Annotated in this window: 38 protein-coding genes (2 of these 38 cut by a window edge); 22 read left to right on the top strand and 16 right to left on the bottom strand. The window is 34.0% G+C overall.

Annotated elements, in window-relative coordinates; translation table 11 throughout:
• Positions 1-1,307 carry the 3' portion of a SulP family inorganic anion transporter gene (locus tag DFQ06_RS09895; protein WP_074936778.1) on the top strand. 556 nt of this gene lie to the left of the window's left edge, so 1,307 of the gene's 1,863 nt are visible here — the last part of the coding sequence; the start codon falls outside the window, past its left edge; the stop codon is at positions 1,305-1,307.
• Between the two features lie 36 nt (positions 1,308-1,343).
• Positions 1,344-1,970 carry a carbonic anhydrase gene (locus DFQ06_RS09890; protein ID WP_042496025.1) on the top strand — a complete coding sequence of 209 codons (627 nt, stop codon included), beginning with the start codon at positions 1,344-1,346 and terminating at the stop codon, positions 1,968-1,970.
• Positions 1,971-2,053: 83 nt separating this feature from the next.
• Here DFQ06_RS09890 and DFQ06_RS09885 read toward each other — a convergent pair whose 3' ends face one another.
• Complete coding sequence (locus tag DFQ06_RS09885; protein WP_133967489.1) at positions 2,054-7,627, bottom strand: Ig-like domain-containing alpha-2-macroglobulin family protein; 5,574 nt, start codon at positions 7,625-7,627, stop codon at positions 2,054-2,056.
• A 268-nt stretch (positions 7,628-7,895) separates the two neighbouring features.
• Here DFQ06_RS09885 and amaB point away from each other — a divergent pair, with 268 nt between their 5' ends.
• From amaB to DFQ06_RS09855, 6 genes are all read left to right on the top strand, one after another.
• Positions 7,896-9,458 carry an L-piperidine-6-carboxylate dehydrogenase gene (gene amaB, locus DFQ06_RS09880; protein ID WP_133967487.1) on the top strand — a complete coding sequence of 521 codons (1,563 nt, stop codon included), beginning with the start codon at positions 7,896-7,898 and terminating at the stop codon, positions 9,456-9,458.
• A 135-nt stretch (positions 9,459-9,593) separates the two neighbouring features.
• On the top strand, positions 9,594-10,529 hold the full coding sequence (locus tag DFQ06_RS09875; RefSeq protein ID WP_133967485.1) for an OmpA family protein: 936 nt from the start codon (positions 9,594-9,596) through the stop codon (positions 10,527-10,529).
• Positions 10,530-10,549: 20 nt separating this feature from the next.
• Entirely contained in the window at positions 10,550-11,152 is a 603-nt protein-coding gene (locus tag DFQ06_RS09870; protein WP_133967483.1) for a hypothetical protein, read from the top strand.
• A 257-nt stretch (positions 11,153-11,409) separates the two neighbouring features.
• Positions 11,410-12,789 carry a DUF1800 domain-containing protein gene (locus tag DFQ06_RS09865; RefSeq protein ID WP_133967481.1) on the top strand — a complete coding sequence of 460 codons (1,380 nt, stop codon included), beginning with the start codon at positions 11,410-11,412 and terminating at the stop codon, positions 12,787-12,789.
• 2 nt (positions 12,790-12,791) lie between these two features.
• The gene (locus DFQ06_RS09860; RefSeq protein WP_133967479.1) at positions 12,792-13,982 is read left to right on the top strand and encodes a DUF1501 domain-containing protein; all 1,191 of its coding nucleotides are present in this window, start codon (positions 12,792-12,794) and stop codon (positions 13,980-13,982) included.
• A gap of 100 nt (positions 13,983-14,082) precedes the next feature.
• Positions 14,083-15,453: a hypothetical protein gene (locus DFQ06_RS09855; protein WP_133967477.1), complete on the top strand. Its 1,371-nt coding sequence runs from the start codon at positions 14,083-14,085 to the stop codon at positions 15,451-15,453.
• A 140-nt stretch (positions 15,454-15,593) separates the two neighbouring features.
• Here the strand turns inward: DFQ06_RS09855 and DFQ06_RS09850 are convergent, their stop codons facing one another.
• Positions 15,594-16,595 carry an NAD(P)H-dependent glycerol-3-phosphate dehydrogenase gene (locus DFQ06_RS09850; RefSeq protein WP_074936793.1) on the bottom strand — a complete coding sequence of 334 codons (1,002 nt, stop codon included), beginning with the start codon at positions 16,593-16,595 and terminating at the stop codon, positions 15,594-15,596.
• A 176-nt stretch (positions 16,596-16,771) separates the two neighbouring features.
• Between DFQ06_RS09850 and DFQ06_RS09845 the strand changes: the two genes are divergently transcribed.
• The 3 genes from DFQ06_RS09845 to DFQ06_RS09835 all read left to right on the top strand — a co-directional run bounded on the left by DFQ06_RS09845 (position 16,772) and on the right by DFQ06_RS09835 (position 20,736).
• Entirely contained in the window at positions 16,772-17,716 is a 945-nt protein-coding gene (locus DFQ06_RS09845) for a hypothetical protein (protein WP_042502437.1), read from the top strand.
• A gap of 203 nt (positions 17,717-17,919) precedes the next feature.
• On the top strand, positions 17,920-18,417 hold the full coding sequence (lysM, locus tag DFQ06_RS09840) for a peptidoglycan-binding protein LysM (protein WP_042496019.1): 498 nt from the start codon (positions 17,920-17,922) through the stop codon (positions 18,415-18,417).
• A gap of 192 nt (positions 18,418-18,609) precedes the next feature.
• A complete protein-coding gene (locus DFQ06_RS09835; protein ID WP_042502438.1) occupies positions 18,610-20,736 on the top strand; it encodes a Tex family protein in 2,127 nt (708 codons plus the stop codon).
• Positions 20,737-20,766: 30 nt separating this feature from the next.
• On the opposite strand, the gene DFQ06_RS09830 is transcribed toward DFQ06_RS09835, so the two are convergent.
• The 7 genes from DFQ06_RS09830 to nhaA form a co-directional block, all read right to left on the bottom strand.
• Positions 20,767-21,162 carry a hypothetical protein gene (locus DFQ06_RS09830; protein ID WP_042502440.1) on the bottom strand — a complete coding sequence of 132 codons (396 nt, stop codon included), beginning with the start codon at positions 21,160-21,162 and terminating at the stop codon, positions 20,767-20,769.
• A gap of 17 nt (positions 21,163-21,179) precedes the next feature.
• Entirely contained in the window at positions 21,180-21,773 is a 594-nt protein-coding gene (locus DFQ06_RS09825) for a TetR/AcrR family transcriptional regulator (RefSeq protein ID WP_133967475.1), read from the bottom strand.
• Positions 21,774-21,779: 6 nt separating this feature from the next.
• Positions 21,780-23,195 carry an efflux transporter outer membrane subunit gene (locus tag DFQ06_RS09820; RefSeq protein WP_042496355.1) on the bottom strand — a complete coding sequence of 472 codons (1,416 nt, stop codon included), beginning with the start codon at positions 23,193-23,195 and terminating at the stop codon, positions 21,780-21,782.
• A gap of 4 nt (positions 23,196-23,199) precedes the next feature.
• On the bottom strand, positions 23,200-26,337 hold the full coding sequence (locus tag DFQ06_RS09815; RefSeq protein WP_133967473.1) for an efflux RND transporter permease subunit: 3,138 nt from the start codon (positions 26,335-26,337) through the stop codon (positions 23,200-23,202).
• A 22-nt stretch (positions 26,338-26,359) separates the two neighbouring features.
• Entirely contained in the window at positions 26,360-27,493 is a 1,134-nt protein-coding gene (locus DFQ06_RS09810) for an efflux RND transporter periplasmic adaptor subunit (protein ID WP_042496010.1), read from the bottom strand.
• Between the two features lie 12 nt (positions 27,494-27,505).
• Entirely contained in the window at positions 27,506-28,009 is a 504-nt protein-coding gene (locus tag DFQ06_RS09805; protein WP_042496009.1) for a GbsR/MarR family transcriptional regulator, read from the bottom strand.
• Positions 28,010-28,173: 164 nt separating this feature from the next.
• Positions 28,174-29,481 (bottom strand): Na+/H+ antiporter NhaA, encoded by a 1,308-nt coding sequence (gene nhaA / locus DFQ06_RS09800; protein ID WP_074936803.1) that lies wholly within the window; start codon positions 29,479-29,481, stop codon positions 28,174-28,176.
• Positions 29,482-29,791: 310 nt separating this feature from the next.
• Here nhaA and DFQ06_RS09795 point away from each other — a divergent pair, with 310 nt between their 5' ends.
• Both DFQ06_RS09795 and dinB read left to right on the top strand, forming a co-directional pair.
• On the top strand, positions 29,792-32,149 hold the full coding sequence (locus tag DFQ06_RS09795; RefSeq protein WP_206672759.1) for a prolyl oligopeptidase family serine peptidase: 2,358 nt from the start codon (positions 29,792-29,794) through the stop codon (positions 32,147-32,149).
• Positions 32,150-32,452: 303 nt separating this feature from the next.
• Positions 32,453-33,670: a DNA polymerase IV gene (dinB, locus tag DFQ06_RS09790; RefSeq protein WP_133967470.1), complete on the top strand. Its 1,218-nt coding sequence runs from the start codon at positions 32,453-32,455 to the stop codon at positions 33,668-33,670.
• A gap of 92 nt (positions 33,671-33,762) precedes the next feature.
• Here dinB and DFQ06_RS09785 read toward each other — a convergent pair whose 3' ends face one another.
• Positions 33,763-34,878 carry a formylglycine-generating enzyme family protein gene (locus tag DFQ06_RS09785; RefSeq protein ID WP_133967468.1) on the bottom strand — a complete coding sequence of 372 codons (1,116 nt, stop codon included), beginning with the start codon at positions 34,876-34,878 and terminating at the stop codon, positions 33,763-33,765.
• A 155-nt stretch (positions 34,879-35,033) separates the two neighbouring features.
• Between DFQ06_RS09785 and DFQ06_RS09780 the strand changes: the two genes are divergently transcribed.
• The 4 genes from DFQ06_RS09780 to DFQ06_RS09765 all read left to right on the top strand — a co-directional run bounded on the left by DFQ06_RS09780 (position 35,034) and on the right by DFQ06_RS09765 (position 41,651).
• Positions 35,034-35,891 carry a YicC/YloC family endoribonuclease gene (locus DFQ06_RS09780; protein ID WP_133967466.1) on the top strand — a complete coding sequence of 286 codons (858 nt, stop codon included), beginning with the start codon at positions 35,034-35,036 and terminating at the stop codon, positions 35,889-35,891.
• Between the two features lie 16 nt (positions 35,892-35,907).
• Positions 35,908-36,495, top strand: coding sequence for a guanylate kinase (gmk, locus tag DFQ06_RS09775; protein ID WP_042502448.1), 588 nt, complete (start codon positions 35,908-35,910; stop codon positions 36,493-36,495).
• A 12-nt stretch (positions 36,496-36,507) separates the two neighbouring features.
• Entirely contained in the window at positions 36,508-37,086 is a 579-nt protein-coding gene (nadD, locus tag DFQ06_RS09770) for a nicotinate (nicotinamide) nucleotide adenylyltransferase (RefSeq protein ID WP_042496005.1), read from the top strand.
• A 131-nt stretch (positions 37,087-37,217) separates the two neighbouring features.
• A complete protein-coding gene (locus DFQ06_RS09765; protein WP_133967464.1) occupies positions 37,218-41,651 on the top strand; it encodes a chemotaxis protein CheB in 4,434 nt (1,477 codons plus the stop codon).
• A 67-nt stretch (positions 41,652-41,718) separates the two neighbouring features.
• Here the strand turns inward: DFQ06_RS09765 and DFQ06_RS09760 are convergent, their stop codons facing one another.
• Positions 41,719-43,011, bottom strand: coding sequence for an aminopeptidase P family protein (locus DFQ06_RS09760; protein WP_133967462.1), 1,293 nt, complete (start codon positions 43,009-43,011; stop codon positions 41,719-41,721).
• Positions 43,012-43,164: 153 nt separating this feature from the next.
• On the opposite strand from DFQ06_RS09760, the gene DFQ06_RS09755 reads away from it, so the two are divergent.
• The 4 genes from DFQ06_RS09755 to DFQ06_RS09740 all read left to right on the top strand — a co-directional run bounded on the left by DFQ06_RS09755 (position 43,165) and on the right by DFQ06_RS09740 (position 48,530).
• Positions 43,165-44,892 (top strand): T9SS type A sorting domain-containing protein, encoded by a 1,728-nt coding sequence (locus DFQ06_RS09755; RefSeq protein ID WP_133967460.1) that lies wholly within the window; start codon positions 43,165-43,167, stop codon positions 44,890-44,892.
• A 182-nt stretch (positions 44,893-45,074) separates the two neighbouring features.
• A complete protein-coding gene (locus DFQ06_RS09750; RefSeq protein WP_133967458.1) occupies positions 45,075-45,752 on the top strand; it encodes a succinate dehydrogenase cytochrome b subunit in 678 nt (225 codons plus the stop codon).
• Between the two features lie 12 nt (positions 45,753-45,764).
• A complete protein-coding gene (locus DFQ06_RS09745) occupies positions 45,765-47,777 on the top strand; it encodes a fumarate reductase/succinate dehydrogenase flavoprotein subunit (RefSeq protein WP_133967456.1) in 2,013 nt (670 codons plus the stop codon).
• A 12-nt stretch (positions 47,778-47,789) separates the two neighbouring features.
• On the top strand, positions 47,790-48,530 hold the full coding sequence (locus tag DFQ06_RS09740; RefSeq protein ID WP_133967454.1) for a succinate dehydrogenase/fumarate reductase iron-sulfur subunit: 741 nt from the start codon (positions 47,790-47,792) through the stop codon (positions 48,528-48,530).
• 87 nt (positions 48,531-48,617) lie between these two features.
• On the opposite strand, the gene ppnP is transcribed toward DFQ06_RS09740, so the two are convergent.
• The 3 genes from ppnP to DFQ06_RS09725 all read right to left on the bottom strand — a co-directional run bounded on the left by ppnP (position 48,618) and on the right by DFQ06_RS09725 (position 52,554).
• On the bottom strand, positions 48,618-48,899 hold the full coding sequence (gene ppnP / locus DFQ06_RS09735; RefSeq protein WP_042495990.1) for a pyrimidine/purine nucleoside phosphorylase: 282 nt from the start codon (positions 48,897-48,899) through the stop codon (positions 48,618-48,620).
• An 85-nt stretch (positions 48,900-48,984) separates the two neighbouring features.
• The gene (locus DFQ06_RS09730) at positions 48,985-51,291 is read right to left on the bottom strand and encodes an inorganic phosphate transporter (RefSeq protein WP_133968004.1); all 2,307 of its coding nucleotides are present in this window, start codon (positions 51,289-51,291) and stop codon (positions 48,985-48,987) included.
• A 72-nt stretch (positions 51,292-51,363) separates the two neighbouring features.
• Positions 51,364-52,554 (bottom strand): porin, encoded by a 1,191-nt coding sequence (locus DFQ06_RS09725; RefSeq protein ID WP_074936818.1) that lies wholly within the window; start codon positions 52,552-52,554, stop codon positions 51,364-51,366.
• A gap of 389 nt (positions 52,555-52,943) precedes the next feature.
• On the opposite strand from DFQ06_RS09725, the gene DFQ06_RS09720 reads away from it, so the two are divergent.
• Positions 52,944-53,258: a toxin-antitoxin system YwqK family antitoxin gene (locus DFQ06_RS09720; RefSeq protein ID WP_042495986.1), complete on the top strand. Its 315-nt coding sequence runs from the start codon at positions 52,944-52,946 to the stop codon at positions 53,256-53,258.
• Positions 53,259-53,335: 77 nt separating this feature from the next.
• Here the strand turns inward: DFQ06_RS09720 and DFQ06_RS09715 are convergent, their stop codons facing one another.
• Together DFQ06_RS09715 and DFQ06_RS09710 are read right to left on the bottom strand one after the other, a co-directional pair.
• On the bottom strand, positions 53,336-55,351 hold the full coding sequence (locus DFQ06_RS09715; protein ID WP_133967452.1) for a hypothetical protein: 2,016 nt from the start codon (positions 55,349-55,351) through the stop codon (positions 53,336-53,338).
• Between the two features lie 274 nt (positions 55,352-55,625).
• Positions 55,626-57,671, bottom strand: the 3' portion of a protein-coding gene (locus tag DFQ06_RS09710) for a TonB-dependent receptor (protein ID WP_042502457.1). It continues 693 nt past the right edge of the window; only the last 2,046 of its 2,739 coding nucleotides appear in the window; its start codon lies off the right edge, out of view — the gene reads right to left on this strand; the stop codon is at positions 55,626-55,628.

Below are 57,671 nucleotides of genomic sequence, written 5' to 3'. Positions count from 1 at the left end.
TTAAAGAAACCATTAGTCAAGCAGCCAAAATCACGCCAGAACAAATATTAAATGAGTCTCAAACATTAGCAGCCAAAGAAGCTTCTGGAACTGTTGGAGCTCTTAAAGTACTACCAAGAGCATTACAAAACATTAATTGGTTAGAACTTGCCTTAGCACTTGCTACCATATTTATAATTTATGGGTTTAAGCGTATTACTAAAGCAGTACCAAGCACATTAGTGGCACTAGTTGTAGTATCAGGAATTGCTTATGGATTTAACTTAGGTTACCGTCCTATTTCTGAAATACCAGGAGGAATTCCTATTCCGCATCTAGAAATGTTCACCAGTTTCAGCTTTGGTAAAATTACGCCATACATATTCACAGCACTTACTTTAGCGCTTTTAGGGGCTATCGATTCACTTTTAACTAGTGTAGTTGCCGATAATATGACAAAAACCAAACACAAGCCAAATAAGGAATTAATTGGTCAGGGAATAGGTAATACTATCGCTTCTGTTTTTGGAGGTATTCCAGGTGCAGGAGCAACCATTCGTACTGTTGTCAATATTAATGCAGGAGGAAAAACTAAACTTTCAGGAATGATTGCTGGTATTATGCTATTAGTAATTATGCTCGCTTTAGGGCCTGTAGCATCAAAAATTCCAGCAGCTGTTTTAGCAGGTATTTTAGTAACTGTTGGTATTGGGGTGATGGATTACAAAGGTTTAAAAGCCATTCCTAGCTTACCACGTGATATTAAAATCGGACCAATAAAACTAAGTTCAGAAGTGCTTATTATGCTTGTTGTTCTATTATTATCCACTTTTTGGGATTTAATTTACGCTGTAGGTATTGGTTTAATTATCGCATCATTAATGTTCATGAAAAAAATTGGAGACTTAACAGCAGAGCGTTCTGATGTGAAATCTTTAAAAGAAGAAACTTGGACCGACGAAGTTGGTTTCCCGGAAAATTTAAAAGAAGAAGTTTTTATCAAACATCTTAAAGGGCCTTTGTTCTTTGGGTCTACAAGCGATTTTCAGGCATTAACATTGCAAATTCCGAATACGGCTAAAACCGTTATTTTAAGATTGGGCCGTATGCAATATATGGATCAGTCGGGCTTGTATGCTATGGAAGACATGCTTCAAGAACTTAAAAAAAATAACGTTGAAGTGTTATTCGTTGGCTTATTAAAACAACCACGATATATGATGGAGCGTATTGATATCATTCCAGATTTTATTCCGAATGAACATATTTTTAAAGATTTTAAATCGTGTTTACAATGGGTAAAAGATAATATAAAAGATGAGATTTAATAGATTTTTGCTTTCGCTGAAATAAAGATAATAACAATGGATTTAGATAAAGTTTTCGAAAATAACGAGGCTTGGATTAAGAAGCAATTAGCAACTTCTAAAGATTATTTTGAAAATTTAGGCAAAGGACAAAGTCCGGAGTTACTTTACATTGGCTGTAGTGATAGCCGTGTAACAGCCGAAGATTTAATGGGTTTAGGCCCAGGGGAAGTGTTTGTACATAGAAATATTGCAAACATGATTTCGGGTAACGACTTAAATGCTATGAGTGTTGTAGAGTATGCTGTAATTCATTTAAAAGTAAATCATGTAGTTGTTTGTGGTCATTATGGTTGTGGCGGCGTAAAAGCGGCTTTACAATCTAAAGATTTAGGCTTACTAAATGGTTGGTTACGTAATATTCGCGATGTATATAGAATTCATAAATTAGAATTAAATAGCATTGAATGCGAAGAGCGAAAATACGATCGTTTAGTAGAGTTAAATGTAAAGGAACAGTGCGTTAACCTTATTAAAACAGCCGCAGTACAAAAAGCCTATAGAGATAGAGGTTTAAAAGTACATGGTTGGGTGTTCGATGTACATACCGGAAAGCTAATTGACCTAAAAATTAATTTTGAAAAGTATTTACACGATATTATGGAGATTTATCATTTGGATTAAAATGATACATAATTTTTAATATCTGGTATATAAAAAAAGTCCCGATAGCGTTTAAATACTATCGGGACTTTTTAGTTTAAGTTCTATTTGTTAACCTCAATCCACTGGCCTTTTGTTCTTACTAAAAAGTCATTGTCATACATCGCTTCCGCTTGTACTCCATATAAATAGTAAGTTCCTAAGTAAGCGGCATTCAGCATTACATTAAATGTTTTTGTACTATACTTTCCTTTTTTAGATAAATCGAAATAGAAGTTTACACGATCATCACGAATATCTGTAAATCGAGCTTGGCTCGTCGTACTACTACCAAAAGCTGTAAATCGCGTGTTTACAATTTCCCATCCCGATGGAAATATTTGAGTTAATGCAATATCATTAACGTTATAATCTTTTAAATTACTAACCTGTACTGTGGCAAGAAAATCTTGACCTTGTTGTAATTTAGAAACATCTATTTTATTGCCATCCAAATCTTTGTAAGCTACAGAAATACTTAAACCACGTTGTTCTGCGATCTCGTTACCTAGAGGTAATTTTCCAGAGTTTAAAACACGTACATAAACCAAATTGTCTTTTTGGTTGGTAAGGGTAATACTATTGGCTCCATTATTCACTTGTAATTCCCGTAAGGCAATTGCACTTTTAGTGGTTATGGTTTCTGTTTTACCGTTAATAGAATAGCTTAAGCTTAATGCTTTTCCGCCATTAGCGTTTACCATTTTCGCCATTGCTAACAAACTAAAGGCTGAGGTTTGTGTACTCATCCAACGGTTGCTCGATAGATCTTTAGCAATGGTTTCTGCTAGATCACGCATTTTAGAAATTTTGGTAAGTACCATAGTTTCTAAAGCCATAGCACGATTTCTATCTACAGAGCCATAGGTGTAATAATTATTCTTTAAAGGTTTGAAGTTAATATTAGCCGATTGCGAAATATTATCACTCGCTTCCTTTTGTCCGGCTAAAGCATAAGCGGCTGCTAGTCTCCATTTAGCTTCGTTAGATATTTCGCTAAACTCGCGTAAACGATTCATGCTTGATAAGTCTGGACTTCCAGCTAAAGCTAAGGTGTATAAACGGTAAGCTTGGGCTAAATCGGAATTATAACTGCGGTAACTAGGTCTCCAATCGCGAGCCGCTTGTGTTTGGTATTTAATCCAGTTATTTTTAAAAGTTAAGGGTAAAACAAAACCTTTCTTTTCTGCTTCTAGCATAAAATGCCCAGCGTAACTTGTTCCCCAATCGTTAGAGGCGTTTTCACCAATCCAATAACTTAGACCGCCACTTGGTCTTTGAAAATGTCCTAAGCGCTTGATTCCGTTTTCAATATTGGTTTGAATTTCTTTTTTCTTTTCAAAAGTAAGATCAAAAATATCTGCTAAAAATAACTGCGGAAATACGCTTGATGTTGTTTGTTCTACACAACCATGCGGATATTGAATAAGGTATTGTAATCGACGAGAAAAATCCATTGGAGGTAAAGTAGAAAACTCTACAGTTGCTCCATTTGTTCCATTAACACCAAAGGTTGAAAAGTTTAAAGTTTCACTAGCATTAGCTTCTAATGTTTTGTCTATGGTTTTTGATGTTATTGGGTTTGGGTTTACTACATCTAACTCTACTTTATAGGTCGATTTTTCACCATTTCCAGTTGCAATAACTTCTACAGTATTTATACCTTTTGCTTTGCTAACATCGAGTTCAAAATACGTCATTTGTTCATCTGGCTTCTTAAAAGTTAGTACTTTCTTCTGTTCACCAACAACCGAAATACCATTACTTAATTTTAAGCTAATACTAACATTTTTCACTTTCGGTTCCATGGCAAAAACGGTAACCGGAAGCGTTACTTTCTCACCAGGACTCAATTTCCGCGGAAGCGTTGCTAAAACCATTAAAGGCTTTTTAACTTCTACAGATTTATCGGTACTTCCGTAAGCTTCATTTTTATTATCTCCTGCAACAACCATAGTACGCACAGCGCCAATGTAATTTGGTAATTTTATACTGTGGGTTTTCTTTTCTCCAGCTTCTAGTTTAAAAGGGCCTAAGTAAGTCACAACAGGTTTAAAACGGTTGGCTTTTTTGTTTTTTCCACCGGCAGCACTCCCATCACCACCTATGGCAAAAACCTGATCGATACTACCAGAATAAGCGCCAATAACATCATCAAACACATCCCATGTTTTTACACCCAAAGCCTCACGTTTGTAAAATTCGTTCCATGCATTTGGTGTTTTAAAACGTGTTAAATCTAGCAAGCCTTCTTCCACCATAGCAATGGTGTAAGTCATGGCTTTATTGTTTTTTTCTGAAATTTGAACGTCGAATTTCTGTTCCGGTTGAAGTGTATCTGGCATATTAAGTTGAGGTTCCAGTTTAGTTTCTGGATCTTCTACCATAATAGGAATGATTCCGTATAAACGAATTGGTAAATCGTTAGCCGAAATAGCATGCGGTTGTAAAAGTGATATGTTTACAAACACGTTTGGTGCCATGTCTGGAGTAATGCCTACATCGACAGTAGTTTCTCCTTTTTGAGTTTTTACCCATTTGGTGTCAAGAACTTCGGTGCCATTTTCAATACTTACTAATGCACGACCTTCACTACCAGAAGCAAAAGTTAATTTCGCAGTTTCGCCAACATTATATTTTTCTTTATCGGCAGAGAAAATAAGCATTTTTGCAGCTTCTTTATTTGTTGATCCCGAGTTTTGCCACCAATTTTTATAGAAATAAGCGGTTCGCCCTGTAGCATGACCACTTACCGGATCGGAAATTCTAATTAAATAGCGTCCGCGCTCGTTATTTGGGATTTTTAAGTTGAAAGTTCCTTTTCCTTTAGTATCCGTATTTATTTTTGAGGTAGAATATGGTTTATGGTAGCTACTAGAAACGTAGCTCGATAAATCATCATAAGATGAATTCCACCACCAACGCCATTCTATTTTATAGACTTTAACCTCAAGGTTGTTTCGTTTTATTGGTTTGCCTTTCGCATCGACTACAACAATATCAAAAGCTTGATTTTCGTCTGTAAAAAATGATCCATAAGCATTCCCTTTAGGTGAGCGTAAACCAACAAAAGACTCGTAAGGAGCATATGGTTTTGTAAAAGCATCCATTGAGAAATCGCCACCATTTTCGAAGGCGCGAACCAAAAATTGAGCATTAAGCATGCCTGGTGCATTTTTACCAATAGCAAGTTTGTTATTAATAGTCGCTAAACCATTTTCGTCAACTTTACCATCAAAAATAATGGTTTCTTCTGTTTGAAAATTACGCGTAGGATCGTTAAACGTGTATTGTTTGTAGTTTTCGAAAGCGGTGTAAGCCGTGCTAAACTTAGCTTTAATTTCTGTTTTTAAGTTTTTTCCAACGGCACCATGCAACCATTTTACATCTAAAGTTCCTTTTAAAGGCGTGTTGCTTGTTAGAATATCATCTTCAAATTCAACTTTAATTTTTAATCGGTTTGGTTTAACGGTTTCAATTTTTAATCCTTTGTAAAATGTTGCACCACCAACCGAAACTTTAGCGTTGTATTGACCCGTTTTGTCTTCTTGTACCGTTGGTACAGTAAATTTAAAAACATTATTTAAGTTATCTGTAGTTACGTTTTTGTAAACCAATTTACCATTCGGGTCGGTAATTTCTAACTTTACAGGATGACCGCTTGGTAATTTGTTAGCGTTATCATTAAGCATAAAAGTTAAATGCAAAGTATCGCCAGGGCGCCATACACCACGCTCTCCATAAATGTAACCTTTAAGTCCGCGTTGTAAGCGATTTCCTGAAACATCAAACTTACTTAAGGATAATGAGTTTCCGTCATGAAGCTTTATGTAGGTCGTGTTTTTTCCTTTTGAAACAATAGCAAAAGCTGCTTTTTTATCAGAATCTATTAAAGTTAATCCGGTTTCATCGGTATTTCTACTTACTAATTCTTGTTGCTGAAAATTGTAAATAGTAACCTTAGCGTTAGCTTCTGGTTCTGTATTTAAAATATTAGTTACCGCAAAATAATAAGAGTTGTTTGCACCTTGCTTTACTATAACTCCAAGGTTTGAGGCTAATAAATTTTGTGATATAATTTTATTTTCGTTGTAGTAAGCATCATGGCAAGGATTGTTTTCTTCGCGCCAGTTGTAGCTGTAATCTTTGTAGCGGTATGTGAGGTTATCCCAGTAGGCTTCCTCGCGTAATTCTTCGTCTTCAGAATCTATTTCAGCATAATTACCTTCATAGTATTCTTCGTCTTCGTAATAATCATCATAGCCATCATGTTCAGAGTTTGAAGTACTTGGGTTAGCTTCGCAATCGTAAAGCGAATAGCTTTTTTCATAACTTAATTCAATGCGGTAAATAGCTCCTGGATCGGCTTTAAAATAGTGTGATAAATCGATACTGTAAGCTTTCCATTTACCTGTGTTTTCGGCTGCAGATTGTAGTTGTATGGTTTTTTTAGCAATACGTCTACCAACCTTTTTTATATCGTATTTATTGTTTGTGTTTAAGTTGTTATCCTGAAGAAGTTGAAGCACATTGTCTTCAAAAATCTTAATAACACGCACATCTACGGCGCTTAAGTTTACAGCTTCAAAATTGAATTTTAATTCTTCGGAATTAGGTAAAATAGTACCGCTATTAATTAAGCGAACTTGAGGTTTTAGTTCTTCGAAAGCGATGGTTTCAGAAAAAGTTTTTTTCAATTTATAACCATCTGTATTTTTAATGCCTTGAAAAACATCAACCTGAATGTTGCCCACTAATTTGCTAGAAGGATAAACTTTTAAAACATTACCGTCTACAATATATTTAGGATTTTTGCTTTTTTGAATGGTTACTAAACCATCAAAGTTTTGTTGTTTTTGTAAAGGATCGGAAAAATTGATAGATAGGTGTTGTTCTGGCGATTGAATAACATCAACTTCAATAATAGTAAAATTATTTACCCCAGGAATAGCGATGCTGTTTTCACCTTCATTACTAGCTTTTATTGCATTTCCATTCCATTTTACAAGAATGTTATCATCTTCAATTTTTCGGTTTATGCTATCAATTTTAAATTCGAAATATTTTGCAGCTTGGCTCGCTTCATTAAAAACAATATTTAGTTTTTTGCCACTTTGCGACGCTTCAACTAAAGTTTTAGCATCTTTAATTGAAATAATATCGGCCGATTTTATTACGCCTTCAAGATATTGCCATTTTTTACTGTAGGATTGTAAATTATTAGTTTCAATATTAAAATTTGGTGTTATAGTTTTAAACTGAAAGGTGTAATCTTTATAGCCTGCCGGCATATTTTTATAAATATCGCCAAGTTTTACGGTAACGGTATATTCTGTGTCTGGATCTAAATGTTCGTCGGGAGTAAATAGTAAGGTATGGTTGTTGCCAACGGTAAGCTTGCCTTCAACATGCGGTTTTATGGTTACAATATTGTCTGTGATTTCCTGATTTATTTCCCATCCCTCCACAGGTTTGGTTAAATTAATTTGAATAGGACTGGCTACCGAAGTTCTGCCCGATGTGGTGTAACTGATATAGTCTCTAAATTTGAAAATGTTATCAGTTTCTACCACTTTCTTTTTACATGAAGCAATAATAGTAACAAATACGGCAAAGGTTAAAAGCTTTTTGAAAGACATAAATAGATGTGTTAAATAAAAATGAACGTGCTTTTGGGAGGACAACAGGAGGGCCTGTTAATAAGATTACGTTCGTTTTTTTATATTTAGGTTTTTGGGTTCTGTTAAATTGTTCATAAAGTTAAAGGTTTTTGATGATTTTGCTTGGTTTTATAACGAAAAAAGAAAGATTATTCTTAATTGAATTCAATGGTGAATATCAATAAACACGGCTTTTTATTAGTATATTCGTAAAAGAAATTAAATAAAAACTACAAATCCGTAATTCATGGAATCTATAGCAAGTAAATTTGGAATACACGACGCGCTGAAAACTTTAGGCGTTCAAAATATAAATGAAGGAACATCAACAGGTTCAAACCAATTTTCGCACAATGATGATGGTGTTGTTATTGAAAGTTTTTCTCCTGTAGATGGGCAATTAATTGGCAAAGTTAAAACAACTTCTCAAGCCGATTTTGATGTGGTAATGCAAACTGCAACTACTGCTTTTAAAACGTGGCGTACCATGCCAGCACCACAGCGTGGAGAGATAGTGCGTCAGTTTGGTGATAAATTAAGAGAGAAAAAGGAGGCTTTAGGTAAACTTGTTTCTTATGAAATGGGAAAGAGTTATCAAGAAGGTCTTGGAGAGGTTCAAGAAATGATAGATATCTGCGATTTTGCAGTAGGTTTATCTAGACAGCTTCATGGTTTAACCATGCATTCTGAGCGTCCTGGCCACCGTATGTACGAGCAATATCATGCTTTAGGTGTGGTTGGTATTATTTCGGCTTTTAATTTCCCGGTAGCTGTTTGGGCATGGAATACGGCTTTAGCATGGATTTGCGGCGATGTTTGTGTTTGGAAACCAAGCGAAAAAACGCCGCTTTGTGGTATAGCTTGCCAAAATATAGCAGCCGAAGTTTTTGCTAAAAATAATTTACCAGAAGGTATTTCTTGCTTAATAAATGGCGATTATAAGGTTGGTGAATTTATGACGAAAGACAAAAGAATTCCATTAATTTCTGCAACGGGTTCTACCCGTATGGGGAAAATTGTAGCTCAGGAAGTTGCAGGCCGTTTAGGTAAAACTTTATTAGAGCTTGGGGGTAATAATGCTATAATTGTAACACCAGATGCCGATATAAAAATGACGGTTATTGGTGCTGTTTTTGGCGCGGTTGGTACTTGTGGACAACGTTGTACATCAACGAGAAGATTAATAATTCATGAGGATATTTATGATAAAGTAAAAACAGCTATTGTAGATGCTTATAAGCAATTACGTATTGGAAATCCTTTAGACGAAAATAACCATGTTGGGCCGTTAATTGATACCGACGCCGTAAATATGTATAACAGTGCATTAGAGAAAGTAGTGGAAGAAGGCGGTGAGATTATAGTTGAAGGTGGCGTACTCTCTGGTGTAGGTTTTGAAAGTGGTTGTTATGTAAAACCAGCTATTGCAGAAGCTAAACCTAATTTTAAAATTGTACAACACGAAACATTTGCTCCAGTTTTATATTTATTGAAATACTCGGGAGATGTTGAAAATGCTATTGATATTCAGAATGAAGTTGCTCAGGGATTATCGTCAGCTATTATGACAAATAATTTAAGAGAAGCCGAGCGTTTCTTATCCGTTCAAGGATCAGATTGTGGAATTGCTAATGTAAATATTGGAACATCGGGTGCTGAAATTGGTGGTGCTTTTGGAGGTGAAAAAGATACAGGTGGTGGCCGTGAATCTGGATCTGATGCTTGGAAAGTATATATGAGAAGGCAGACCAATACTATAAATTATACTACAGAATTACCGTTATCTCAAGGTATTAAATTTGAGTTGTAGTATTTAAAATATTTAATTTGTTTTAAAGTCATATTTCTATAAATGTGACTTTTTTTGTTTTATTGTTTCTAAATGTATAAGCTAAAGTGTTATATTGTAAACACTTATATTTTTCTAACCAAAAAACAAAATCTAATGAGTAAAAAAACATTCTATCTTTTAGGAATTGTACTCACTATTATTCTTGGTACTATTTTGTATTATTTTTTATGTTGTAGTGTGTGTTGCAATGCAGAAAAGGGTGCGAATAACCAAGACGAGACTGAGAGTGTTGTAAGTCCGAAACTTAAAGAAATTACCAAAAATGCATTTTTAATTAACGATGCTAATGGCGATTTTAATTTGAAGCTGAATGATAATTTTAATTTCAAAACATCAAATTTTTCAATAGAAGAACCTGTTTCTAAAGATATTGAAAATGGTGTTTTAAAGTTTAAGGACTATCTTATAGAAAACCCGTTAAAAAATATTAACATAACTGGGTTTTACAGAAGTGATGAAACTAATAATTCTGCATATCCAAACCTTGGATTGGCAAGGGCAAACTCCGTTAAAAACTACTTCGTATTGCATGGAGTTTCTTCAAAACAAATTGATACCAACGGAAAATTAAATGATACGATTAATCCAGATGAAAACAGTACGCTATTTGGCCCTGTGTCATTCAATATGTTAACAGCAGATGCATCTGATACATCTTCTATGGAAGCCTTAAAAACCGCATGTGATGCTATTAAAGAGAATCCGTTAGTATTACATTTTAAAACAGGTCAAGCATCGATTAATTTAACGGCAGAGCAACGCCAAAAAATAGCCGATATCTCTCATTGTGTAGATAAGTTAGGCGTAAAAATGCAAGTTATTGGGCATACCGATAATACAGGCGATGCTGCAAGAAATATTGTTCTTGGTCAGGAACGTGCAGATTTTGCAAAAACATATTTAACCCAAAACGGGATTTTAGATAGCAATATTGAAACATTGTCTCAAGGACCAAAAGTTCCTGTTGCAGATAATGCTACGGAAGAAGGTAGAGCAGAAAACAGAAGAACAGTAATTACAATTAACTAAAAACTTAAAAATATAAAATTATGAATTGGTGTATATTAATCCCATTATTAGTCGGTGCTATTTGTGCAATATTAGGTTACTTATTAGGTAAACTTTTAGGTGGTGGAAACCACAACGAGTGTGAAGATAGAATAGGAGCATTGCAAGCAGAGCTAGATGCTTGTAGATTAAGTAAGGTTTCTTTAGAAAGTGATTTGAGTGCAACTAAAGCAGCCTTAACAACATCTGTTGCGGCAGAAGCTTCAGTAAAATCTTCTTTAGAGTTAACTAAATCATCATTAGCCGCATCTTTATCAGCAGCAACTGCGGTACCTGTTGCGGTAAGTGTGTTCGATGGCGCAGCTGCAAAAGCTGTTTTTGGTAAAAAAATAAAAGAAGATGATTTAACGGTTGTTGAAGGTATTGGGCCTAAAATTCAAGGTTTATTTCACGATCATGATGTTAAAACATGGAAAGCATTATCTGAATGTTCTATAGAAAAATGTCAAGCTGTTTTAGATTCTGGAGGAGATCGTTATAAAATCCATAAACCAGGCACCTGGCCAAAACAAGCGCAGTTAGCTTATGAAGGCAAATGGGAAGAACTTTCAAAATGGCAAGACCAGCTAGATGGCGGGAAATAAAACTCGAAATTTATCATAAAAACAAAAACCGCTTCTGTTAACGAAGCGGTTTTTTTTTGTTTTTAATTATGTATTATTTGGTCTTTAATTGTTGGGGGTTTTATATATAAATTCATTTTAATATACAAAAAACTAAAAGGTAAACGTTATTCTATGTATTTTGCTTAAGGTGTGTTAAACCTTTTTAATTTGTTGAAGTCAAATTAGTTATAAGTTTGTTGTTTCATGTCTTAGATTAATAAATAAAATTGAGTTTTATGAAAAGTAATCATATTCAGCATTTGTATTGGCGTGTTGGTTTTGGTATTCTGCCAAATGAACTCGAAAAGTTTTCTAAAAAAAGTAAAAAAAAGATTGTTGATGACATTATTGAAACATCACAAAAAGTAACGCCATTAAAAGTTGATACAGCCGAACTCGATGAGCTATTGAGTGGTTCTTATGAGAAGACAAAGGAAAATATTAAAAAATTCCAGAAGCTAAGCCGAGAAAAAACAAAGGAGTTAAACATTGCGTGGATAGATCGATTATCAAATTCTAATCAAATACTTCGTGAAAAAATGACCCTCTTTTGGGCGAATCATTTTGTGTGTGAAGATAATAATTACGTTTACACACAAAACTTCCATAACCGACTTCGTGAGCATGCGCTTGGTAATTTTAAAGATTTTGTAAAGGCCATTTCAAAAGAAGCTGCGATGACTAAATACTTAAATACAAAGCAAAACAAAAAACAAAAGCCTAACGAGAATTTTGCTCGTGAACTTATGGAATTATTCACTTTAGGTGTTGGTAATTATACCGAAAATGATATTAAAGAAAGCGCGAAAGCGTTTACGGGCTATAGCCATAATTTAAAAGGTGAATTTGTTTTTAAAAAACGTGTTCATGATGAAACTGATAAAATATTTTTTGGTAAAACAGGAAATTTTGACGGTGATGATATTGTAGATTTAATCCTTGAAAAAAGGGAATGTGCAACTTTTATTTGTACTAAAATTTATAGCTACTTTGTTAACGATACTATTAACGAACAGCATGTAAACGAAATGGCCAATGTGTTTTATAAAGATTACAACATCGAAAACCTAATGCGCTATATGATGCTTGCCGATTGGTTTTATGATGATGAAAATATGGGAACTAAAATTAAATCGCCCATAGAACTTTTGGTTGGTTTAAAAACGGTAGTTCCTGTCGATTTTAAATCATCTAAACAGCTTTTTAATCTTCAGAAATTATTAGGGCAAGTACTTTTAAACCCACCTAATGTGGCGGGTTGGAAAGGTGGCCGATCTTGGATAGATTCTAACACCATTACACTGCGGTTAAAACTACCGTCAATTATTTTAAATAACGCTTATATTTCTAAGGTTAAAGCAGGTAAAACCGATGAGTCTATACTTAAAAGTAAACAAGCGTTTAAAAAGAAGTACGGACAACGTTTTAAAACCGAAACTAATTGGGCTGTTTTCGATACACATTTTAGTGATGTGTCCATGACTGATTTAGATAAGCATTTGCTAGCTTGTGCTATAAGCAGTCATGCAAGCACGTATCTAAACTCGCTAAGTAAAGTCTCAAAGCGGGAGTACTGTATTCAACTTATGTCGTTACCCGAATATCAAATGTGTTAATCATGGATAGAAGAAAATTTTTGAAACAATCGTCGCTGGCTAGTAGTCTGTTTTTTGTGCCAAGTTTTGTAAAAGCGTTCGAGCAAGTTGCTCAAAGTCAGTTAGGGTATAAGCGCTTGGTTATTATTCAGCTTTCGGGAGGTAACGATGGGTTAAATACTGTAATTCCGTATCAAAATGATTTGTATTATAAAGCGCGTCCAAGTTTAGGAATAAAAAAGAGTGAGGTTTTAAAATTAAATGATGAGGTAGGTTTACATAAAAGTTTAAAACCCTTAAAACATCTTTACGATAATGGTAATTTGTGTGTTATAAACAATGTTGGGTATCCAAACCCTATTCGTTCGCATTTTAGATCTATGGATATTTGGCAAACGGCTACTGATTCTGATAAATACTCACAAAGTGGTTGGCTTGGTCGCTATCTAGATCAATATGGTAAACACCCATACAGCGCTATTGAAATAAACGATAGCTTATCGCTAGCCATGAAAGGAGAACAGATGAATGCTATTGCGACTCAAGATGCTAAAACACTTTATAATTTATCTAAAGATCCTTATTTTAAAAACGTTATTAAACATCAAGATGACGCCCATTTAAGCGAGCATAATTTGGGGTATTTGTATAAATCTATGATTTCGGCAGAATCTTCTGCGAAGTATATTTACGAAACGAGTAAAACCTTTTCTTCTAAAACAGATTATCCACAAAATTATTTTGCAAAACAGTTAAAAACAACGGCACAGTTTATTAATTCTGGGCTCGATACCAAAGTGTTTTATAGTGCTCTAGGAGGTTTTGATACGCATGTAAACCAGTTGGGTGCGCAAAATAGATTGTTAAATATTTATGCTGAAAGTATTGAAGCTTTTGTAAACGATTTAAAAACTAATAATACCTTTAACGATACGTTAATTTTAACCTTTTCAGAATTTGGCCGACGTGTAAAACAAAATGCAAACGTGGGTACCGACCACGGTACATCTAACAATGTTTTTATTATTGGTGGCCAATTAAAAAAGCAAGGTTTATATAATGATATGGCAAGTTTAAGTGATTTGGATACTAATGGTGATCTTAAATTTGAAATCGATTTTCGTACCATTTATGCTACCGTTTTAAACAAATGGCTCGATGTTAATGATGAAAAGGTGCTTAACAGATCGTTTAATCAATTAGGCTTTATTTAGTTTGTTATTACTTGTTTTAATTCTGAAGGTGCTTTGGTTTTTATTGGGTTTTTCACTTTAAAATACCGATTTTTGGTAGCTTAAATTCAAAATTTCCTTTATGTTTAATAGAAGGCGTCTCAATGATAATGAGGTAAAATTTATCGCGAAACAAGTTTCTAGTTCTAAAAATTTGATACTGAGTGCTTTTGTAGTACTTGCTATTGTGGTTGCAGGGCTTGCTGTGATGTTTTATGCTGAGTTCGATGAATTTAACTTCGGAATCAATTTAATGTTTGGCATTTTAATTATTCTGCTATATTTTCTTAGCTGGTACATTAAAGGATATAGTAAGCATAAAGTAAAGCCTGAAGTTTATAGAATGCGTGGCGTTTATAACCGTATTTATATACAACATGGAAAAAACGGGAGATATCAGGATGCTTTTAATGAGCACTTTGTAAAAATACCTTGGCATTGGCGTAAATATTTAAAATCTATAAAAGAACCTATAGATTTTGAATATATATTGAGAGATGATACAGTTGGTATAAGCGAAGGTGCTTTAATGTATGTTGTTTCTGTTAATGATGAGCTCTCGCTAGATTACGAAATAGAACATGGGCTTAGTAAGGCCAAACCCATTTCGTTTATAAATATTGTTAGTCTTCTTTTAGTTTTACCGGTTGTTTTAATTTTATGTGTTGGAAATGGTTTAAGTGATGCCTTGCGAGTTGATGAGTTGTTTAAAACGGAAGATAACCCTGTAGTTATTAATTCTGTAAACGATTTAGCAGCATTAACTAGAGCAGATTATGTAGAGCTTAAAGATGTTTGGGTGTATCAATTTAAACGTCCGTTTGATTATTCTGGTAACTATGCTGTAATTTCTAAAGCTGAGAGAGATCGAATTTACTACCATCCGGATGCTAATGCGAGTTATCGCTATTATTTTTCGCCTAGAATGATAAAGAAACCAAATAGAGAAACTTATGAAAAAAACTTAAAAGAGAGCCCTTTGTATAATAAAGGGATGTTTAAAAACATGAATGATGAGCTTTGGAAAAAGGGTGTAGACAAGGCTTTTGATAGAGCTTTAAACGAATATCAAAATCGTCTTGCTAAGGCACAGCGTTTGGAAAATATTTTAGAAGAATTAAAACCAAGAGAAATTCTTTTAAAACTAAGTGATAATTGTATAAATGTTCCAGAAGATCAGGGTTACACTATTAAAAAAGGCTTGGTGGAGCCAATCACTGTTTTTGGGTTTTATAACCCTAAAAGCGAAAGGTTAATTAGTTTTGAGGAGCAAGAAAGGCGTAAAGAGCAGCTTAAGGGAAATCTTACTCCGGTATTTTTTAGTTTTATAGTTTTGCTTATGGCTTTACTAGCTATTGTTAAACTTATTAGGAATACTTTATTAAAAAGAAAACTTGTAGATGCACAGCTTAATATTAATACAGGCGACCCTAGATTAAATAAAAGAAACTAATAAAAACCAACCTCATCAGATGGTTTTGCGTTAGGGATAGAACGGCCTGTTTAAGCTCTTTTTGTGTGGTTGCACCTATGCAACACAAAAAAGCGAGTAGTGATAGCCCGACCCTTTTCGGGTAACGCCCAAATGCTGTTTTAATCTAACTTATCGGTTAATTTTTTAAATACTTTTTTAGGGTTTTTGTTTTCGTATAATATCTCGTAAACAGCATTTATTATAGGTAATTGTGTCTTTTTTGCGTTTTTAGAGTTTAGTAAATGTGCAGATTTTGTGGCGTAATAACCTTCGGCCACCATGCTCATTTCCATTTGTGCAGATTTTACGGTGTAACCCTTACCAATCATGTTGCCAAACATGCGGTTTCGAGAAAATACGGAGTAACCGGTTACCAATAAATCGCCTAAATAGGCCGAGTTGTTGATGTTACGTTTCATTTTATGCATTTTTTTAATAAAACGTTTCATTTCGCGAATGGAATTACTCATCAGTACACTCTGGAAATTGTCTCCGTAACCCAATCCGTGGGCAATTCCGGCTGCTATGGCGTAAATATTTTTAAGCATTACGGCATATTCTACTCCAATAATATCGTCAGTAATTTTTGTTTTTATGTAATCGGAAGATAAATTATCGGCAATTTGTTTGGCCTTTACCTGATCGGAACACGAAATAGTTAAGTAAGAAAGACGCTCTAAAGCAACCTCTTCGGCATGGCATGGACCAGCAATTACGGCTATATTATCGTAGGGTACATTGTAGGTGTCGTGAAAATGTTGACCTACTAATAACCCTGTTTCTGGCATAATACCTTTTACTGCAGATACTATGGTTTTGTTTTCTATGTTTACGTTGAGTTTTTCTAATTCACTGTGTATAAATGCAGAAGGGATTACAAAAATAAGCACATCGGCATATTCTGCAATCTCATTTATATCGTTACTTAGTTTTAATTGGTCTAGATGAAACTCTACGGAGCTTAAGTAATTTGGATTGTGTTGCTCGCGTATTAGGTGTTCTTTTGTGTAAACACTGCGCATATACCAGCCAATTTCGTCAAGATTTTCACTAAGCATTTTTACAATAGCTGTAGCCCAACTTCCTGCACCAAAAACCGCGTATTTTAAAGGTTTATCCATGAGATCTAATCAATTTTATATATCAAAAATACGGAAAATTTTAGTCTTATATGGAACGATTTTGCAGAATGAAATTATTTTTTGGCACGCGTTTTGAAACCTACTCTATAGAAACACTAAAAATGCTTGTTTTTCAATAGAATAGAAAGCAGCTATTTTTACTTAAATATTACAACATGAAAACTATAAAATTACTTTCGAGCTTTGCTCTAATTGCGACACTGTTTACGTCTTGCTATACCGAGGTTATAGTAGACGATTATATTGAAGAACCAACCATATCGGTAAATCAATTATTAAATTCTTACGAGTTGTGGTATGTAGATATTAATGCCACTAAGGGTTTTGGTGAAACACCATTTTTACAAAAAGCATTTACAATATCGTTTAAAAATGGAGTAATGTATGCTAATAACAATATTGTTGGTTTAGGTGATACTGGAAACGGATACGGTATAGATGTGGCTACTTATAATGCTTACGATTTAATTTTAGACGTAAATCATGATGTTGATGGTTTTGAAACTTTTGATGTGTATAGAGTAGATAATAATACCATTGAATTGTATAACCCAAATAATGATACCTCTTACTTTTTAGATGGTTACCAACGTAATACTTTTGATTACGACTTCGTATTTTATGATAATATCCATTATTTTTTACAAGAGTATGATGCTTGGGAAAAAGTTTACACTAGTAACTACGGAGCGTTAAATGATTTTGATAACGAAAACTACTTACAGTTTTTAGCTGGAGGAAACGATTCTGAGTTTAAAAGCTCTAAAGATAATACAGGTAAAAACGTAAATAATTTGTTTTGGGATTACACCGGGCTTTATGCTGTAGGTGATTTTAATAACGATATGTATTTAAAAAGCTTAACTTTAGATTACGATTATTTTAGTAATGAACAGTTTGAGTTAAGTGTTATTAACGATGGAAAAATAGAATTGTATCACGCCGCATCTGGAACCAAATACGAGTTTGTAGGTAGAGGATATATACAATATTTAAAATCTGAAAACTCTAAAGTAAAAGCAACCAATACAACGGAAGATAAAATGCGTAAGTTTAAAAAAGAACGTGTTGAAAATCCAAGAGAAAGCAGTAGAATATAAAATAATTAAACTGGTTAGTTAATTTAAAGTCGCTTAAAATCAATATTTTAAGTGGCTTTTTTTTGTGCTTGTATGTTTTTTATCTATTTTTTTAAATAAATATGTGACCCTTCGGAAGATTTAGTGTCTTAATTATAGAAGCTATTTAATAATTGATTAAATTGCTTTCAAACCAAAATTAACTCTAAAAAAACAAACTAAAAATGGGATTATTTTCTTTTATAAAAAACGCAGGTGCCAAAGTATTTGGAATTGGAAAAACAGATGCTGAAGAAGCGGCGGAAGCAGCAAAAGAAGCTACAGCAGCAGAACTTAAATTAGAAGAAGCTGCAGCTAGAAATTTAGAAGAAACAGTTTCGAGCTTACAATTAAAAGTTGAAAACTTAAATATATTTATTGATGATGATTCCGCTACCATTACTGGTGAGGCTTACGATCAGGCTACTAAAGAAAAAGTGATTTTAGTAGTTGGAAACTCTAATGGTATTGCTACTGTAGACGACCAAATGACGGTTGAAAACGTAGAGCCAGAAGCACAGTTCCATACCGTAGCGAGCGGAGACACATTAGGAAAAATTGCAAAAAATTATTACGGAAATGCTATGAAGTACCCGGTTATTTTTGAAGCCAATAAGCCTATGCTTACTGACCCAGATAAAATATATCCTGGACAAGTATTACGTATACCTGCCTTAGACTAAAAATTACCTACGAAATTTATGTTATAAGTTAAAAGCCAACCTGAACAGGGTTGGCTTTTTAATTTTAAATACCTCTAAAAAATTAGTTATTGTTTTAAGGTTTAAAGTCTTTTTGGTTTTAAAAGAAAACCTTAACCCAGTCGCTACATTTTATAGAACTTTATTACATTCGCTTTTATATTTTTTAAGCTTATGAAATTACTTGTTTCCTATATAATATCGAACACCAATTTACCAGAACAATCTGTAAAAAACACGGTTGATTTGTTGAATGAAGACTGTACCATTCCTTTTATTTCGCGTTATAGAAAAGAACGTACGGGAAATTTAGATGAGGTTCAAATTGGTGATATTGTAAAGTTTAAAGAACAATTTGAAGCTTTAGAAAAACGTAAAAAAGCCATTTTAAAAGCTTTAGAAGAACAAGAGGTTTTAACTACGGAATTAAAACAAAAAATAGAAAGTACTCAAGATTTAACAACGCTTGAAGATTTATATCTGCCCTATAAAAAGAGCCGTAAAACAAAGGCTGAAAAAGCGAGATTAAACGGTTTGGAACCTTTGGCGAAAATAATAATGAGCCAAAATGCTAACGATGTAGAATCTATTGCTTTTAAATATGTAAAAGGTGAAGTGGCTTCTGTTGAAGATGCTTTGGAAGGCGCCAGGCATATTATTGCCGAGTGGATTAACGAACGTGCCGATATTAGAAATAACATCCGTCGCCAGTTAGAGCGTTTCGCTATAATTTCCACGAAAGCGGTAAAAACAAAAGCTAAAGATGAGGATGCTCAAAAATTCCGTGATTATTTCGATTGGGAAGAAAGTCTGAGTAGAATTCCATCGCATAGATTATTAGCCATTTTACGCGCAGAAAAAGAAGGTTTTATTCGCGTGAAAGTTGAAATAGATCACGACCGTGCTTTCGATAACATAGAGCGTCGTATTATTAAAAGTAATAACGCTTGCGCGGAAGAAATACAGCTTGCCATTAAAGATGCTTATAAGCGTTTATTATTACCATCTTTAAGTAACGAGGCGATGCAAATAGCAAAAGATAAAGCCGATGAAGCTGCTATTACTGTATTTGCAAAAAACTTAAAACAATTGTTATTAGGTTCGCCACTTGGTGAAAAGCGTGTTTTAGCCATAGATCCGGGGTTTAGATCGGGCTGTAAATTGGTGTGTTTAGATGCTCAAGGGCAATTAAAATACAACGAAACCATATATCCGCACCCTCCAAAAAGTGATAGTATTGGTGCTATGAAAAAAATAAGTTCGCTTTGTGATGCTTATAAAATTGAGGCGATTGCCATTGGTAACGGTACAGCTTCTAGAGAAACCGAAGCTTTGGTGCGTAAAGTACATTTTAAAAACGATATGCAGGTTTTTGTGGTTAGCGAAGCTGGCGCCAGTATTTATTCGGCATCCAAAATAGCACGTGAGGAATTTCCAGATTATGATGTTACTGTTCGTGGTTCTGTGTCTATTGGGCGCCGCTTGCAAGATCCGTTAGCAGAGCTGGTTAAAATTGATGCCAAATCTATTGGTGTTGGTCAATATCAGCACGATGTAGACCAAAGTAAACTGCAAAAACAATTGGATGTTGTTGTCGAGAATTGTGTGAATTCGGTGGGAGTTAATATTAATTCGGCGAGTAAAAGTTTGCTGAGTTATGTTTCTGGAATTGGGCCAAAATTAGCCGAAAACATTTTTAATTATCGCAATGAAAATGGCGTTTTTAAATCTAGAGCAGCGATTAAAAAAGTGCCACGCTTAGGCGGAAAAGCTTTTGAGCAAGGTGCTGCTTTTTTACGTATTAAAGATGCTGAAAACCCGTTGGATGATTCTGCAGTGCATCCGGAAAGTTATGCTGTTGTTGCTAAAATAGCGAAAGATTTAAAAACATCTATAAAAGACTTAATAGGTAATAAAGCCCTACTTCAAACTATAAATTTAAAAAACTACTGTACTGAAACTGTTGGTTTATTAACGTTGGAGGATATTGTAAAAGAACTCGAAAAACCAGGTTTAGATATCCGTGAGCAGGCTAAAGTGTTTGCTTTTAATCAAAACATAAAAACGATTAACGATTTGCACGAGGGGCAACTACTACCTGGTATTGTAAACAACATTACCAACTTTGGGTGTTTTGTTGATGTTGGTATCAAGGAAAGTGGCTTAATTCATGTTTCTAACCTTTCCGATAGTTTTGTAAAAGATGTTAATGAGCACGTAAGCTTACACCAACAAATTATTGTAAAAGTGTTAGAAGTGGATGTTCCGCGAAAGCGTATACAGCTTAAATTACATAAATAAAGCCCTTCTATTTATATAAAAAAGAGTGAGTTATTTTACTAAAACACCTTTTACTTGCATAAGTGGTAAGGCTTGTAGTGCTTTTAAATTAATGGTGTTTTCACGGAATAAATATGTTTTGTCGAACATTTTATTGCCTTCGAAGAAAGAAACCTTAAAGGTGTTATTAATCTTAAATAAATCTTCGTGCATTAATTCTATTTTGGCGTAACTCTTTTTAGGAAGTTTGTCGAGTTTCTTTCTAAAAGTCGATGTTATTTTGTCTTTAGAATAGCCGCCGGTAACGATAAGAACCATTTCTAAATCGACGTCTTTATCGTTTATAATGTAAGCATTCCAGTCTTGGGTTTTATAAATATCGTTGTATTCGTTAACTATAGCAACGTAAACGCCTTCAACTTTTGGTATGGTGATATCTTCTTTCATTTGGCAAAAATACAAATCTATTCAAAATAAGGATTAGAATATGTGCTGGAAATAATGCCTTTTAAATTATAAATAACCATGTGTTTAAATAAAACGTCTTTTCCGTATAAATCGAAGAGATTCTTTTTTTTGAAAGCTACGTTATCAATCCTCAAAAAATAAATTTTTACAGCTAATCTTAAATTAACGTCTGGATTAATATGTCCTTTTATTTTGGCTTCTTTAAGTAAGTTGTAAACTGTAGTAAAGGCAAGTTCTTCGGTGAAATCCTGAAATAACCTGAAGGCTTTTGGGTAATACTTTTCTAGGCCAAAAATAAAAGAGGGCTTGAAGTACTTTAAATACTCAAACCCTCTTTCGTAAATTAAAACAACACAAAAAACAGGATCGTTACTGTTGCAAGCAACAATCCCATTTATTTTTTCTTTATACTCCTTTAATAAACTCTCTAAACTAGCAGTTACTAGATCTTCTTTGTTTTTAAAAAACGTATAAATTGTTTTTTTAGAAATACCTAAAGTACGTGCTATTTCATCTAATGAAACATGTTTACTCCCTAGTTGGGTAAACTTGTTTATAGCACAGCTTAGCAGTTCCTTTTTGGTAATCATTTTATTCTATTTCCATCCGCCACCAAGAGCTTCATATAAATCTACTATAGATATCAATTGTTGTAATTTTACATCTATAATGTTTAGTTCTGCGCTTAAAGCACTTTGTCTGGCTGTTAATAAATCTAGATAATTGGCGTAACCGTTTTTAAGTAACTCTTCAGAGTTTGCTTCGGCCATACGCAATGCTTCAACTTCATTTTTTCTATATTCAAATTTTTCAGTTTCAGCTTTATAAGTGTACAGCGCGTTAGAAACTTCGTTTCCGGCGATTAATAGCGTTTTCTTAAAGTTTAATAAAGCACTTTCTTGATTTGCAAGAGCGACTTCTTTTTGAGTTTTAAGTTTTCTTTGGTTGAATAAAGGTTGGGTTAACCCACCAACCACGGTTGCGAATAATGAGCTGGTGTTAAATAAATTATCTAACTCTAAACTTTGTAAACCTCCAGATGCTGTTAAAGTTAACGATGGGTAAAAGCTACTGTTTGCCACATTGGTTAACTCAAAAGCATTAATTAAACCATACTCGGCCGCCATAACATCTGGTCTGTTGTTTAACAACGTTGCAGGAACACCAAGAGCAATATCTTGTTGTGTTTGTTGTTTGTCTAAGCTACTACGTTCAAAATGTTGAGCGCTTCTCCCTAATAGAATACTTAATGTGTTTTCAGCTTTAAAAATGGCTGTTTCTAAGTCTATTTGTAAAGCTCTGGCGCTGTTGTATTGCGCTATGTTTTGGTCTACGGCTACTTGTGTTACATTTCCAGCATCTTTTAATGCCTTAATGGTTTCTACACCGCTTTTTCTAGTTTCAATGGTTTGCTTAGTTACTTCTAATTGTGCATCTAAAGCCAATAGGTTGTAATATGTGTTTGCAATGCTAGAAATAAGTTGTGTTTTTACAACTTGATGTCCAGCAACACTTTGTAAATATGCGGCTTGTGTAGCGCGTTTGTTACTACGTATTTTTCCCCAAATATCAGCTTCCCAAGATAAATCGGCAGTAATATCATAAGTGTCTAAACCACCACTGAAAATAGATCCGAATTGACTGTTTTCTGAAAACTCTTGGCGTGTATAATTAGGCCCGATACTTAATGTTGGGAAGTATCCGGCTTTACCTTGTTTTGCATAAGCTTCCGCTGAAATCATTTGTTGAATAGCAATACGGACGTCCATGTTGTTCTCTAATCCTTCTTCTATATATTGACTTAAAAACGGATCGGTAAAAATGGTTTTCCAAGATACATCGGCCATAGAAATACTATCGGTGGGCAAATTATCTGTTCTGTATAGCGCCTCGTTAACAATTAATTCTGGGCGTTCGTATTCTTTTGCAACAAAGCAACTTTGCAAGGTCACTAAAACCAAGCCTAGTAGTATGGTTTTAGTGAAATTTTTATGTTTTATAATTGATTTCATAATTTTATTCTTCAATAGTTTGTACTTCTGGTTTACTAGAAATTTTTTCTTGTAACCACTGGAATAATATAAATAAGATTGGAATTACAAAGACTCCTAAAAGTGTTCCTATAAGTAATCCTCCAACGGCACCTGTTCCAATAGATCTATTTCCTTCAGACCCTACACCTTTTGCTAATACTAATGGCATTAACCCAAGTATAAAGGCGAATGATGTCATTAAAATAGGACGTAAACGTGATTTTGCTCCATCGATAGCTGCTTCTACAATACTTTCGCCTTTTCTTCGTTTTTGCAGTGCAATTTCCACAATAAGAATGGCGTTTTTGGCGAGTAGACCAATAAGCATAATTAAAGATATCTGGAAGTAAATGTTGTTTTCCAACCCTAAGAACTTGGTGCTTATATAAGCTCCGAATACTCCAAATGGTAATGATAAAATTACAGCAAATGGTAATAGGTAACTTTCATATTGTGCACTTAATAAGAAAAATACAAATAGAATACTTAATCCGAAAATGAACATGGTTTGGTTACCTGCACTTACTTCTTCTCGTGTTAAACCAGAATAAGCAACTGTATAATTGTTTGGTAATTTTGCCACCTCTTCCTCAATAACTCTAATCGCATCACCTGTACTAAAACCTGCGTTTGTAGCACCAGTTATAGATGTTGAATTAAATAAGTTAAAACGAGTTACCGATTGTGGGCCATACACGCGCTCTAATTTAACAAACTGTGTAATTGGCGTCATTTCACCAGAATCTGTACGCACATACATGCTATTTAAATCGTCAACACTTGCTCTATCATCTGGTAAAGCTTGGATATATACTCTAAATTGTTTTCCAAATCGAGAAAAATCCGAAGCATAAATTCCACCAATATATCCTTGTAATGTAGAGAATATACTATTGATAGGTACTCCTTTTTCTTTTGCTAATGGTACATTAACTTCCATTTCGTATTGTGGGTAGTTTGTACTAAAAGATGATTGTGCGTATTTAATTTCTGGATGCGCCATTAAGGCCATCGCAAATTCTTTATTCGCTTTATCTAAGTCTTTAAACTCGCCACCAAACTTATCTAATAAATTCACTTCGAAACCAGCTGAGTTACCAAAACCACGTATACTTGGTGGTGAAAAGAAAATGATGTTGGCATCTTTTATGCCTGCGGCAACACCAAATAACTTACCAGTAATGGCTTGTACAGAGGTTGCTACATCTTCACGATCTGCCCAATCGGCTAATTTTATAATACCAAAACCGTAGTTGCTACCCGTACCATTAATTAAACTTCTACCTTTAATAAAGTTTACAGCAACAATACCTTCAATATCTTTTATTTTACCGTATAAATCTCTAGATACAGCATCTGTTCTATCTAAAGATGATCCTTCTGGTAATGCAATGTTTGCGAAAATAATACCTCTATCTTCATTAGGTACAAATCCTGTGGGTGTTGTATTAGATGCCCAGAAAATTCCAGCAATTGCTAAAATTAATAATAAAGGAGATACCCATTTCACTTTGTATAAAAACTGAAGTGATTGACCGTAACGTTGTATTGTTGCGTTAAATCCGCGATTGAAAAGTGTGTAAAAACGTTTTAACGGGCCTTTACTTTTTAACTCTTCATCATCTTTATGAGATTTTAATAAAAGCGCGCATAATGCCGGACTTAAAGTTAATGCGTTTACTGCTGAAATTAAAATAGCAATAATTAACGTTACCCCAAATTGCTCGTAAAATACACCTGTAGGTCCTGTTACAAACGTTACCGGAATAAATACGGCTGCCATTACCAAGGTAATTGATATAATAGCACCAGAAATCTCGTTCATGGCTACTAATGTGGCTTTTTTAGGGTTTTTTTCACCTTCGTCCATTTTAGCATGCACGGCTTCTACAACCACAATAGCATCATCTACCACAATACCAATGGCGAGTACTAACGCGAATAGCGTTAAAAGGTTTATTGAGTACCCAAAAACATTCAAGAAAAAAAACGTACCAATAATAGAAACCGGAACGGCAATTGCTGGAATTAATGTAGATCTAAAATCTTGTAAGAAGATGAATACTACTAAGAATACCAGTAAAAAGGCTTCTAATAATGTACTAATTACTTTTTCAATAGATGCATTTAAGAATAAACTGGTATCATAAGGAACAAAAACATCTAAACCTTCTGGAAGATCTTTTTTAACCGACTCTAGTGTTACTTTAATGTTTTCAATAATTTCTCTTGCATTCGACCCTTTGGTTTGAAAAATACCCATAAAAACCGCTGGATTCCCCATACTCATAGCGTTAGCTGCATAAGATTGTGCATCTAACTCTATAGTTGCTACATCGTTTAGACGAAGAAATTCTCCGTTTCCTAAAGCCTTAATAACAATATCTGCATATTGTTGTTCATTTTTAAAACGTCCGCTATAAGTTAATGTATATGAAAAGGCTTCACCATTATTTTGCCCCAGAGAACCTGCAGCTGCTTCTAAGTTTTGTTCAGCTAAAGCTGCTGTAATATCTGAAGGAATTAAACCATAGGTTGCTAATTTTTCAGGTTTCAACCAAATACGCATAGCGTAATCTTGTTGAGAGAATAAACTAACATCTCCAACACCACTAATACGTTGCATAGCAGGTACTACGTTTATTTTTAAGTAATTCTGAATAAATGTAGCATCGTAGCTTTCATTTTCAGAATACATTGAAATAAACATCAAAGCACTCGTTTCTTGCTTTTGTGTTATTACACCTGTTTGCAGTACCTCTTGAGGTAATAAAGCACTTGCTCTTGATACACGGTTTTGAACGTTAACCGCTGCAATATCTGCATCGACTTCCTGATTAAAATAAACTGTGATTTCTGCTGTACCAGTGTTAGATGCTGTAGAGGTGATATAGCTCATCCCTTCAACACCATTAATTTGCTCTTCTATCGGGATAATTACACTCTCTAAAACCGTTTCTGCATTGGCCCCTGCATAAGATGCTGTTACTTTAATGGTTGGTGGTGCAATATCTGGATACTCTTCTATGGGTAGACTCGATATACTAATAACACCAAGTACTACTATGATAATAGAAATTACCGTTGAAAGAACGGGTCTTTCAATAAATGTTTTTAACATAACTAAATAAGTTTATGGTTTTCTAATTTTTAAATAATACAGCTACTGGCTTAATAGCCTCCTCAAAAGGTGTGTCTTGCGGAGCAATAGGCATTCCTGCTCTAAGTTTTCCAACTCCAGATACAATAAGTTTATCGCCTACTTTAAGTCCAGATTCAACAACATATAAGTTGCCGACTGTACCTTGTACTTTTATAATGTTAGATTTTACTTTATTATCTTGATCAACAGTGAAAACCATAATGTCTTTTTGTTGTTCAAAGGTTGCCGATTGTGGTACTATAATAGCATCTTTATATTCTATAGGAAGCCTAATTTTACCACTGTTTCCATTGGTTAAAATTTCGTTTGGATTATCAAAAGCTGCTCTAATTTTAATAGTTCCTGTGCTTTCGTTAATTTGTCCTGTACTAGTTTGGATACGGCCAGTTTCAGAATAAACTTTTCCATTAGCTAAAACTAAACTTAAATCTGGAGAGTTTTTAATACGCTCGGCTTTGTTTTGTCCTTCATAGCGCTGTAAGTGATCGATGTATTGCGCTTCATTAAAACTGAAAAAGGCATAGACTTGGCTAATATCACTAACCGTTGTTAATGGGTTGCTATCACTTGGGCTAACTAATGCGCCTTCTCTAAAGTTAATAGCTCCAACATAACCGTCTACTGGGCTTTTAATAGTAGCATAACCAATATTAGCAGATACACCACTTAATGTAGCCTTCGCTTGTGCTAAATTAGCTTTTGCAGTTTCTAATTGTACGGCACTAATAATGTTTTTTTCTACTAAAGGAATTAATTTATCTACTTCCACTTGTGCCACATTTACACGTGCTTTTGCAGCACCTGCATCTTGACTTAAAGATTGTGTTTCTAGTCTAAATAAAGGTTGACCTTTACGAACTTTTTGACCTTCATCTACTAGTACATTTTGGATGTAACCCGAAACTTTGGCTCTTACATCACTGTTTACAATACCTTCAATATTTGTTGGGTATTCTTGGTAGCCTGTTACTGTTTTTTGTTGTATTGCAGTTACTGGAAACGCAGGTGGTGGCGCTTGTTGCGTTGCGGCAGCTTGTTCTGTTTTGTTGCCACAGCTAAAAACAACTAAAATAAGGCTTAGTGTTAATATCGAGTATAAATTATTCTTTTTCATTATTCTTTAACTTTAAATATGGAATTGGTTGTTTATTAATTTTTCTCTTAATTCTTTTACTGAAGAGGAAGCTTCATCTATAAATTTTACATAATCGTTATGAAAACTTAAATCGAATTTATCTTCTTCTTTTTCAATTTTCAAATCGTTTTGTTTTTCCTTATATTCTTTAATTTCTAAATGTATAGAGCGTTCTTCTTGCCAATGACTTATCATTCTGTCAACATGTTGAATGATAGTTCCTTTATTAATTATAAAATACTTTTTACGATCGCCAGTTTTTGTGAAATATTCAATTTTGTTTAAATCTTGTAGGTGATTAATATGTGTAGAGATGGTACTTTTACTTGCGCAAAGAATACTTACCATATCTTCAAAAGTGGCACCTCTTTTTCCTGTAAGAATAACGTAAGCCAAAATACGAGCAGCAACTGGTGCTAATTGCTCTCTGGCTTCTAAATGCACGCCTAGTTTTTCAACTAAGCCCATTTTTTTTTGACAGATATTTTCTTTCATTGTTAATTGTTTTGTTATGCTTCTCTGAAAATAAAGGGTTTATTTCCAGGTAAAATCTTTGCAAATATATTTTTAGTTCGGAACAAACCGAACTAAACGAAGTTAAATTGTTGTTAAAATAAAAAAAGCCCGTAGGCTTTTTAGAAATTGTAAATAAGAATAGGTTAAATTTTTTGTTCTTTATTGGAGCCTATACGAAGTATAACGTAACCAATAATGGCCGAAATAAACGAGCCAATAAGAATTCCTATTTTAGCAGAATCGATAAATTCTGGTGTAGAAACAAATGCCAAACTAGCTATAAATATAGCCATTGTAAAACCAATACCCGCTAAAAAAGCAACGCCTATAATTTGCTTGAAACTAATATCGCTAGGCACTTCTATCCATTTTAGTTTTTGGGCAAGCAATACAATAGAGGTAATCCCTATACCTTTTCCTAAAACTAAACATATTATTATATTGATAACTAAAGCGGTATCTAAATTATCCGAGCCAGAAATTAGCACACCAGCATTTGCAAGTGCAAAAATAGGAATGATAAAATAGGCTACCCAGCCGTGTAAACTATGCTCTAAATGCTGTAATGGCGACTGAAATTTAGCCGACCAGTCATTTAAATTATCTACATGGCCAATTTGCTCATGCGAGAGAATGGGTTTTTTTAGCACACTAGCAGTTTTAATATTGTTGTATACATTTTCTAATTCTACCAAAAATTTAGAAGTATCAATTTTTTGTCTAATTGGTACAGAAAAAGCTAATAAAATACCTGCTATAGTTGGATGAATACCAGATTTTAAGAATAAAAACCAGATAATAATTCCGAAGAAGAACATGATGAATTTAGAATAAATCCCTTTATAAGATAGGAAGTATAAAATGGAAAGCATAGCTAGTGCAATCAACAATAAAGTGATATTGATGTTTCCACTATAAAAAATTGCGATAACTAAAACAGCTCCTATATCATCTACGATAGCGAATGCGGTTAAAAATATTTTAAGACTTAAAGGTACACGTTTACCAAGTACGTTTAGAATAGCTAATGAAAACGCAATATCTGTAGCCATGGGAATCCCCCAGCCTTTTGTGGTTTCTGGGTTTTGATTTAAAACTAAAAAGAAAATTACCGGTACCAACATTCCTCCTAAAGCCCCAACCAATGGGAAGGCTATTTTTTTTGGAGAGTTGAGTTCGCCTATTAGTAGCTCACGTTTTATTTCTAAGCCTATTAAAAGGAAAAATATAGCCATCAATCCATCATTAATCCATAAAATTAAAGGCTTCTTAAATTCGAAAGTTTCTGTTATAATCCCTAAGTCGTATTGCCAAAGTTCTCTATAACTATCCCCATATGGCGAATTTGCCCAAACCAAAGCAAGAAGTGTAGCAAACATGAGTAGAATACCACTAAAACTTTCAATTTTTACAAATTTTTGAAAGGGTGTAAGGAAAACTCTTTTAATCATATAAATAAGGTTTATAAAAATAATGTTAACTCCAAATATAAGATTCCGAAATCATAAAAACCTCACGCTATTGTTGACTTTAAAGAATATTTAACATTAAAAACAGACTGAAAAACAACCCCTTATCTAATGTCTTTTATTTAGATTCTACGATGGGGTTTTTAGAAAAACAAACTATGATATGTAATTGCAAAGCAAATTGATTAAACAATATTTAAACTACTTTAAAAAGGCGTTTCATTCTTCAATCTAAAACCGTTAAATTCGTGGCATAACAATTCGCTTACTTCAAAAATCTTAAAATTTCAATATGAAACCATTTATAGCACTTTTATGTCTTGCTTTTACAACATTTACTTTCGGGCAGGTTAATAACGATTCGGCTCTTAGCATTGATGAGATTATGCAAGGAGACGATTTTGTAGGCTATTTACCAACGCGTGTTAGCTGGACCGACAACAGTAAGTCTATTTATTTTAGCTGGAATCCCGATAACGATACGATTCCGTCTACTTATCAAGTGGATATTAAATCCCGAAAAATAAGTAAATCATCGTTTGAAGCGCTTAAGCAAAAATCAAATTTAGGTGAATATTCCAAAAACGGACAATGGATGGTTTACCAAAAAGATGGCGATTTGTTTTTAATGAATACCAATAACTATTCTAAAAAACAAATTACAAATACTATTGATCGAGAATCTAATCCTGTATTTTCGGGTGATGAAAAATCGATTATTTATAAGCGAGATAGTAATTTATTTCAATGGCATGTTAGCAATGGTACTGTTACACAACTCACTAATTTTAAAACTGGAAGTGAAAAGGAGGAGCCTAATCTTAGCGAGAAAGAGCAATGGCTAGAAGACGATCAATTACAATACTTTAATATCCTCGAAAAGCGTAAAAACGAAACTGACGCCAGAACATATAGAAACGAACAATTGGTTTCTAATCATCCTAAACCTATATTTTTAGAAGATAAAAATTTGGTTGATTTTGATATTTCGGCCGATTTAAATTTTGTAATTTATAGCTTAAGTATTCCTCAAAAGCATAAAAACACGAATGTGCCTAGTTATGTTACCGAAAGCGGTTATACTGAAAATTTAAGTGCTAGACCTAAAGTTGGGGTTACTCCAAATAGCTACGAATCTTGGATTTTAAATATTAAAACCGGAGAGACCTATCAAATTAAAACCAATGAGCTAAGTGGTATTAAAGACAAACCAAAATACTTAAAAGAATATGCTGAAAATTCATCAGAATATAAAGATACTTTTGATGACCCGAGAGGTGTGGAAATAGGTCGTCCTGTGTTTTCTGGTAATGGAAAAGCATTAGTAAATATCACATCTCAAGATAATAAAGACCGTTGGATTATGCTGGTGAATCTAGAAGATGGAAGTTTAAAACAGATTGATAAACAGCATGACGATGCATGGATTGGTGGCCCTGGAGTCGGTTGGTTTTCTCGTGCCGAAATGGGCTGGATAGATGAAAGTAACGTTTGGTTTCAGTCCGAAAAAACAGGCTATTCACACTTGTACTCAGCCAACATAAATTCTGGTAAAATAAAAGCGTTAACTCAGGGTGAATTCGAAATTCAGGAAGTTAGCCTGTCAAAAGATCATAAAACTTTCTTTATAACAAGCAATAAAGTGAGTCCGCATGAACAGCATTTTTATCACTTACCAGCAAAAGGAGGCGAAATGCTACAAATTACATCGCGCCAAGGTGGACATGAAGTAACAGTTTCGCCAGATGAAACTAAGCTGGCTATTCGTTATTCTTACACTAATAAACCTTGGGAATTATATGTGATGCCTAACAAAGCCGGAGCGAAAATGACACAGTTAACCGAATCTACCACCGATGCCTTTAAATCTTATAAATGGATAGATTCCGAAATTATAAACTTCACCGCTCGCGATGGGGCAAAAGTTCCTGCAACACTTTACAAGCCAACCGAAGCTAAAAAGAATGGTGCGGCTGTAATATTTGTTCATGGTGCGGGCTATTTACAAAATGTGCACCGTTGGTGGCCGGGTTATTTTAGAGAATATATGTTTCATAATATTTTGGTAGATAACGGCTATACGGTTTTAGCTATAGATTACAGAGCTAGTAAAGGTTATGGTCGCGATTGGCGTACGGCTATTTACCGCCATATGGGTGGGCAGGATTTAGACGACCAAGTAGATGGTGCTAAATACCTTATTGAAAATCAAGGTGTCGATAAAGATAGACTCGGTATTTACGGCGGGTCTTACGGTGGCTTTATTACCTTAATGGCTATGTTTAACGCGCCTGATACTTTTAAAAGTGGGGCAGCGTTGCGTTCTGTAACAGATTGGGCACATTACAACCATGGCTATACAGCGCCTATTTTAAATACACCTTTTGAAGACCCTAAAGCTTACAAGCAAAGCTCGCCTTTATATTTTGCCGAAGGTTTAAAAGGGAACTTATTAATACTTCATGGTATGGTTGATACTAATGTCCATTTTCAAGATGCGGTTCGATTATCTCAACGATTAATTGAGTTGAAAAAAGAAAATTGGGAACTCGCTGTTTTTCCATTGGAAAGTCATGGATTTGTTGAAGCTTCAAGCTGGTCCGATGAATACCGACGCATATTTAAGCTCTTTCAGGAGACGCTTAATTAATGACTCGTTTTTCTGCATTTATAAAAGCGAATTATTTTAGATGAAGTTTGAAATGTATAGCGTGTGAAATAATTATTTATTAACAATAAACCTTTGATTATTTTGACGTTATTAATTCTCTGATAGCTGTGATAATTATTGAAAAATTCAAATTATTAGTAATCAATTGGGTAGCGTGTTTTACCTCTTTTTTCAGGTTTATATTCGGTTTTCGAGTAAAATAATTGACGTTTGTATTTTATTTTATGGTAATTTTAATGCAGAATTATCACCATGGCTTTGCGTCCATAAATCACCCCAAAAATGAGTAAAAACCGATCTATTGTTCACATGGATTTAGACACCTTTTTTGTGTCTTGCGAGCGCCTACTCGATAGTCGTTTAATAGGAAAGCCTGTGCTTATTGGTGGTACATCAGACCGTGGTGTTGTGGCATCTTGCAGTTACGAAGCTAGAAAATTTGGTGTGCATTCTGCAATGCCAATGCGTTTGGCAAAATCTCTTTGTCCGGAGGCTGTAGTTTTACGAGGAAATTCTGGGGTTTATAGTAATTTTTCTAAAGATGTTACCGATGTTATTAAGGAGAGTGTGCCGCTTTACGAAAAATCATCTATAGACGAGTTTTATATCGATTTAACCGGAATGGATAAGTTTTTTGGTTGCCATAAATTGGCTTCGGAATTACGACAACGCATCATGAAGGAAACCGGTTTACCTATTTCCTTTGGTTTATCTATTAATAAAACGGTTTCTAAAATAGCAACTGGAGAGGCTAAACCTAATAATGAAATCAATATTTTATCGGGTACCGAAAAACCTTTTTTAGCACCACTTTCTGTGCGTAAAATACCAATGGTTGGCGAGGTTACTTATAAGTCACTTTGCGATTTAGGAGTAAAGCGAATTCAAACGGTGCAAGATATGCCAATGGATTTAATGCATAAAGTGCTTGGCAAAAATGGTTTAAGTATTTGGAAAAAAGCTAATGGTATAGATCATAGTCCGGTGGTGCAATATCAGGAACGTAAATCTATTTCTACAGAGCGTACTTTCAATAAAGATACTACAGATATCTCTAAGCTGAAGGGAATTATTGTAGCCATGACCGAAAATTTAGCTTACCAATTACGAAGAGGGAATAAGTTAACCGCTTGTGTTACTTTTAAAATTAGGTATTCCGATTTTCAAACCTATACCCAGCAGCAGCGTATTCCGTATAGCGCCATGGATCATAATATTATTCCGGTTGTTTTAGATTTATACAAAAAACTATATAATCGTCGATTATTGGTGCGTTTAATTGGAGTGAAATTTAGCCATTTAGTAGAAGGAGGTCACCAGGTTAACTTGTTTGAGGATAATGAAAAACAAATTCATTTAACCGAAGCTATAGATAAAATGCGGGAACGTTTTGGCGATCGTGCAATAATGAGTGCTGCAGGTTTAGAGGCCAAAAGTATTAGTCGATGGAACCCGTTTAATGGTGAGCCACCGCCGCTTTTACCAAATAGAAGACGTTAGTTTTTCTTCTGAAAATTTCCTAAAACGAAAAACCTCCATTTTAATACCTTTAGAGCATTAAATGAAGGTTTTATTAAGTTGAATTTTCTCTTTTACTTTTTAGCTAACATATCTGGAGTAGCAACGGTTCTAAAACCAACATGCTCTGCAGATGAGTCTAAACTTGTACCCATACGCGATGATACTCTGTAACTAGCGCAGTATGAGTCGCTACATAAAAAAGAACCACCTTTAATAATTTTTTCTTTTATGTATGGGTTATTAGGGTTGTATGCTTTATTTGCTCCTTTTGGGTTAACCAATGTTGTGTTTGTAGCAGCAACTTCATTATAGTAATTTAGGTTATACCAATCCGTTGTCATTTCCCAAACATTACCAGCCATATCAAATAATCCAAAATTATTTGCAGGGTAAGTTTTTACCGGAGCTGTGCGTTCAAAACCGTCTTCTAGTGTGTTGTTTACAGGGAATTCGCCTTCCCAGCTATTAGCTTGTTTTGATAAAACAGAGCGATCATCTCCCCAAAAATAAGTTGTGTTTTGTTGGTTTGCTCTTGCAGCAAATTCCCATTCGGCTTCTGTAGGTAAGCGTCTGCCTGCCCAAACACAATAAGCTTCTGCATCTTCATAGCAAACATGTACAACAGGGTGATTGTCTTTACCTTCTATATTGCTATCTGGTCCGCTTGGGTGTTTCCAGTTTGTGCCAATAGACCAGCGCCACCATTGTGAGAAATCATATAGATTAGGAACCGACGATTTTGTTTTTTTAAACATTAAAGAACCTGGTTGCAAAACAGAATCGTGTGGTTTTGGAGTACCTTCAGGAAGTTGTTTTTTCATTTCGTTCCAATCAATTTCACGCTCAGCCATGGTTACATAGCCTGTAGCGTCAATAAATTTGGCAAACTCGGCATTGGTAACTTCGGTGATATCCATAAAAAAACCATCAACTTTTACTGGGTGTTGAGGTTTTTCATGATCCATAGCTGCTTCATCTTGAGGTACTGCACCTTGTAAAAATTCGCCTCCAGGAATCCAAACCATACCTTTTGGTGGGTTATTGGTTATGCTGTCGTTTATTGCTTTTTTAGCGATTATAGCTTCGGTTTTCTCAGAAACCTTAATAGCTTCATCATTTTTATTTTTACATCCAAAAACAGTAGTAATCATAAAAATCACTAAAAATGCTTGTGCGTATTGTTTCATTTAGTTGGTTTTAAACTTAAGAGAAAAACAAAAATATCAATAATATATTCAATAGGTATGTATGTTTTTAACAAAGAATCTATTTTAACATTTAATAAACGGTTTTCTATCCATTTGGTTTTAATTACCTTTGTGCAACTTATATAATTTGGTGTATGATTTATTCAATGACAGGTTACGGAAAATCTGTATTACAATTACCTACGAAAAAAATAACAATCGAACTAAAATCTTTAAACAGTAAAAGTTTAGATTTAAATGCTAGAATGCCTTCTATTTATAGAGAAAAGGAGCTTTCTATTCGAAAACTTCTGGCTGATAAGTTGGTACGTGGTAAAGTCGATTTTTCTATTTATGTTGAAGCTACTGCAGAAGATACTTCTACCCAAATTAACACACCTGTTGTTAAGCAATACATGGAGCAGTTAAGGCAAGTTGTAAAAGGTAGCGAAATTGAGCTGTTAAAAATGGCTGTTAAATTTCCTGATGCATTAAATACGGTTCGTGAAGAAATAGACGAAAATGAATGGAACATTATTTCAAAAGAAATTAATACTGCTGTTGCCGATTTAAATAGTTACCGACTAAATGAAGGTAAGGTGCTAGAGCAAGATTTTATTAATCGTATAGATACTATTGGGAGTGTTTTGGAGCAAGTTATAGCAATGGATCCGGAGCGAGTAGAAGGTGTGCGCGAACGTTTACATAAAGGTGTTGCCGAGCTTAAAGAAAAATATGATGAAAATCGCTTTGAGCAAGAATTAGTGTATTACATTGAGAAGTTTGATATCACTGAAGAGAAAGTGCGTTTAAAAAATCATTTAAATTATTTTATAGAATCCATAAATTCGGAAGAATCTAACGGTAAAAAATTAGGGTTTATTAGTCAAGAAATGGGCCGTGAAATAAATACTATTGGTTCAAAAAGTAATTATGCACCAATGCAACAGTTGGTTGTGCAAATGAAAGATGAGTTAGAAAAAATTAAGGAACAGTTATTAAACGTACTTTAAAAAAACATCATTCCTTATGGCAGCAACAAGTAAAAAACAAGGCAAGCTAATAGTGTTTTCCGCACCATCTGGTTCAGGAAAAACAACCATAGTTAGGCATTTATTAGGGTTAGAAGAGTTGAATTTAGAGTTTTCTATTTCTGCTACATCTAGAGAAAGTAGAGGAACCGAAATAGATGGAACCGACTATTATTTTCTTTCGGCTAGCGAATTCAAATCTAAAATTAAAAATGATGAGTTTTTAGAATGGGAAGAGGTTTATCGCGATAACTTTTATGGTACCTTAAAAACCGAAGTAGAACGCATTTGGGCAAAAGGTAAAAATGTAATTTTTGATATTGATGTTTCTGGCGGATTACGAATTAAACGAAAATTTCCAGAAGAAACTTTAGCTATTTTTGTTAAGCCACCAAGTATAGATGAGCTTAAAATTAGACTTAAAAAACGAAAAACAGAAAGTGCCGATAAAATTAATATGCGCGTAGCTAAAGCATCGGCCGAGCTGGCAACAGCACCACTTTTTGATGTTATTGTTGTTAATGATACTCTAGAGCATGCGCTTACAGAAGCTAAAGCGTTAGTAAGTGATTTTGTGAATTCTTAAAATAAGTTGTTAATGAAAATTGGATTGTATTTTGGGTCGTTTAACCCTATACATATTGGGCATTTGGTTATCGCAAACCATATAGCCGAACATAGTGATTTAGATCAGGTTTGGTTTGTAGTAACGCCACATAATCCATTTAAAAAGAAAAGTAGTTTGCTCGATAATTATCAACGACTTGAGTTGGTATATCGAGCTACTAAAGATTACGATAAGCTTAAACCTAGTGATATAGAGTTTAGCTTACCGCAGCCAAATTATACGATAAATACGTTGGTGCATCTTCAAGAAAAGTACCCAAACCACGAGTTTTCATTAATTATGGGAGAAGATAATTTGAAGAGTTTCCATAAATGGAAAAACTACGATGTTATTTTAGAAAACCATGATATTTATGTATACCCGCGTATTTCGGATAATAAAGTGAATACTCAATTTACGGGTCATAAAAAAATACATGTTGTTAATGCTCCAATAATGGAGTTATCTTCTACGTTTATTCGAAACGCTATTAAAACTAGAAAAAACGTAAAACCTATGTTGCCAGAAAACGTTTGGGAGTATTTAGATGAAATGAATTTTTATAGGTGAATTTAACAATTATAGCGAGGTATAACCGTACGAAAATCATGTAAATTGAAGGAATTTTCTGTTTTTTGTTAAAAAAACGAATAGATTATTGCACTTTTTATTATATTTTAGGTGTCTAATTTCTTTTTTTGATGAAAACTAAAAAATCGGACTTGTATGTTGTTGGTATTGGTGCTTCTGCAGGTGGTTTAGATGCTATACAGACACTCTTTGATCATTTGCCAAACAATACAGGGATGGTATTTATTATTGTTCAGCATCTGTCTCCAGATTTTAAAAGTTTAATGCCCGAGTTGCTTAGTAAACATACAGCTATGCCTATCTACACTACAGAAGATAAGCAGGTTATTAAACCGAATTGTATTTATTTAAATCAAAGAAATAAAAACCTTCATATTAAAGGTAATCAGTTGTATCTTCTTGATAAAGGGCCTAAAAATAATTTAAATTTACCGATAGATATCTTTTTTCACACCTTAGGTGAAGAGTATAAGGAGAAGTCTGTTGGTATTATATTATCTGGTACTGGCTCCGATGGTTCTAGAGGGATACATACCATAAAAGAACAAGGAGGTACTGTAGTTGTGCAAGATCCTGTTTCGGCACAGTTTGATGGTATGCCAAATTCTGCAATAATAACTAATTTGGCAGATTATATTTCGAGTCCTGAAAAGATTGCTGAAGTAATTAGTAGAAACTTAACAAAAAAATTATTGTTAAACGAAGAGTTAAGTGATAAAGAATCTGATGATGCTGTACTAAATAGTGTTTTTACTATTATTTATAAATTTTCTGGAATAGATTTTAGGGAATATAAAAAAAACACACTTATTCGTAGAGTAGAAAAACGAATGAATATTAATAATATTGAGCATTTGTTCGATTACGTAACTTTTTTATCTAGTAATGTAGAGGAGAAACAAGCGCTTAAAGAAGACTTTTTAATTGGGGTAACGCGGTTTTTTAGAGATACAGAAGCTTTTAGTTTGTTGAAAACGGAAGTAATACCAAAAATTTGTGAGGCAAAAGAAATGGATGATGCTGTTCGTGTATGGATTGCAGGTTGTTCTACAGGAGAAGAAGTCTATTCCATAGCTATTTTAATTGATGATTATATTAAAAGCAATAAGCTTAATATTGATTTTAAAATATTTGGTACAGATATAGACTCTAGAGCCTTAACGCTTGCAGGGCTTGGTATGTATAATATTAATATTGCTAATGAAATTGAAAAAAAGTATCTAGATAAATATTTTTTAAAAATTGGCGATAAAATACAAATTATAAAACGTGTTAGAGAAAAGATTGTATTCTCGAATCATAACTTAATAAAAGATCCTCCATTTATTAGGATGGATTTAATTTCATGCAGAAACTTACTTATTTATTTTGATAATAAAATTCAAAAGAAAGTGATGCATAATTTTCAGTTTGCCCTAAATAAATATTCTTATTTGTTTTTAGGTAATAGTGAGTCTCTTGGTTCGGTGTCAAAATATTTTAAAACTATTGATGTAAAGTGGAAGATATTTCAGAACATTTCAGAAACAAAAAAATATCCATCTCAAAGCTCTAGCTTAGAGCGAGTTTCTACAATTTCATACAAGACTCCAATAGCTGCAATACAATCTCCTAGTTACAGGGTAAAAGAAAGTCCGGAGTTGGTATTTCATAAATATTTAAGTAGAAAATTTAGTCCGGCATCTATTTTTATAGATAAAAATTTTAATATCCTTTTTATTAACGGTGATGCAGGAAAGCGTTTGTCTCACAACGAAGGTGTTTTTCAAAATAATTTATTGAAAATAGTAAATGCAGATGTTGCGGGGCTTATAAGAAGTGGTGTTAGGAGGTTAGAGAGTGAAAATAAAGATATCGTGATTAAGGGGGTTCTTAATAAAACCAAAACAGAGAATTTCTCTTTCGATTTAAAATTTAACAAACCTAGTGTTGATGATGATTTAAATGGTTGTTATTTAATAGAGTTTAGTAACGATAGGGTATTAGAATACGAAGAGCCTCTGGTTATTAAGAATATAGATGTCGATGAGGTTTCTAATCAGCGTTTAGAAGATTTAGAAAACGAGCTTAAAATTGTTAAAACTGAATTGCAAAATGCTATTGAGGAACTTGAGACTAGTAATGAAGAGTTGCAATCTTCTAACGAAGAGCTTATGGCTTCTAATGAAGAGCTTCAAAGTACAAATGAGGAATTACAATCTGTAAACGAAGAGTTGTATACGGTAAATTCTGAAATGCAAGAAAAAAATAAGGAGCTTACAAATTTAAGTAACGACGTAACAAACCTATTGGATAACACTGAAATTGCTACACTGTTCTTGGATACAGAGTTGCGTATTAGAAAATTTACACCTGCACTTAAAGAGGTTTTTAATTTGCATGAATCAGATTATGGTAGACCACTCTCTAGTTTTACATCAAACTTTATGGAAGATACTCGAGCGGGTATTATAGAGGATTCTAGTTTAGTTTTAGAAAAACTTATTACAATAGAAAAACAGCTAACTGATAAAAACCATAACTATTATTTATTTAGGGCAAGTCCGTTTGTTACTTCATCTAAAAAAATAAGTGGAATTGTTATTACATTAAATAATATTAATAAGCTTAAAGATACCGAAAAAGAACTTAGAACGTCTGAGCTTAGGTATAAAAGTCTTTTCGATAATTTAAACGAAGGATTTTTACACGGTGAAATTATAACAGATAAAACGGGTAAACCTATAGACTGGATCTATATAGATGCTAATTCGGCATTTGAAAAAATAATAGGTTTAGAAAGAAAAGATTTTGTAGGTAATAGGTTAATGGATATTATGCCGTACATCCAAGATGATCCTGGAGATTGGATAGCAACCTTTGGAGAAACTGCAATTTCTGATAAAGAACAATACATAAAAGAGTATTCAACTAAAGAAGGCAAGCATTATCAGGTACATTTGTTTAGTCCGGCTAGAGGAGAATTTGCTGCTACATTTGCAGATATTACTGAGTTGAAAAATAAGAAGGCAGAATTGCTAAAAAGTGAAGCAGAGCTTTGTCGTGCTCAAGAAATTACTCATGTTGGAAGTTGGTATCTAGATGTAGCTACGGGTAAAGTCAGATGGACGGAGGAGTTGTATAAAATATATGGATATGACCCGAGTTTGCCTCCGCCTAATGTTAAATCGAGTAGTAAATTGTTTACGGAGTCGAGCTGGAAAGTTATGTCGGAAGCTATTGAGGCCTGCCAAACAAAAGGTATTTCTTATGATTTAGAGTTAGAAATCATAAGAAAAGGAGGGGAGAAAGGATGGCTCTGTATTATGGGAGAAGCTGTAAGGGATGAAAATGATAATATTATAGCGCTAAAAGGAGCAGTACAAGATATTACGCAGCATAAAACATATGAAGCTGAGCTTATTAAGGCTAAAAAAGAGGCTGAAATAGCAAGTATTCATAAAAATTATTTCTTGGCTAATATGAGTCATGAAATTAGAACGCCCATGAATGGTGTTATTGGTTTTGCTGAATTGTTAAGAAACGATGATATTACCAAGAAACAGCGATTAAAATATTTAGAGATTATTGACGGAAGCTCAAAGCAATTATTAAATTTAATAGATGATATTATTGATATTGCGAAAATAGAGTCTAACGAAATTAAAATTGTTTATAAGGATTGCCATGTAGCTAAACTTATAAAGAACCTTGAAATAACATACAATCAATTAAAGGCGGTAAAAGGAAAAGATGATATTGTAATAAAATCTTATATTCCTGAAGAGTTAAAAAAGTTGGTTATCATTACCGACAATCAAAGGTTACAGCAGGTTATTTCTAATTTATTGAATAACGCTTTGAAATTTTCAGAAAAAGGAGAGATTTCTTTCGGGTTTACTACCGAAAATGATTACTTGAAATTCTTTGTAAAAGATGAAGGTATTGGTATTGATGTAAGTAAACATGACGAGGTGTTTGAGCGTTTTAAACAGGTGAATTATGATAACAGTGCAATATATGGAGGTACAGGTTTAGGGCTTTCTATTAGTAAAGGGATTGTTGCGCTTTTGGGAGGGGAGATTACATTATCATCAGAGTTAAATAAAGGAACTTGTTTTGAGTTTACCATACCATTAAAATCTACAGAGTTTAAGCAAGAAAGTAAAAAATCGATAGAGCCAATTAGTGAGGCTTTTTTAAAAGGTAAAACTATTTTAATTGCAGAAGATGATGCATTAATACAGTTGTTGTTTAAAATTGTATTAAAAAAGACGGAGGCTGATATTCTTTTTGCAAACACCGGAAAATCGGCCGTAGATATATTTAAGGATAATCCGCATATCGATATTGTTTTGCTCGACATCAGAATGCCAGAAATGAATGGTATTGATGCCATGGAAAGAATATTACAAATAAAACCTGAAACAAAAATTATTATGCAGACGGCTTATGTTATGCCTGATGAAAAAGAAAAATGTTATAAGAAAGGTTGTGTAGATTTCCTGTCTAAACCTGTTATTAAGGAGCAGTTATACGAAACTTTAAATAGATGGTTAAATTAATTTTTTAGATATAAAAAAAGCTGCCTTTTCTGGCAGCTTTTTTTTTGTGTTGACTTTTTTTAGTTTTTTAAGAATTCATTAGGTCTTCAATTTCATCAGCCTCTAAAGGAATATTTCTCATTAAATTAAAAGGAGATCCAGTTTTTTGGATAACAACATCATCTTCTAATCTAATGCCAAAACCCTCTTTTGGAATGTAAATAGCAGGCTCCACAGTAAAAACCATGTTTTCTTGCATAGGTTCTGTTAAAATACCGTAATCGTGTGTGTCTAGTCCCATGTGGTGGCTAGTACCGTGCATAAAATATTTTTTGTAAGCTGGCCATTCCGGATCTTCATTTTGTACATCGGCTTTATCAAGTAAGCCTAGGTTTAATAGTTCTCCTGTCATTATTTTACCAACTTCAACATGATAAGCAGCCCAATCAGTTCCTGGTATAAGCATGTTCGTTGCTTCATTTTTAACATTTAGCACAGCATTGTAAACGGCTTTTTGTCTGTCTGTAAAACGACCAGAAACAGGTATGGTTCTTGTCATGTCACTAGAGTAATTAGCATATTCAGCACCAACATCTAATAGAATTAAATCGCCAGCTTTGCATTGTTGGTTGTTTTCTACATAGTGAAGTACGTTTGCATTATTTCCTGAAGCTACAATAGGCGTGTAGGCAAACTTTTTAGATCTGTTTCTTAAAAACTCGTGTATAAACTCTGCTTCAATTTCAAATTCCCAAACACCTGGTTTAACAAAATTTAAAATTCTACGAAATCCTTTTTCAGTAATATCACAGGCTTGTTGAATTAAATCTAATTCAATTGGGTCTTTTACAGAGCGTAAACGTTGTAAAATAGGGTTGCTTTTTGCTACGCTATGTGCAGGGTATTTATCTTTTAGCCATTTTGAAAAACGATCTTCACGAGTTTCGGTTTCTACATTGGCACGGTAATGTTCGTTGGTGTTAATGTAAACGGTATCACATTGTGTCATGATTTCAAACATGATTTTTTCCATGTCTTGTAACCAGTAAACTGTTTTTATTCCGCTAGTTTCAAAAGCTTTTTCTTTAGTAAGTTTTTCTCCTTCCCAAATGGCAATATGTTCGTTGGTTTCTTTTAAAAAAAGAATTTCGCGGTGTTTTTCCTTTGGACAATCTGGAAATAATACCAAAATACTTTCTTCTTGGTCGACCCCGCTAAGGTAAAAAATGTCGCGATGTTGCTCAAAAGGCATGGTGCTATCTGCGCTTATTGGGTAAATATCGTTAGAGTTGAAAACAGCTAAGCTGTTACTCTTCATTTTGTTAGCAAAGTTTTTTCTGTTTTTTATAAAGAGATTGTTGTCAATTGGATTGTATTTCATAATTCTAATCTTTTAAAAGTGAATTGTATTGCAAAAATAAAGGTTTTATTTAAAGAAAAGTTTTTAATAAAAAAACATGGTAATAAAAATGAAAAGCAGTAAATTGCGGGCTCTAATTAATTCACCCTCACACGATTATAAAAAATTGTTATTATGATTAAAAATTACACAAGGAAAATGCTTCTTTCGGCATTAATCGGTTTTTTAGGCCTAACTAGCCTTAATGCCCAAGTGATGCTAAAGGAAATCCCTCTGGCACAGCAAATTGAATCTTCAAGTTTGGTTGTTGAAGGAAAAGTGATTTCAAAAGAATCTTTTTGGAATGCAGACCACACTAATATCTACACGGTAAATACTGTTGAGGTTTATAAGGTGTTTAAAGGGCAACCGGCAACAACTGTTCAGGTTGTAACTAAAGGTGGTACTGTTGGTACTATGGCGCAAAAAGTATCTCCAAGTTTAAATTTAGACACAAATGATGTTGGTGTGTTTACTTTAACTAGTGATGCTGTTGATCATGCCAATGCATTTAGGGCTTATGCTGGTGTTCAAGGTTTTTACAAATACGATTTAAATAGAAATGTTGTTACAAATCCTTTTCATAAAATGGAAGGTGTAGAGTCGGTTTACACTGAAATTTTGTCTAAAACAAAATCTAATTTTTCTGAAGTTTTAAAGTTTGATGCTTTAGAGCTTGCAAATAAGGCTGCAAAAAGTGCAAAAGTTTTAGCGCCAAGCAGTATTACATATTCTCCCGGTGAGATTAGTGCAGGTACTGAAAGTGTTTTAACGATTACAGGAGTAGGGTTTGGTTCTGTAAAGGGTAGCGTTGGTTTTGCAAATTCTAGTGATGGAGGAGTATCTACTACTTATGCTTTAAGTACGCAAGTTTTAACTTGGACGGATACTCGAATTACTGTTGAGGTGCCGTCTTTGGCGGGAACAGGAGTTATAACTGTTGTTGATGCTAATGGGGATTTATCTACTTCGGAGGATGTTTTAATAGTGCCTTTTGCATTGTTAAATAATAATAATTCAGGACAGGCATATCTAGCTCAGCACTATGGAGATAATGGAAATGGTGGTTTTACATGGAGTCAGAATTCGAGTTTTTCTGCAAACACAGCGGCAGCAGCAGCTTTTCTTAGAGCGTTAGATACTTGGCGTAATGAAACTAAAATAAACTGGATGTTAGGAGAAGATACTTCTGAAACGGATTCGGGGATAGATAACTTAAACCTTATTGGGTTTAGTGCTACTTTGCCTGAAGGTTATTTAGGAGAAACCATAGTGTATTACGATAGTTGTAATAGTGCTGATTGGGTTGTGGCTGAGGTTGATGTTTTGTTTACTAGTGAAGAAAACTGGGACTATGGTCCAAATTTACCTTTTTTCGATATTGATTTTGAAAGTGTTGCATTACACGAATTGGGGCATGCACATTTATTAGATCATGTTATAGATAGTGAGGATCTTATGGATTTTGATATCGGTCCAGGACAAGTTACAAGAACTTTGTCAAGCACAAATAAAGAAGCTGGAGATATTATTGTTGCTAAGAGTACAACAAACTCTGTTTGTGATTATCAATTAATGACATTGTATTCTGGGCAATTAAGCGTAGAAGAAGATGTTTTAGAGAGTGGTATTGATTTATATCCAAACCCTGCTAATGAAGCGTTCTTTCTTAAAAAAGCATCATCAATTAATTTACAATCTGTAGTGATTTACGATGTAAACGGGCGTTTAATATCTAAACATGATGCTTCGAACACTTCGGGAGTGCAAACCATAAGTTTATCGGGGATTTCTAAAGGACTTTATTTTGTAAATATTAATTCCGATTTAGCTACAATTACTAAAAAGCTTATCGTGAAATAAAGAAATCTTTTAAAAAGATTTATAGATGTAATTAGCTCATCTTATGTTTTCTAGTTTACGGAAAATATAAGATGAGTTTTTTAATTATAATCATTCTAAATGCATAATAAAATACTGTTTAAAACTTGTTAAAAATAGGCTTGCTCACTACCTTTGTAAGACTATAAACTAATTTTAAAATAATGAGCGGATTTTTTAAATCTTCAATTGGAAGAAAAGTTGCTATGGCACTTTCTGCATTCTTCCTCATGTTTTTCTTGTTACAACATTTTGCAATTAATATGCTATCGGTATTTAGCCCAGACACTTTTAACGAGGTGTCACATTTTATGGGAACAAATCCTTTAGTACAATTTGCATTGCAACCTGTTTTAATTTTTGGAGTGGTATTTCATTTTGTTATGGGATTCATTTTAGAGCTTAAGAACAAAAAAGCAAATGGCGTTAATTACGCTAAAAATAATGGTGCTGCTAATTCTTCTTGGATGAGCAGAAACATGATTTGGAGTGGTGTAGCCATTTTAGCATTTGTTGTATTACATTTTATCGATTTTTGGTTTCCAGAAATTAACACAAAATTTATTCAAGGCGATTGGTCAGGAACCATGGATGGTGTTGAAGGTTTTCGTTATTACGAAGAACTTGTGCACAAATTCTCAAACCCTGCTCGTGTAGTAGCCTATGTAATTGCTTTTGTGTTTTTAGCGCTGCATTTAATGCATGGCTTTACTTCTGCTTTCCAATCTATGGGGTCTACAGCAGGAAGAAAACAAACATTACAAAATATTGGTAAAGCCTATTCTATTATTATCCCATTAGGATTTGTTGTTATTGCGCTTTATCATTTTTTTAACCATTAATCTTATAATACTATGGCTTTAGATTCAAGAGTACCAAAAGGTCCAATTAAAGATAAATGGACAGATTATAAAAACAAAATAAACTTAGTAAATCCAGCAAACAAACGTCATATCGATGTTATTGTAGTTGGTACAGGTTTAGCAGGAGGTTCTGCCGCCGCTACCTTAGCTGAGTTAGGATATAATGTAAAAGCATTTGCTTATCAAGATTCACCTAGACGTGCGCACTCAATTGCGGCACAAGGTGGAATTAATGCTGCTAAAAATTACCAAGGGGATGGTGATTCTACATATAGATTATTTTACGATACTGTAAAAGGTGGAGATTATCGTTCACGTGAAGCAAACGTATATCGTTTAGCAGAAGTATCTGCAAATATTATTGACCAATGTGTGGCACAAGGAGTTCCTTTTGCTCGTGATTATGGTGGGCTTTTAGATAACCGTTCATTCGGTGGTGTGCTAGTTTCTAGAACATTTTATGCTAAAGGTCAAACAGGTCAACAATTATTATTAGGAGCTTATTCAGCAATGAACCGTCAAATTGCTCGTGGAAAGATTGAAATGTTTAATCGTCACGAAATGCTTGATGTTGTAAAAGTTGATGGAAAAGCAAGAGGTATTATTGCAAGAAATTTGATAACTGGTGAAATAGAACGTCATTCTGCTCACGCTGTTGTTGTTGCAACTGGTGGTTACGGAAACGTATACTTTTTATCAACAAATGCCATGGGTAGTAATGTTACTGCAGCATGGAAAATACATAAAAAAGGAGCGTATTTTGCTAACCCTTGTTATACTCAAATTCACCCAACATGTATTCCGCGTTCAGGAGATTATCAGTCTAAATTAACATTGATGTCTGAGTCTTTACGTAATGATGGTCGTATTTGGGTTCCAAAGAATATGGAAGACGTTATGGCAATTCGTGAAGGTCGTAAAAAACCAACCGATTTGTCTGAAGATGAAAGAGATTACTACTTAGAAAGACGTTATCCTGCATTTGGTAACTTAGTTCCACGTGATGTTGCATCTAGAGCAGCAAAAGAACGTTGTGATGCTGGTTACGGAGTAAATGCTACAGGAGAAGCTGTTTATTTAGATTTTGCTGCTGCTTTTGAACGTTACGGGACAGAGCAAGCTAAAATTCATAATATAACGAATCCTTCAAAAGAGAAAATTAAAGAATTAGGTCAAGAGATTGTAAAGGCTAAATACGGAAACTTATTCCAGATGTATGAGAAAATCATAGATCAAAACCCTTACGAAACTCCTATGATGATTTATCCGGCTGTTCATTACACAATGGGAGGTGTTTGGGTAGATTATAACTTAATGACTACTGTTCCTGGATTGTATTGTATTGGTGAAGCTAATTTCTCTGATCACGGTGCAAATAGGTTAGGAGCTTCTGCTTTAATGCAAGGTTTAGCCGATGGTTACTTTGTGTTGCCTTATACTATTGGTGATTATTTAGCTGATGATATTAGAACGGGACCAATTTCAACAGATTCAAAAGAATTTGAAGAAGCTGAAAAAGAAGTAAAAGATAAGATAGAGTTCTTTGTAAATAATAAAGGAACAAAATCTGTAGATTACTTCCACAAAAAACTTGGAAAAGTAATGTGGGATAAATGTGGAATGTCTAGAAACGCTCAAGGCTTAAAAGAAGCAATGGTTGAAATTAAAGCCATTCGTGAGGAGTTTTGGAAAGAAGTTTCTGTTCCTGGGTCATCAAATGAGATGAATCCTGAGCTTGAAAAAGCGGGACGTGTTGCCGATTTCTTAGAGCTTGGTGAGTTATTTGCTAAAGATGCTTTAGTAAGAGAAGAATCTTGTGGTGGTCACTTTAGAGAAGAGTCTGCTGAGTTAGATGGTCCGCAAAAAGGAGAAGCAAAACGTAACGATAAAGACTTTGCTTTTGTTTCTGCATGGGAATTTAAAGGAGAGCCTGGCGATGCGGTTTTACACAAAGAAGAATTAGAATTTAAAGATATTGAACTAAAACAACGTTCATACAAATAATAAAAAGACATTATGAATTTAACACTTAAAATTTGGAGACAAAAAGACTCAAGTTCAAAGGGTCAAATGGTTGATTATAAAGTGACTGATATTTCAGAACACATGTCTTTTTTGGAAATGATGGATGTTTTGAATGAGCAATTAGTAAATGCTGGAGAAGAGCCTGTGGCTTTCGATCACGATTGTCGTGAGGGTATTTGCGGTATGTGTTCTATGTATATTAACGGTGAGGCTCATGGGCCAGATCGTGGTATTACTACTTGTCAGTTACATATGCGTATGTTTAAAGATGGCGATACTATTACTATCGAACCATTTAGAGCTGCTGCATTTCCTGTAATAAAGGATTTAGTTGTAGATAGAACATCTTTTGAGCGTATTCAACAAGCAGGTGGGTTTATTTCGGTAAACACCTCTGGTAATACGCAAGACGCTAACTCTATTCCTATTTCTAAAATTGCTGCCGATGAGGCTATGGATGCTGCAACTTGTATTGGTTGTGGTGCTTGTGTAGCAACTTGTAAAAACTCGTCTGCTATGCTATTTGTAGGAGCAAAAGTATCTCAGTATGCACTGTTACCTCAAGGGCGTGTAGAAGCTACAGAACGTGTGCAAAACATGGTAGCACAAATGGATTTGGAAGGTTTTGGAAACTGTACAAATACAGGTGCTTGTGAAGTGGAATGTCCAAAAGGAATTTCATTAGATAATATTGCTAGAATGAATAGAGAGCTTATGAAAGCTTCTGTGTAATTTCAAGATAATAACACTACTTATAAAAAAAGCTTATATCAATTAGATATAAGCTTTTTTTTATGCCTTAAATTTTTACTTGGAATATTAAGCGTATTGACATAAATATGATGTTTGCTCACTTACTTTTACTTGAAATTTTTGATTAGCATCAATTGTGTAAGCTTCTCCTGCTTTATAAGTTACCCATTCTTTTGAGTTTGGTAATTTAACCGTCATTTCTCCTTCTATAACCGTCATTGTTTCGTGTTCGGATGTACCGAACTCGTAAGTTCCAGCTTCCATAACTCCAATGGTAGATTTTCCTGTTGCAGATTTGTAGCCTATAGATTTAACGTTGCCATCAAAATATTCGTTTGTAGATATCATTTACTTTAAATTTTTCAATTAGTTACAAAAATAAAAAAGCACCTATAGAATATAGGTGCTTTTTGTATATAATTTAAGTGATAACTTATTCTTCCTCATCGTTGTTAGAAATTGTTGCTGGTTTAACCGAAGCATCATGTGCATTGTGGTATTCTTCCAATAAACTCATGGTTGCTTTAAGTAAATCTTTCGTTTCTAATAACACACCAAAATAAAGGGTTGTGTTTTTAGGGCTAGATTCTTCAGTACGTGTTCTTTCAACTTGTTTCTGTATTTTTTCCGATAGTATATTAAAAACTTCTTCTTTTCTTCTTAAAATCTTTCCTATTTCTTCAAAAGAACGAGAATCGAAAGCTAACTTCATATCATGAAATAAAGCTTCTACAGAAGCATCAACTTCTTTCAACTCTTTAATTTGGTTGAATTTAAGTTTTTTGTGGTTGTTGTTAATATGCTTGTAACTTACTTTAGAAATGTACTCTAAAGACTGTGCCATATCTTGTAAATAACCTAAAATATTGATGTAGAAGTTACTTGCTCCAACACTAGATTCATCTAAATTTTTAATAAAGTAGAAAATATTGTTACGTAAATCTTCTAATTCTATAGATAGTTTATTAACCTGTTTTTGGTTCTTTTTAAGCGATACTAAATCTTGTTTAGCTAAACCGTTTATGGCATTTGTATATATCTTATTTCCACGTTTAACCACATTAGCTATATTGCTAGCACTTTCGTGAATTACGCCTTGTACAGAGCTGCTTTCAGCTTTTATCAAACTATCTTCAGCTTTTACTTCTTTAGATTTTTTACTATGAACAACCGAACTTCTAATAAGTAAAGCAAACGCGATTACTAATAAAATAGGGAACATTACCGTAATGTTTAGATTTAGTAAGTATGCTACTAAAGCGGCAGCAGTAAATGCACTGAAAGCTGTAAAGAACCAGCCGCCAATAACATTAATAACACCTGCAACACGGTAAACAGCACTTTCTGCACCCCAAGCTCTATCGGCAAGAGAGGAACCCATGGCTACCATAAAAGTAACGTAAGTTGTAGAAAGTGGTAATTTGTATGATGTTGCTATAGAAATTAAAACAGCAGCAATCATTAAGTTTACAGCAGCTCTAACTAAATCGAAAGCCGGTAATTCTAAAGATTTGTTTTTTGATATTGCAATTACTGGCACTTCAAATTGTTTATCAATTTTTGCTTGCCAGCTGTTAGGTAAAATGTATGCTGTAAATTGAGATATTAAAACAGCCGACCTTACAAAACCACGAGATAAGAAGTTAGGTTGAAAGCGCTCTTTAGTTTCGCTTTGACTTGCTAAATCTAATGATGTTTTTACAACACCTTTTGCTTTCGATGAAAACCAAAGTGTTAAAACCATAATCATCCCTGCTCCAAAAAGTAACCAGTTATTGGTTGGTACTTTTTCAGCTAAAACCGTCATAGGGAACTCATAAGCAGGAACCCCAGATGCCGACCAGGCTAAAAACGCATTGTAAGCTGCAACCGGTACACCAATAAAGTTTACTAAATCATTACCCGCAAAAGCCAATGCTAATGCAAAGGTACCTACTAGAATAATAAGTTTGTAAATGTTTGTTTTAGCAAATACAATTAGTGCAAGTGATAATAAAGACCATATGATAGAACTTACTACTACAATAGCAAATACTTTAGTTTCTAAAAAGTGAGACATCGTACCACCTCCTAAAATATCGAAAGATTCTTTAGCGTATGATGTGCCCTTTAACCCTTTCATGAAAATGAAATAAGTTATAGAAGTTAAAGCAAATCCACCAAATAAAGCTCCAACCCATGGCGCTTTGTTCTCAAAGTTATATGATAATAATAAACGAGAAACCCACTGTACAAAAGCACCAACGGAGAATGCGACGACCACTGATAGCAATATTCCAAATATAATTTGGGAGGCCTTAGAAGTGTTTATGTAGTTGATAACATCACCGAAATCTCCTCCATCATGCCCGATTTTTATTAAGGCAATCGCAACCGCGGCACCTAATAATTCGAATACAATAGAAACTGTTGTAGATGTTGGCATACCAACGGAGTTAAAGAAATCTAGCAATAGAATGTCCGTAATCATAACCGCCATAAAGATGATCATGATTTCATTAAACATAAATTCGCTCGGGTTAAAAATTCCTTTACGTGCAACTTCCATCATTCCGCTAGAAAAAACCGCCCCAACCGCAACACCAACACTGGCAACGATCATGATTGTTTTAAAAGAAATGGCTTTTGAGCCAATAGCTGAATTTAAAAAGTTTACTGCATCATTACTAACGCCAACTACCAAATCTGCAATTGCAAGAATGGCTAAGGCGATAATCATGTACAAATAAATATTATCCATAGTGTCTGGTTGAAATAAGGTTGCAAATATCATGACAATATAATTTTGGTGTGTTATGTAAATGTTATTTCTTTAAAAGTGTATATCGCATTGTAAGCGATACATTATTTTGTTATTCTCGTTGGCGACATCTAAATAACTCAAATCGGTTTGAATTTTTAATTTATGTCCTACAATATATTTAGAAAGCCCAAGCGTGTATTGGTTTTCGGCGTTTACATTGGTAATGTTTTTGTCTAAGGTTACGTTGGTGTAACGTCCAGAAACTTCCCAGTTACTCTTTAATAAATATCCGGTTTGTAAGTTTAAAGCATCTCCTACTTGTACAATATCACCTGTTAAAGTACCATCTGAGTTTGTAGCAAATGGGTTATCAGCAGTTCTGTCGGCATATTCGGCCATAAAAGAGAATCCTTTATATTTAAACATGGCATCCATAAACAATGTTGTAATGTTTGTTTCAAAAAAGCCAGTATCGGTTTCCATATAAGTGCCTTGGTTGCTTCTTGTTTTTACAGCATTGTTGTTGTAATCGTAACTTACACCTAGCGCTAGTTTTGGAGTTACCTCTCTTTTTAAATCAGAGCCTTTGTAATCGCCATCACCAGCAAAGTTTCCGAAAGGTAACAACTCTAAACGACCAGTATATTGGTGCCCGCCTAAGTTACCTGTGGTTACGTTTCTACCTTCACCTTGAGCCATAGAGAATATCTCTCTCACTACAAAGTTTTCATTAATGTTAAAATGATGTCTTAATTGAAACCCAAAATCGCGATCAATATTAAATCGACTGTTTAATAGCGATCGGTTTACTTGTTGCATATTTGCTGAAGAAATAACGCGTTCTCTGTTTCCGGGAAGTTTAGTCTGTCCGACCCAAAGCTCGAAATTTTCGTGAAAATTCCACATTAAAACCGCGTCTAAGATATATCGAGGCGCATTGCTAGTGAATTGAGAAGCACCAGATTGATCTCTGTTAGATAAGCCTAATTCTATTTTGTATTTTAGTTTAGGACTGTATGCAAAACCGTTAAATTTTAATCTAGAGCGTCTAATTAAGAAGTTAGCGTCGTTTTTTTCACCATCTTCCCAAACTGAAGAAGCCAGTAGTTGCACGCGTAATCCAACTTTCATTGTCCAAGAGCTGTCTTTACCAACAACGTTGAAAATGCCGTTTCCGAATTTCCCCGTTTTAATTTCTTGCGCTTGCGCGAAAGCCATAAACCAGAAAACTAGTCCAAACAGGATAAGTTTAAGTTTCATTATTCAGTATTAGTTTTTGTCACTGCAAATAACCAACACCAATGTTAACTTAATGTTTCCTTATGATTAATTTTTAAATAAAAAAAGACCGCCTTACGTTAAGGCGGTCTCATTAGAAATCATTATAATGTAGTCGACAAAAACTAATAGATTAAATGAATTGCTAATAAACTGTCCGAGGACAAGCACAAATATCTCTTATTAAGTTAATTTTAATGTAACCCCAATATTAAGGAATTATTAATAATGGGGTTGTATTTTAAAACGCTAAAACGCTGGTAAATAAATTATTGCGAGTTTAATGTTAATTTAATGTTATGTAATTGTTGTTTAAATGTAAAATATTTTATATATTTGTTTAGGACGTATTAATAATAACCCCATACAAAATGAAAAATATATTAATTATCGCAATAGCATTGTTTACATCAATCACTTTTGCTCAAAAAGAAAAATCGTTAACTTTAAATAAAGAAACTAACCAAATAGACGCCATTTATTATCATGATAATGGTGAGGTAAGCCAAACGGGTGCCTTTACTGCAGATGGTAAATTAGATGGTAAATGGGTTAGCTTTGATGAAGCTGGAGAGAAAACTACCGTAGCTTATTACAAGGAAGGTAAAAAAGTAGGGAAGTGGATTCACTTTATAGATGGAAAGAAAAAAGTAGTGAATTATGAAAATAACGTCGCTTCGTTATAATTTATTACAGTAAAGTATAAAACAAAAAAAGCATCCTAATTAGGATGCTTTTTTTATATAAGTTGTTTTACCGTTTTTTATAGGCTAGCATCTATCCAAGTCCAAGTAGAGATGTCTACTTGAGTTCCTGTGTTATATGCATCAGTTGTAGTTGCAGCAACACCTTCAATAATTACGTTAGCTAATGGACCATCATCTTTCATGTCGATGTTAGTATCATATCCGCTTAAGTAAAGGTCTGTAATAGTTGCACCAGAAGTCTTTTTGAATTGTAAAGCAGTTCCTCCTACAGTAGAAATAGCAGTAACATTTACAAATTTAGGGTTTCCGTTATCTTTATCACCTTCAAAAGCTGTAGAGAATCCTTCAACAGTATTTGAAATATAAGTGTTTGTTACAGTTCCGTTCCATCCTTCAGTCCAATCAACAGCATCATCACTATTGTTTTCTAAGTAGATGTTAGTTACAGATACAGTACCACCAAAGAACTCAATTCCATCGTCATCTCCATTAATTACAGAGATGTTTTCTAGAGTTGTTCCTGTACCTACAGCGTATAACGAAACACCATTGTATTGAGACTCCGAGTTAATTTGAGCACCAGTTCCTTTAAGAACTAAGTATTTTACAGAACCAGAGTTATCAGCATCATTAGTTCCACCGTAAATAAATCCACCAACTTCGGCAGTTGCATCAACACCAGCGGTAGTTGTTGCATTACCACAAATTGTTAAACCTCCCCAATCTCCAGGGCTTGCAGATGCAGAAGAAATAACAACAGGATTAGTAGCTGTACCTTGGATGTCTATTTGGCCACCTTGTAATACAGCGATGTAAACTCCTGTTCCACCATCTCTGGCAGTAATTTTTGTTCCAGCAGGAATTGTTAATTTTCCACCATCTTGAACGATGTAAGAAGAGTTAAGTACGTAAGCTATAGAAGCATCTAAAGTTACATCACCAGTTACAGCACCTTGAAGTAAACTGCTTTCAAAAGAAATATCTGTATCTACCCAATCAAAATCAGAAAGATCAACAGTAGCTACTGCAGAAGTGTTTAATGCAAATGTGTAAACACTTTCGTCTACATCCGTAGTACTTGCATCATCTTCTACCATAGCAACAGGTGTATATCCGTCTGAGAAAATTACGTTTGAAGTTGCACCACCATCTTTCATGTCTAAATCAACATCATAACCAACTAAAGAAAGACCATCAATTGTACCTCCAGAAGTTTTCTTGAATTGTAATGCAGTACCACCAACAGTTGATACAGCTGTGATGTTATTAAATTGAGGGTTACCGTTATCTTTATCACCTTCAAAAACTGTAGAGAATCCTTCAACAGTATTAGAGATGTAAGCATTAGTAATGCTACCGTTCCAACCTTCAGTCCAGTCGATAGAATCATCACTGTTGTTCTCTAAGTATAAGTTACTTACTTCAACAGTTCCACCAAAGAACTCAACACCGTCATCATCACCATTAATAACGGCAATGTTATCTACTAATGTTCCAGATCCAACAGCGTAAAAAGAAACACCATTGTATTGAGATTCTGAGTTAATTTGAGCACCAGTACCAGAAATTTGTAAATATCTAATTATACCAGAACTATCAGAATCATCAGTACCACCATAAATAAATCCACCAACTTCAGCAGTAGCATCTACACCAGCAGTAGTTGTTGCTTTACCACATAATGTTAATCCGCCCCAATCACCTGGGTTACCATCTGCAGAAGACATAATTACAGGGTTTCCAGCAGATCCGTTAATGTTTATTGTTCCTCCCATTAATGTTGCGATGTAAACATCTGTACCACCATTATCAGCAAGAATTTTTGTTCCAGCAGGGATATTTAATGTTGCACCATCGTCGATAATAAATTGCCCAGTTAAGCTATACGTTGTAGTTGAAGATAATGTGTAATCTTCAGTTAAGGTACCGTTTAAAATACCTGCGTCTAGGTTCTCCATAACTTCTGTTGTACCGCCAGTTATTGGTTCTGGATCGTCAGAATCACAACTCGTTAAAGTAATAGTACCAAAGGCCATTGAGATACTAAGTAGTTTTACAAATAAATTTTTCATTTTTATTTTCAATTTAAATTTTGGTTTATTGTGTATGTTTATTCTGCAAATTAAGTGGATTTATGTTGCTTACTGTTTAATTAAATATTAAGCATAAGTTACCTTTAACTCGCTAAATATGTACTTATGTTAAGCGAGTGTTAATAGTTAATTGTAACTTAAGATGAGTGTATAAACAAACAAACCTCAATACATAGTATTGAGGTTTGTTTTAGAGTTTTAAAACCATTTTACAGGTTTGTTTTGAAGGTTTTAAATAGATTCTTGTTTAGAATTAAAAATCGTATTTTAAGCTTAGGTTTAATTGAGCTCCTTTTTTATAAGAAAGCACCACTTCGTCAGTTTCAACACCTGTATTAATATTTCTTACTAATTGTGTTTGTTGAATGTCTGGGTTTAGTAAGTTTCTACCAACTAATTTAATTTGTAACTTTTCAGTTAGCATTTTGCTTACAACAAAATCTAGAGTGAAAAATCCTTTTTCAATAATTTCATCATTATAAAGTACAGCACTATTACTAAAATCTTCTGGCGATCCTAAAGCGAATACTTTATCTGAAGAGTAGTTTCCGGTTAATGTAGCGTTAAACTCTTTTTCAGTTTTACTGTTATAGCTTAAAGAACTGTTTAAGATTAAGTCTGAAGCACCTTGTAAATCAGATTCTGTGATGCCTTTGTATTGAAAATCTTCTAATAAATCTTGATTAAACCACATTTTAGTAATGTTGGTGTTAAAATCTAAAAGGCTTTCTTCATCTTCATTTTTAAGAAGTTCAATTCTAGTTTCAAATTCAAAACCAAAAATATTAGCGTTATCTCCTGTGTTCGCATATTCAAATATACCTGAAGAACCTCTAGTTTGTGCTAAGTTAATTGGGTTTTTAATGTCTTTATAAAATGCTGTAGCAGAAATTAATTGTCCTTTTGAAGGGAAAAATTCATATTTGAAATCAACATTAAAAACATCCGATTTTTCTAAATCTGGATCACCTCTTGTTACACGACCTGTTGGCGATACATATTCGAAAGGTGCAAGTTCTTTAAACTCTGGTAAGGTTTGCGTTAAACTAGAAGCAAAACGAACGGAGTGCTTATCATTTAAAGTGTATTTTAAGTTTAAACTTGGGTATAATTTAGAATATTCTTTTTTAATAGAACCAACACGACCAACGTAGTTAGCTACGTCCCAAAGTACGTTAATTTCATCACGCTCAAAACGTACACCTCCATTACCAGATAATTTTTGTCCTAAGTGGAAATCTAAATTAGCATAACCAGCCATAGCGTTTAAATCGGCATCGTATCTATCGGCTTCTCTTTCTCTTAAAACTAAGCCGTTTTCGAAATTTTCTGTAGTAAATGTTTCAGAAAACTGATCTACAGACGGTACTTGAAAACCTCTTGCTCTAACGCCAATAAATAATGAGCTAAATACTCTGTCTTTTTGACGGAAGTTAGCTCCGAAGTTTAGTTTAAATGGGTGATTATCATCTTCATCTAACGTTCCAAAAGAAATGGCGTCGTTAATATAGGCATTGTATTCAGTATCTTCAATTTTTTGACTAGACTTTCTTTGTTGAAAATCTCCAACGTGAGCATATTGCACGGTGTTTTCATCTAAAATATTAGCTTCATTTCTAACTCTGTTAGGTTCTTGTGCTAAAACATAGTTGTAACCAGCAGCCCAAGTTAGTTTGTTGTTTTCTTTAATTTGGTGAGAACCTTCAATTTGATTTACTAATAAAATAGTTTGTTTAAAGTTTTGGTCTCTTACAAAAGCACCATCTTCTTGTGGATCTTGATCAAAAACATAACCTTCACCATTTCTACCTTGCTCGTAAACATTATCGTTACTTGTATTAACAGATAAGCTACTAATTTTAAGCCTGTGGTCATCATTTAGTTTTAATCCTAAATTAACATAACCTGTTGTGTTTGTTTTAGTAGTAAAAGATTCGGTGTCTGTAAATTCATTATCTAAGATGTTCGATCTGTAACTTCTAAAAAGACCTTCTTGGTATTCTGAAGATTTAGAGTGAGAACCCGCAACAAATACTTTAAGTTCTTTTCCAAATACTTCAAATTTTTGACCACCAGAAAGTGAAACGCCATAATTCCCAGTACTTTTTTGTTTAAGTGGATCCCAACTTTGTCTTGTAATTAAATCTACAAGTGCGTATTCTTTTTTATGAAACCCTAAAGTCGCATCTTCTGTGGCAACACTTCTTTTAAAACCGCCGTCTAAACCTAATACATTGGTGTTGTAACCAGAGCTTAAACTAACAGATGCTCCTTTTTTAGAATAGCCTTTTGAAGTAAT

This window comes from Algibacter lectus (assembly GCF_004368925.1).
Taxonomy (GTDB): domain Bacteria; phylum Bacteroidota; class Bacteroidia; order Flavobacteriales; family Flavobacteriaceae; genus Algibacter; species Algibacter lectus.
The sequence above is the reverse complement of the archived record's forward strand: the minus strand, read 5'-3'. Positions and strand labels throughout refer to the sequence as shown.

Excerpts from the sequence above, each read along its gene's own strand:
- DFQ06_RS09890 (WP_042496025.1), top strand. The coding sequence starts at position 1,344 with ATGGATTTAGATAAAGTTTTCGAAAATAACGAGGCTTGGATTAAGAAG.
- DFQ06_RS09885 (WP_133967489.1), bottom strand. The coding sequence starts at position 7,627 with ATGTCTTTCAAAAAGCTTTTAACCTTTGCCGTATTTGTTACTATTATT.
- amaB (WP_133967487.1), top strand. The coding sequence starts at position 7,896 with ATGGAATCTATAGCAAGTAAATTTGGAATACACGACGCGCTGAAAACT.
- DFQ06_RS09875 (WP_133967485.1), top strand. The coding sequence starts at position 9,594 with ATGAGTAAAAAAACATTCTATCTTTTAGGAATTGTACTCACTATTATT.
- DFQ06_RS09870 (WP_133967483.1), top strand. The coding sequence starts at position 10,550 with ATGAATTGGTGTATATTAATCCCATTATTAGTCGGTGCTATTTGTGCA.
- DFQ06_RS09865 (WP_133967481.1), top strand. The coding sequence starts at position 11,410 with ATGAAAAGTAATCATATTCAGCATTTGTATTGGCGTGTTGGTTTTGGT.
- DFQ06_RS09860 (WP_133967479.1), top strand. The coding sequence starts at position 12,792 with ATGGATAGAAGAAAATTTTTGAAACAATCGTCGCTGGCTAGTAGTCTG.
- DFQ06_RS09855 (WP_133967477.1), top strand. The coding sequence starts at position 14,083 with ATGTTTAATAGAAGGCGTCTCAATGATAATGAGGTAAAATTTATCGCG.
- DFQ06_RS09850 (WP_074936793.1), bottom strand. The coding sequence starts at position 16,595 with ATGGATAAACCTTTAAAATACGCGGTTTTTGGTGCAGGAAGTTGGGCT.
- DFQ06_RS09845 (WP_042502437.1), top strand. The coding sequence starts at position 16,772 with ATGAAAACTATAAAATTACTTTCGAGCTTTGCTCTAATTGCGACACTG.
- lysM (WP_042496019.1), top strand. The coding sequence starts at position 17,920 with ATGGGATTATTTTCTTTTATAAAAAACGCAGGTGCCAAAGTATTTGGA.
- DFQ06_RS09835 (WP_042502438.1), top strand. The coding sequence starts at position 18,610 with ATGAAATTACTTGTTTCCTATATAATATCGAACACCAATTTACCAGAA.
- DFQ06_RS09830 (WP_042502440.1), bottom strand. The coding sequence starts at position 21,162 with ATGAAAGAAGATATCACCATACCAAAAGTTGAAGGCGTTTACGTTGCT.
- DFQ06_RS09825 (WP_133967475.1), bottom strand. The coding sequence starts at position 21,773 with ATGATTACCAAAAAGGAACTGCTAAGCTGTGCTATAAACAAGTTTACC.
- DFQ06_RS09820 (WP_042496355.1), bottom strand. The coding sequence starts at position 23,195 with ATGAAATCAATTATAAAACATAAAAATTTCACTAAAACCATACTACTA.
- DFQ06_RS09815 (WP_133967473.1), bottom strand. The coding sequence starts at position 26,337 with ATGTTAAAAACATTTATTGAAAGACCCGTTCTTTCAACGGTAATTTCT.
- DFQ06_RS09810 (WP_042496010.1), bottom strand. The coding sequence starts at position 27,493 with ATGAAAAAGAATAATTTATACTCGATATTAACACTAAGCCTTATTTTA.
- DFQ06_RS09805 (WP_042496009.1), bottom strand. The coding sequence starts at position 28,009 with ATGAAAGAAAATATCTGTCAAAAAAAAATGGGCTTAGTTGAAAAACTA.
- nhaA (WP_074936803.1), bottom strand. The coding sequence starts at position 29,481 with ATGATTAAAAGAGTTTTCCTTACACCCTTTCAAAAATTTGTAAAAATT.
- DFQ06_RS09795 (WP_206672759.1), top strand. The coding sequence starts at position 29,792 with ATGAAACCATTTATAGCACTTTTATGTCTTGCTTTTACAACATTTACT.
- dinB (WP_133967470.1), top strand. The coding sequence starts at position 32,453 with ATGAGTAAAAACCGATCTATTGTTCACATGGATTTAGACACCTTTTTT.
- DFQ06_RS09785 (WP_133967468.1), bottom strand. The coding sequence starts at position 34,878 with ATGAAACAATACGCACAAGCATTTTTAGTGATTTTTATGATTACTACT.
- DFQ06_RS09780 (WP_133967466.1), top strand. The coding sequence starts at position 35,034 with ATGATTTATTCAATGACAGGTTACGGAAAATCTGTATTACAATTACCT.
- gmk (WP_042502448.1), top strand. The coding sequence starts at position 35,908 with ATGGCAGCAACAAGTAAAAAACAAGGCAAGCTAATAGTGTTTTCCGCA.
- nadD (WP_042496005.1), top strand. The coding sequence starts at position 36,508 with ATGAAAATTGGATTGTATTTTGGGTCGTTTAACCCTATACATATTGGG.
- DFQ06_RS09765 (WP_133967464.1), top strand. The coding sequence starts at position 37,218 with ATGAAAACTAAAAAATCGGACTTGTATGTTGTTGGTATTGGTGCTTCT.
- DFQ06_RS09760 (WP_133967462.1), bottom strand. The coding sequence starts at position 43,011 with ATGAAATACAATCCAATTGACAACAATCTCTTTATAAAAAACAGAAAA.
- DFQ06_RS09755 (WP_133967460.1), top strand. The coding sequence starts at position 43,165 with ATGATTAAAAATTACACAAGGAAAATGCTTCTTTCGGCATTAATCGGT.
- DFQ06_RS09750 (WP_133967458.1), top strand. The coding sequence starts at position 45,075 with ATGAGCGGATTTTTTAAATCTTCAATTGGAAGAAAAGTTGCTATGGCA.
- DFQ06_RS09745 (WP_133967456.1), top strand. The coding sequence starts at position 45,765 with ATGGCTTTAGATTCAAGAGTACCAAAAGGTCCAATTAAAGATAAATGG.
- DFQ06_RS09740 (WP_133967454.1), top strand. The coding sequence starts at position 47,790 with ATGAATTTAACACTTAAAATTTGGAGACAAAAAGACTCAAGTTCAAAG.
- ppnP (WP_042495990.1), bottom strand. The coding sequence starts at position 48,899 with ATGATATCTACAAACGAATATTTTGATGGCAACGTTAAATCTATAGGC.
- DFQ06_RS09730 (WP_133968004.1), bottom strand. The coding sequence starts at position 51,291 with ATGGATAATATTTATTTGTACATGATTATCGCCTTAGCCATTCTTGCA.
- DFQ06_RS09725 (WP_074936818.1), bottom strand. The coding sequence starts at position 52,554 with ATGAAACTTAAACTTATCCTGTTTGGACTAGTTTTCTGGTTTATGGCT.
- DFQ06_RS09720 (WP_042495986.1), top strand. The coding sequence starts at position 52,944 with ATGAAAAATATATTAATTATCGCAATAGCATTGTTTACATCAATCACT.
- DFQ06_RS09715 (WP_133967452.1), bottom strand. The coding sequence starts at position 55,351 with ATGAAAAATTTATTTGTAAAACTACTTAGTATCTCAATGGCCTTTGGT.